Annotated in this window: 52 protein-coding genes and 1 pseudogene (1 of these 53 running past the window's edge); 13 read left to right on the top strand and 40 right to left on the bottom strand. The window is 63.2% G+C overall.

Annotation, left to right across the window (positions count from 1 at the left end; translation table 11 throughout):
- Positions 1–423: the 3' portion of a 6-phosphofructokinase gene (locus V1290_RS02905; protein ID WP_334362919.1), read on the top strand. 765 nt of this gene lie to the left of the window's left edge; only the last 423 of its 1,188 coding nucleotides appear in the window; its start codon lies beyond the left edge, outside the window; it ends in the stop codon at positions 421–423.
- A gap of 10 nt (positions 424–433) precedes the next feature.
- Here the strand turns inward: V1290_RS02905 and V1290_RS02910 are convergent, their stop codons facing one another.
- Both V1290_RS02910 and V1290_RS02915 read right to left on the bottom strand, forming a co-directional pair.
- On the bottom strand, positions 434–826 hold the full coding sequence (locus V1290_RS02910) for a YybH family protein (protein WP_334362920.1): 393 nt from the start codon (positions 824–826) through the stop codon (positions 434–436).
- 7 nt (positions 827–833) lie between these two features.
- Positions 834–2,516 carry a glutamine--tRNA ligase/YqeY domain fusion protein gene (locus V1290_RS02915; protein WP_334362921.1) on the bottom strand — a complete coding sequence of 561 codons (1,683 nt, stop codon included), beginning with the start codon at positions 2,514–2,516 and terminating at the stop codon, positions 834–836.
- Positions 2,517–2,656: 140 nt separating this feature from the next.
- On the opposite strand from V1290_RS02915, the gene gltX reads away from it, so the two are divergent.
- Both gltX and gltA read left to right on the top strand, forming a co-directional pair.
- Positions 2,657–4,081 (top strand): glutamate--tRNA ligase, encoded by a 1,425-nt coding sequence (gene gltX / locus V1290_RS02920; protein WP_334362923.1) that lies wholly within the window; start codon positions 2,657–2,659, stop codon positions 4,079–4,081.
- 160 nt (positions 4,082–4,241) lie between these two features.
- Positions 4,242–5,546 (top strand): citrate synthase, encoded by a 1,305-nt coding sequence (gltA, locus tag V1290_RS02925; protein ID WP_334362925.1) that lies wholly within the window; start codon positions 4,242–4,244, stop codon positions 5,544–5,546.
- A gap of 158 nt (positions 5,547–5,704) precedes the next feature.
- Here gltA and lpxB read toward each other — a convergent pair whose 3' ends face one another.
- The 17 genes from lpxB to V1290_RS03010 form a co-directional block, all read right to left on the bottom strand.
- The gene (lpxB, locus tag V1290_RS02930; protein ID WP_334368914.1) at positions 5,705–6,868 is read right to left on the bottom strand and encodes a lipid-A-disaccharide synthase; all 1,164 of its coding nucleotides are present in this window, start codon (positions 6,866–6,868) and stop codon (positions 5,705–5,707) included.
- A 23-nt stretch (positions 6,869–6,891) separates the two neighbouring features.
- Positions 6,892–7,749 (bottom strand): LpxI family protein, encoded by an 858-nt coding sequence (locus V1290_RS02935; protein WP_334362926.1) that lies wholly within the window; start codon positions 7,747–7,749, stop codon positions 6,892–6,894.
- Positions 7,750–7,768: 19 nt separating this feature from the next.
- Entirely contained in the window at positions 7,769–8,572 is an 804-nt protein-coding gene (gene lpxA, locus V1290_RS02940) for an acyl-ACP--UDP-N-acetylglucosamine O-acyltransferase (protein ID WP_334362928.1), read from the bottom strand.
- Between the two features lie 175 nt (positions 8,573–8,747).
- Positions 8,748–9,101, bottom strand: a complete 354-nt coding sequence (locus V1290_RS02945; RefSeq protein ID WP_334362929.1) for a hypothetical protein — start codon at positions 9,099–9,101, stop codon at positions 8,748–8,750.
- A gap of 259 nt (positions 9,102–9,360) precedes the next feature.
- Entirely contained in the window at positions 9,361–9,996 is a 636-nt protein-coding gene (locus tag V1290_RS02950; RefSeq protein WP_334362931.1) for a histidine phosphatase family protein, read from the bottom strand.
- Positions 9,997–10,142: 146 nt separating this feature from the next.
- Positions 10,143–10,601, bottom strand: a complete 459-nt coding sequence (gene fabZ / locus V1290_RS02955) for a 3-hydroxyacyl-ACP dehydratase FabZ (protein WP_028345839.1) — start codon at positions 10,599–10,601, stop codon at positions 10,143–10,145.
- Entirely contained in the window at positions 10,601–11,668 is a 1,068-nt protein-coding gene (lpxD, locus tag V1290_RS02960; protein WP_334362932.1) for a UDP-3-O-(3-hydroxymyristoyl)glucosamine N-acyltransferase, read from the bottom strand. Before lpxD ends, fabZ begins: the two co-directional genes overlap by 1 nt.
- A gap of 127 nt (positions 11,669–11,795) precedes the next feature.
- Positions 11,796–14,330, bottom strand: coding sequence for an outer membrane protein assembly factor BamA (gene bamA, locus V1290_RS02965; RefSeq protein WP_334368915.1), 2,535 nt, complete (start codon positions 14,328–14,330; stop codon positions 11,796–11,798).
- 173 nt (positions 14,331–14,503) lie between these two features.
- Positions 14,504–15,679: an RIP metalloprotease RseP gene (rseP, locus tag V1290_RS02970; protein WP_334362933.1), complete on the bottom strand. Its 1,176-nt coding sequence runs from the start codon at positions 15,677–15,679 to the stop codon at positions 14,504–14,506.
- Between the two features lie 43 nt (positions 15,680–15,722).
- On the bottom strand, positions 15,723–16,946 hold the full coding sequence (gene dxr / locus V1290_RS02975) for a 1-deoxy-D-xylulose-5-phosphate reductoisomerase (RefSeq protein ID WP_334362935.1): 1,224 nt from the start codon (positions 16,944–16,946) through the stop codon (positions 15,723–15,725).
- Positions 16,947–16,950: 4 nt separating this feature from the next.
- Entirely contained in the window at positions 16,951–17,739 is a 789-nt protein-coding gene (locus V1290_RS02980) for a phosphatidate cytidylyltransferase (RefSeq protein WP_442895043.1), read from the bottom strand.
- 56 nt (positions 17,740–17,795) lie between these two features.
- Complete coding sequence (locus V1290_RS02985) at positions 17,796–18,551, bottom strand: isoprenyl transferase (RefSeq protein WP_334362939.1); 756 nt, start codon at positions 18,549–18,551, stop codon at positions 17,796–17,798.
- 42 nt (positions 18,552–18,593) lie between these two features.
- Positions 18,594–19,157, bottom strand: a complete 564-nt coding sequence (frr, locus tag V1290_RS02990) for a ribosome recycling factor (protein WP_028345832.1) — start codon at positions 19,155–19,157, stop codon at positions 18,594–18,596.
- Positions 19,158–19,227: 70 nt separating this feature from the next.
- The gene (gene pyrH / locus V1290_RS02995; RefSeq protein WP_028345831.1) at positions 19,228–19,944 is read right to left on the bottom strand and encodes a UMP kinase; all 717 of its coding nucleotides are present in this window, start codon (positions 19,942–19,944) and stop codon (positions 19,228–19,230) included.
- 70 nt (positions 19,945–20,014) lie between these two features.
- Positions 20,015–20,941, bottom strand: coding sequence for a translation elongation factor Ts (tsf, locus tag V1290_RS03000; RefSeq protein WP_334362940.1), 927 nt, complete (start codon positions 20,939–20,941; stop codon positions 20,015–20,017).
- 133 nt (positions 20,942–21,074) lie between these two features.
- Positions 21,075–22,073, bottom strand: a complete 999-nt coding sequence (locus V1290_RS03005) for a 30S ribosomal protein S2 (protein ID WP_057843031.1) — start codon at positions 22,071–22,073, stop codon at positions 21,075–21,077.
- A 222-nt stretch (positions 22,074–22,295) separates the two neighbouring features.
- The gene (locus V1290_RS03010) at positions 22,296–24,719 is read right to left on the bottom strand and encodes a caspase family protein (protein WP_334362942.1); all 2,424 of its coding nucleotides are present in this window, start codon (positions 24,717–24,719) and stop codon (positions 22,296–22,298) included.
- Positions 24,720–24,983: 264 nt separating this feature from the next.
- Here V1290_RS03010 and V1290_RS03015 point away from each other — a divergent pair, with 264 nt between their 5' ends.
- Complete coding sequence (locus V1290_RS03015; protein WP_028345827.1) at positions 24,984–25,451, top strand: aminoacyl-tRNA deacylase; 468 nt, start codon at positions 24,984–24,986, stop codon at positions 25,449–25,451.
- 74 nt (positions 25,452–25,525) lie between these two features.
- Here V1290_RS03015 and V1290_RS03020 read toward each other — a convergent pair whose 3' ends face one another.
- The 5 genes from V1290_RS03020 to V1290_RS03040 form a co-directional block, all read right to left on the bottom strand.
- Positions 25,526–25,945: a CBS domain-containing protein gene (locus V1290_RS03020; protein WP_334362945.1), complete on the bottom strand. Its 420-nt coding sequence runs from the start codon at positions 25,943–25,945 to the stop codon at positions 25,526–25,528.
- Between the two features lie 191 nt (positions 25,946–26,136).
- The gene (gene adh / locus V1290_RS03025; RefSeq protein WP_334362946.1) at positions 26,137–27,654 is read right to left on the bottom strand and encodes an aldehyde dehydrogenase; all 1,518 of its coding nucleotides are present in this window, start codon (positions 27,652–27,654) and stop codon (positions 26,137–26,139) included.
- 137 nt (positions 27,655–27,791) lie between these two features.
- The gene (locus tag V1290_RS03030) at positions 27,792–28,757 is read right to left on the bottom strand and encodes a helix-turn-helix domain-containing protein (protein ID WP_334362948.1); all 966 of its coding nucleotides are present in this window, start codon (positions 28,755–28,757) and stop codon (positions 27,792–27,794) included.
- Between the two features lie 189 nt (positions 28,758–28,946).
- Positions 28,947–32,456 carry a DNA polymerase III subunit alpha gene (gene dnaE / locus V1290_RS03035; RefSeq protein ID WP_334362949.1) on the bottom strand — a complete coding sequence of 1,170 codons (3,510 nt, stop codon included), beginning with the start codon at positions 32,454–32,456 and terminating at the stop codon, positions 28,947–28,949.
- 467 nt (positions 32,457–32,923) lie between these two features.
- On the bottom strand, positions 32,924–33,670 hold the full coding sequence (locus V1290_RS03040; RefSeq protein WP_334362950.1) for an outer membrane protein: 747 nt from the start codon (positions 33,668–33,670) through the stop codon (positions 32,924–32,926).
- A 300-nt stretch (positions 33,671–33,970) separates the two neighbouring features.
- On the opposite strand from V1290_RS03040, the gene V1290_RS03045 reads away from it, so the two are divergent.
- The 4 genes from V1290_RS03045 to V1290_RS03060 all read left to right on the top strand — a co-directional run bounded on the left by V1290_RS03045 (position 33,971) and on the right by V1290_RS03060 (position 35,305).
- Complete coding sequence (locus V1290_RS03045; RefSeq protein WP_334362951.1) at positions 33,971–34,264, top strand: DUF3551 domain-containing protein; 294 nt, start codon at positions 33,971–33,973, stop codon at positions 34,262–34,264.
- Between the two features lie 135 nt (positions 34,265–34,399).
- A complete protein-coding gene (locus tag V1290_RS03050; RefSeq protein ID WP_334362952.1) occupies positions 34,400–34,660 on the top strand; it encodes a DUF3551 domain-containing protein in 261 nt (86 codons plus the stop codon).
- A complete protein-coding gene (locus V1290_RS03055; RefSeq protein ID WP_334362953.1) occupies positions 34,660–34,917 on the top strand; it encodes a DUF3551 domain-containing protein in 258 nt (85 codons plus the stop codon). Before V1290_RS03050 ends, V1290_RS03055 begins: the two co-directional genes overlap by 1 nt.
- A 124-nt stretch (positions 34,918–35,041) precedes the next feature.
- Entirely contained in the window at positions 35,042–35,305 is a 264-nt protein-coding gene (locus V1290_RS03060) for a DUF3551 domain-containing protein (protein ID WP_334362955.1), read from the top strand.
- An 8-nt stretch (positions 35,306–35,313) separates the two neighbouring features.
- Here the strand turns inward: V1290_RS03060 and V1290_RS03065 are convergent, their stop codons facing one another.
- From V1290_RS03065 to V1290_RS03105, 9 genes and pseudogenes are all read right to left on the bottom strand, one after another.
- Entirely contained in the window at positions 35,314–36,012 is a 699-nt protein-coding gene (locus V1290_RS03065; RefSeq protein ID WP_334362956.1) for an ABC transporter ATP-binding protein, read from the bottom strand.
- A 7-nt stretch (positions 36,013–36,019) separates the two neighbouring features.
- A complete protein-coding gene (locus tag V1290_RS03070; protein ID WP_334362958.1) occupies positions 36,020–37,300 on the bottom strand; it encodes a lipoprotein-releasing ABC transporter permease subunit in 1,281 nt (426 codons plus the stop codon).
- A gap of 69 nt (positions 37,301–37,369) precedes the next feature.
- Complete coding sequence (gene proS / locus V1290_RS03075) at positions 37,370–38,689, bottom strand: proline--tRNA ligase (RefSeq protein ID WP_334362959.1); 1,320 nt, start codon at positions 38,687–38,689, stop codon at positions 37,370–37,372.
- 91 nt (positions 38,690–38,780) lie between these two features.
- A pseudogene (locus V1290_RS03080) lies at positions 38,781–39,344 on the bottom strand (IS110 family transposase); the annotation flags it as partial.
- Positions 39,345–39,530: 186 nt separating this feature from the next.
- Positions 39,531–40,037: a copper chaperone PCu(A)C gene (locus tag V1290_RS03085; RefSeq protein WP_334362960.1), complete on the bottom strand. Its 507-nt coding sequence runs from the start codon at positions 40,035–40,037 to the stop codon at positions 39,531–39,533.
- Positions 40,038–40,148: 111 nt separating this feature from the next.
- Positions 40,149–40,655, bottom strand: a complete 507-nt coding sequence (locus V1290_RS03090) for a TlpA family protein disulfide reductase (RefSeq protein ID WP_334362961.1) — start codon at positions 40,653–40,655, stop codon at positions 40,149–40,151.
- The gene (locus V1290_RS03095; RefSeq protein WP_334362962.1) at positions 40,652–41,866 is read right to left on the bottom strand and encodes a sialidase family protein; all 1,215 of its coding nucleotides are present in this window, start codon (positions 41,864–41,866) and stop codon (positions 40,652–40,654) included. Before V1290_RS03095 ends, V1290_RS03090 begins: the two co-directional genes overlap by 4 nt.
- A 29-nt stretch (positions 41,867–41,895) precedes the next feature.
- Positions 41,896–44,277: a TonB-dependent receptor family protein gene (locus V1290_RS03100; protein ID WP_334362963.1), complete on the bottom strand. Its 2,382-nt coding sequence runs from the start codon at positions 44,275–44,277 to the stop codon at positions 41,896–41,898.
- Between the two features lie 93 nt (positions 44,278–44,370).
- On the bottom strand, positions 44,371–44,742 hold the full coding sequence (locus tag V1290_RS03105) for a DUF2946 domain-containing protein (RefSeq protein WP_334362964.1): 372 nt from the start codon (positions 44,740–44,742) through the stop codon (positions 44,371–44,373).
- Positions 44,743–45,205: 463 nt separating this feature from the next.
- Here V1290_RS03105 and V1290_RS03110 point away from each other — a divergent pair, with 463 nt between their 5' ends.
- From V1290_RS03110 to V1290_RS03125, 4 genes are all read left to right on the top strand, one after another.
- Positions 45,206–45,625 (top strand): globin, encoded by a 420-nt coding sequence (locus V1290_RS03110; RefSeq protein ID WP_334362965.1) that lies wholly within the window; start codon positions 45,206–45,208, stop codon positions 45,623–45,625.
- 159 nt (positions 45,626–45,784) lie between these two features.
- Positions 45,785–46,804: a sugar ABC transporter substrate-binding protein gene (locus tag V1290_RS03115; RefSeq protein ID WP_334362966.1), complete on the top strand. Its 1,020-nt coding sequence runs from the start codon at positions 45,785–45,787 to the stop codon at positions 46,802–46,804.
- Between the two features lie 6 nt (positions 46,805–46,810).
- Complete coding sequence (locus tag V1290_RS03120; protein ID WP_334362967.1) at positions 46,811–48,313, top strand: sugar ABC transporter ATP-binding protein; 1,503 nt, start codon at positions 46,811–46,813, stop codon at positions 48,311–48,313.
- A 10-nt stretch (positions 48,314–48,323) separates the two neighbouring features.
- On the top strand, positions 48,324–49,361 hold the full coding sequence (locus tag V1290_RS03125) for an ABC transporter permease (protein WP_334362968.1): 1,038 nt from the start codon (positions 48,324–48,326) through the stop codon (positions 49,359–49,361).
- Between the two features lie 176 nt (positions 49,362–49,537).
- On the opposite strand, the gene V1290_RS03130 is transcribed toward V1290_RS03125, so the two are convergent.
- From V1290_RS03130 to V1290_RS03150, 5 genes are all read right to left on the bottom strand, one after another.
- The gene (locus V1290_RS03130; RefSeq protein WP_334362969.1) at positions 49,538–49,921 is read right to left on the bottom strand and encodes a DUF2255 family protein; all 384 of its coding nucleotides are present in this window, start codon (positions 49,919–49,921) and stop codon (positions 49,538–49,540) included.
- A gap of 73 nt (positions 49,922–49,994) precedes the next feature.
- On the bottom strand, positions 49,995–50,390 hold the full coding sequence (locus tag V1290_RS03135) for a (R)-mandelonitrile lyase (RefSeq protein WP_334368916.1): 396 nt from the start codon (positions 50,388–50,390) through the stop codon (positions 49,995–49,997).
- Between the two features lie 331 nt (positions 50,391–50,721).
- Positions 50,722–51,345: an Isoquinoline 1-oxidoreductase subunit gene (locus V1290_RS03140; RefSeq protein ID WP_442894961.1), complete on the bottom strand. Its 624-nt coding sequence runs from the start codon at positions 51,343–51,345 to the stop codon at positions 50,722–50,724.
- Positions 51,342–53,519: a xanthine dehydrogenase family protein molybdopterin-binding subunit gene (locus V1290_RS03145; protein WP_334362970.1), complete on the bottom strand. Its 2,178-nt coding sequence runs from the start codon at positions 53,517–53,519 to the stop codon at positions 51,342–51,344. The genes V1290_RS03140 and V1290_RS03145 overlap by 4 nt, the downstream gene beginning before the upstream one ends.
- Before the next feature lie 3 nt (positions 53,520–53,522).
- Positions 53,523–53,984: a (2Fe-2S)-binding protein gene (locus V1290_RS03150; protein ID WP_275186306.1), complete on the bottom strand. Its 462-nt coding sequence runs from the start codon at positions 53,982–53,984 to the stop codon at positions 53,523–53,525.
- Between the two features lie 260 nt (positions 53,985–54,244).
- Between V1290_RS03150 and V1290_RS03155 the strand changes: the two genes are divergently transcribed.
- Positions 54,245–55,138: a LysR family transcriptional regulator gene (locus V1290_RS03155; RefSeq protein ID WP_334362971.1), complete on the top strand. Its 894-nt coding sequence runs from the start codon at positions 54,245–54,247 to the stop codon at positions 55,136–55,138.
- Between the two features lie 31 nt (positions 55,139–55,169).
- On the opposite strand, the gene V1290_RS03160 is transcribed toward V1290_RS03155, so the two are convergent.
- Entirely contained in the window at positions 55,170–55,562 is a 393-nt protein-coding gene (locus V1290_RS03160; protein WP_334362972.1) for a putative quinol monooxygenase, read from the bottom strand.
- Positions 55,563–55,576: 14 nt separating this feature from the next.
- Entirely contained in the window at positions 55,577–56,368 is a 792-nt protein-coding gene (locus tag V1290_RS03165; RefSeq protein ID WP_334362973.1) for a carboxymuconolactone decarboxylase family protein, read from the bottom strand.
- Between the last annotated feature and the right edge of the window lie 216 nt (positions 56,369–56,584).

Below are 56,584 nucleotides of genomic sequence, written 5' to 3' on the forward strand. Positions count from 1 at the left end.
GTCGTGCTCAGCGAGGGCGCCGCGTGGGAGGGCTACGAGGTGCAGGAATACGGCGAGCCGGATGCCTACGGCCATCGCAAGAAGGCGAGTGTGGCGGAATCGTTCGCCGACGAGATCAAGCGGCGCGTCGGCGAGGAGACGATCACGTCTGACCTCACCTACGACCTGCGATCTGGCAATCCGGACTTCATCGACAAGCTCGTGGCCCTGACTTTCGGTAACATGGCCTACGATGCCATCCTGGAAGGCAAGACCGGCCGCATGTCGGCGCTGGTGGAGGGGCGCTACGACCTCGTGCCCATCCCTGACGCCAAGCTCGGGCCGCGCAAATTGGACGTCGCCAGCACGTACAACACGGAGCGCTACCGCCCCATCTACGGCAATAAGCGAGGGCTGCCGATCTTTCTCACCCGCGCGTCATAGGGTGGCAGGCCTACGGCTCGATCAGCGGGGTCTTGGACGAGACATGATGGCTGACGATCTTCCAGTCGCCGTCCTCGCGAAGGATCACCCAGGTGATTTTGACCGACAGCGGCGAGACCTCTTCGCCGAGATCGAAATTCGCGATTCCGGCGAAATTGATCAGATCGGAGCTGACCTGCGCGATCATCACATCCGTGAACTGCACCGTTGGCGCACGCCAGCGTGGAAGCGCATTGAAATAGGCTACAACGCCTTCACTGCCGCGATAGAGCGTGGGGTTCGATCCGTAAAAGAGCGCGTGTCGCGAATAAAGCGCAGCAAGCGCGTCTGCGTCGAGCTTGCGGAACGCCGCCGACCATTTCTCGATGATGGTGGATACCGCGTCGTCGGCCGCGCTTTGCACCGTCGCCTCACCCCTTCCCGCCAACTTCCTTGGCAAAGGTGTCGCGCAGCCCAATGGTGCGGTTGAACACCGGCTTGCCCGGCGCGGAATCCTTGTCGCGCACGAAATAGCCCTGCCGTTCGAACTGCATCACCTCGCCGGAGTTGTCTGATGCGACCAACGGCTCGACCCGCGCCCCAGGCAGCACTTCTAGCGATTCCGGACTGAGGTCGGCGGCGAAATTCGCGGCACTCGGGCTCGGGTTCGAGAAGAGCTGATTGTAGACGCGCACTTCCGCCGGCACCGAATCCTTGGCCGATAGCCAGTGCATGGTGGCCTTTACCTTGCGGCCGTCAGGGGCGTTGCCGCCCTTGGTCGCGGGATCGTAGGTGCAGCGCAGTTCGATCACTTCGCCCGCGTCGTTCTTGATGACGCCGGTGCATTTCACAAAGTAGGCGTAGCGCAGCCGCACCTCGTTGCCCGGCGACAGGCGGAAGAATTTTTTGGGCGGGTTCTCCATGAAATCATCGCGCTCGATATAGAGCTCGCGGCCGAACGAGATTTTGCGCGTGCCCGCGGCCGGATCGTCGGGATGGTTGACGGCCTCGAGTTCCTCCGTCTGCCCTTCCGGATAATTCTCGATGACGACTTTCAGCGGCCGCAGTACCGCCATCCGCCGCTGCGCCGTCTTGTTGAGGTGCTCGCGAATGCAGAATTCCAGCATGCCGACATCGACCACGCTGTTGGCTTTCGCCACCCCGATGCGCTTGACGAATTCGCGCACCGCGGCCGGCGGCACGCCGCGCCGTTTCAATCCCGCGATCGTCGGCATGCGCGGATCGTCCCAGCCGGAGACGTGGCCGTCGCGCACGAGCTGCGTCAGCACGCGCTTCGACAAGAGCGTGTAAGTCAGATTGAGGCGGGCGAATTCGTACTGCCGCGGCTTTGACGGCACCGGCAGCTTGTCCAGCAGCCACTCATAGAGCGGCCGGTGGTCCTCGAATTCCAGCGTGCAGATCGAATGCGTGATGCCTTCGATGGCGTCCGACTGGCCGTGAGCGTAGTCGTAGCTCGGATAGATCGACCATTTGGTGCCGGTGCGCGGATGCTCGGCATGGAGGATGCGGTAGAGCACGGGATCGCGCAGGTTGATGTTGCCGGCCGCCATATCGATCTTGGCGCGCAGCACGCGGCTGCCGTTCGGAAACTCGCCGGCCTTCATGCGGCGGAAGAGATCGAGGTTTTCCTCGACCGTGCGGTCGCGGAACGGCGAGTTCTTGCCGGGTTCCGTCAGCGTGCCGCGGTTGATACGGATTTCCTCCTGCGACTGGTCGTCGACATAGGCATCGCCCGCCTTGATCAGGCCCTCCGCCCAGTCATACAGACGATCGAAATAGTCGGAGGCGTAATAGAGGTCGGTTCCCCAGTCGTAGCCGAGCCAATGCACGTCGGCCTGGATGGAATCGATGTATTCCTGCTCTTCCTTGGTCGGGTTGGTGTCGTCGAAGCGCAGATGACACTTGCCTCCGAACTCCTGCGCGATGCCGAAATTCAGGGCAATCGACTTGGCATGGCCGATATGCAGATAGCCGTTCGGCTCCGGCGGAAATCGGGTCACGACCCGGCTGTGCTTATCGGAAGAGAGATCGGCCTGGACGATGTCGCGGATGAAATCGCGCCCCGCCTCTGCCGTTACCGATTCTGTGGTCATCCTGAGTTCCTGTTAGGGATTAGCGAACCTTCTGCCAAATTCGCCCCTGTGAGCCAAGCCCACTTTGCCACCGGCCCGGGCTTTAGTTATGAACCGTTCCTGCTATACACCACCGCCGTTCACCGCTCACGCGCTTTGTAATGACTGATTCCGTCGTCACACGCTTCGCCCCTTCGCCCACCGGCTTCCTCCATATCGGAGGCGCCCGGACCGCGCTGTTCAACTGGCTCTATGCCAAGAAGCGCGGCGGCAAGATGCTGCTGCGGATCGAGGACACCGACCGCGAGCGCTCCACGGAAGCCGCCATCGCCGCGATCCTTGACGGGCTGAAATGGCTCGAGCTCGATTGGGACGACGACGTCATCTACCAGTACAGCCGCGCCGCAAGGCATCGCGAGATCGCCGAGTCCCTGCTCGCCAGTGGCAATGCCTATCGTTGCTATGCCACTGCGGAGGAGCTGACCGCGATGCGCGAGAAGGCGCGCGCGGAGGGCCGCACCCGCCTCTATGACGGGATGTGGCGGGATCGTGATCCGGGAGAAGCGCCCGCCGGCATGAAGCCGACCATTCGCCTGAAGGCCCCGCAGACCGGCGAGACCGTGATCGAGGATCAGGTGCAGGGCCGCGTGGTCTGGCAGAACGAAAACCTCGACGACCTCGTGCTGCTGCGTGGCGACGGCAATCCGACCTACATGCTGGCTGTCGTGGTCGACGACCACGACATGGGCGTGACCCATGTCATCCGCGGCGATGATCATCTGATCAACGCCGCGCGCCAGAAACAGATCTATGATGCACTTGGATGGGACATCCCGAACATGTCCCATATCCCGCTGATCCACGGGCCCGATGGTTCAAAACTGTCGAAGCGCCATGGCGCGCTTGGTGTCGATGCCTACCGCGCCATGGGATATCTGCCGGCGGCGCTGCGCAATTACCTGGTCCGGCTCGGCTGGAGCCATGGCGACCAGGAGATTTTCTCGACGCAGGAAATGATCGACGCGTTCGACCTGCCCGCGATCGGGCGCTCTGCTGCACGCTTCGATTTCGCCAAGCTGGAAAACCTCAACGGCCACTACATCCGCCACGCCGATGACGGCGCGCTGGTGGCCCAGTTCGAGAGCGTCTTGGACTATGTCCCCGACGGCGCCGAGCTGAAGGCAAAACTCAACGACACCACCCGCGCACAATTGCTGCGGGCGATGCCGAGCTTGAAAGAACGCGCCAAGACCTTGATCGAGCTGATCTCGGGCGCCTACTTCATCTTTGCCGACCGTCCGCTCCAGATCGAGCCGAAGGCCCTGGCTCTGCTGACGCCGGAAACCCGGGCGCTGATCGGCCAACTCCGCATCGCGCTGGAAACCGTGACCGACTGGCGCGCCGAGACCACCGAATCCGCCATGCGGAATTTCGCGGAGCAGAACAACCTCAAGCTCGGCGCCGTCGCCCAGCCACTTCGGGTGGCGCTGACCGGGCGGACGACTTCGCCCGGCATTTTCGACGTTTTGGCGGTCCTGGGGCGGGAGGAATGCCTGGCCCGTCTGGGCGATCAAGCGGCCGGCTGAGCCCCTACCATATGGGGGGCTGCGGCCATCTTGCAGTGCACAGGGCAATAAGCTACGCCTTTGGCGCCGCTTCTAGACAGTCCGGCCTCTCTTGCTACTGCCTTACGAATGGCACCAAGGTCGGCCCGGTTTTTCGTAACGATTTCATCGGGGATTCACGATGGACGCAAAATCCAGCAACAAGACTGCAACGCTCACCGTAGGTAATAAGACCTACGATTTCCCGATCCTCAGCGGCACGGTGGGGCCAGATGTCATCGACATCGCCAAGCTCTACGCCCAGGCCGGGATGTTCACCTACGACCCCGGCTTCACCTCCACCGGAAGCTGCCAGTCGAAGATCACCTATATCGACGGCGACGCCGGCGTGCTGGAATACCGCGGCTACCCAATCGAGCAACTCGCCGAACAGGGCGACTTCCTCGAGACCTGCTATCTGCTGCTCTACGGGGAACTTCCGACCAAGTCCCAGAAGCAGGATTTCGACTACCGCGTAATCCATCACACCATGGTTCACGAGCAGATGGCCCGCTTCTTCCAGGGTTTCCGCCGTGACGCCCATCCCATGGCGATCATGGTCGCCGCCGTCGGCGCGCTGGCCGCATTCTATCATGATAGCACCGACATCAACGATCCGCGGCAGCGCATGATCGCTTCGATGCGCATGATCGCTAAGGTCCCGACGCTGGCCGCGATGGCCTACAAATACACCGTCGGCCAGCCCTTCATGTATCCGAAGAACTCGCTCTCCTTTGCCGAAAACTTCCTGCACATGTGCTTCGCGGTGCCCTGCGAGGAATACAAGATCAATCCGGTGCTGGCTGACGCGCTCGACAAGATCTTCATCCTGCACGCCGACCACGAGCAGAACGCCTCGACCTCGACGGTGCGTATCGCCGGCTCCTCCGGCGCCAATCCGTTCGCCTGCATCGCCGCCGGCATCGCCTGCCTGTGGGGTCCGGCGCATGGCGGCGCCAACGAGGCCGCGCTCGCGATGCTCGCGGAGATCGGCACGGTCGACAAGATTCCGGAATTCATCGCGAAGGTGAAGGACAAGAACAGCGAAGTCCGCCTGATGGGCTTTGGCCACCGTGTCTACAAGAACTACGACCCGCGCGCCAAGATCATGCAGAAGATGTGTCACGCCGTGCTGGCCGAGACCGGCCATGGCGACGATCCGATGCTGAACGTCGCGATGGAATTGGAAAGGATCGCGTTGAGCGATCAGTACTTCATCGACCGCAAGCTCTATCCGAACGTCGACTTCTATTCAGGCATCACGCTGAAGGCCATGGGCTTCCCGACCTCGATGTTCACCGTGCTGTTCGCGGTCGCCCGCACCGTCGGCTGGATCAGCCAGTGGAGCGAGATGATCGAGGATCCGCAGCAGAAGATCGGCCGTCCGCGCCAGCTCTATACCGGCGTCGCCCGCCGCGACTACGTGGCGATGGACAAGCGGAAGTAAGCGACGTCGCGTACACGACAGCTCGGAAAGCCGGATGCGATCGCCGCCGCGTCCGGCTTCTCTGCTTTTTCGTAGGATGAGTGGAGCGGAAGCGATACCCATCGCCAGTGTATGCCGCGATTGATGGGTATCGCTTCCGCTGCACCCATCCTACAATCCTACCCCCGCCGTGCCTGCCACATCGTCGCCAGCACGACGTCGGCTGCGCGCACGCTGGGCGGCTGGTTGCCGGTCGACATGATGCCGTCGATCTTGCCGAAAGCCTCCAGTTGCCTTCGACGCAGGTCGCTGTCGCTCAACACATCACGCAGCGCTGCTGCGAGCTTTTCCGGAGTACAGTCTTCCTGCAGGAGTTCGGGAATGACGTTCTCGCCGATCACGAGATTGGCCAAGATCACCGAGTTCACCTTGATCGCGCGCCGCAAGATCCAGGCTTCCATGGCGCCGACCCGGTAGCCCGTCACCATCGGCACACCGGCCAGTGCCAGTTCGAGCGTCACCGTACCGGATTTGGCCAGCGCCGCATGGGCGATCCGAAAGGCCGCCCGTTTGTCCTGCTCGCCGATCACGACCTGGGGCTGGACCGGCCAGCCCTTCACCGCATCGACGACCGCTTCCTGCAGATGCGGCATGGTGGGCAGCACCAGTTCGAACGGCGTGCCCTGCTCCTGCAGCAGTCCCACCGCCTGGCCGAACACCGCCATGTGGTGGCGGATTTCGTTGCGCCGGCTTCCCGGCAGCACCAGCAGCACCGGCGGCGATTCCGCCCGCCGTCTAGCCTCATCGGCGTTCGGGCGCAGCGATGACAACTGCTCGGTCAGGGGATGGCCGACATAAGTGCAAGGCGGCCCGTGCAGCCTGCGATAGGCCTCCGGCTCGAACGGCAACAGCGCCAGCACGTGATCGACGTATTTGCGCATCGCGCGCGCCCGGCCTGGCCGCCACGCCCATACCGAGGGCGACACATAATCGACGATCGGAATCTTGGGATCCTTGGCGCGCACGCGCCTGGCGACGCGATGGGTAAAGTCGGGGCTGTCGATGATGATGAGAATATCGGGCGATGCCTCCGTCACCACGATGGCCGTTTCCTTGATCAGCCCGAGGATCTTCGGCAATTCCTTGACGACTGCGGCCAGCCCGATGATCGAGAGTTCTTCAATCGGAAACAGCGACTCCAGGCCTTCGCGCGCCATTGCGCGGCCGCCGACGCCCTCGAACTGTACCGCATCACCAAGGCGCTGGCGCAGCACCTTCATCAAGCTGGCGCCGAGGCGATCGCCGGATTCTTCCGTCGCGATCAGAAATATCCTCCGCTCCATCCCGGCGGTCGCGCGAGGCGGCGTCACGCGGGCAAGCCCTGGATGAACAAGCCGGCACTATCAGCAACCTCGATCATGGCTTGCGAGTCCGCGGCAATGGTGTGGCCGGCGATCACGGCAATGCCGGCGAGCCCAGCTTTTGCCACGCCTTCGATGGTTTTTGCGCCCACGGCCGGCAGGTCGAACCGCAAATCCTGCCCGCTCTTCGGCGCCTTCACCAGCACGCCGCGGCCGGATTTGGCGCGAATGCGCCCCGCCTCGCGCAGCCTCGCCACGCGCGCCAGCAGCCCGTCGGTACCCTCGATATCCTCCACCGCGACCACGTGCCCGTCGATCACGACCACGGCCTGGCCGATGTCGAACGGCCCGAGCGCGCCGAGCACTTCCCGCCCCTTGGCAATATCGGCGGTGGCGGCAGCATCCGGCATGGCACGGGCAATTTGCCCCTCTGGCATCAGCACGTCGGGGGCGACATCCCTGATACCGACCATCCGGAAACCGTCCTGTTCGAGGATGCGGCCGATCCCCGACAACAGGTGATCGTCGCCGCCGCGAAACGCCGCCCAGACGCGGCCGATCACGCGGATCGTTCCCCAGTCCAGCCTGATTTCCGACAGCGCAGGCCGCAGCAGCGTACCGATGAAGATCAGGTCGCGGCAGCCCTCACTACGGAACAGCCTTGTCGCGCGGCCGAGTTGTCCGACCGAGATCCAGTGATGGCGGAAGCGGCCGACGCGATCTGGATCGCAGGCGCCGCGCAGTGCGAACAGCACTGGCGCCAATCCCCGCGCGGCAAGCGAATCCGCCACCGCGAATGGCATCGCGCCGCCGCCTGCGATGACGCCGACGGGCGATGAAATGTCGGAAGCCGCTGAGATCATGGCTGCGGCGATCCCGTCATCAAGGCTTGTTGCCGTCGCCGGCGGGAAGACAGAGCGGACGAAGTTTACCGTCGCCGATGAAGGCGAGGATTTCGGCGATCGCCGGATCCTCTCCAGCCATCGGCTGAACTGCATTCAGCCGCTCGGCAAAAATACCGGGCCCGTGAAACAGCTTTTGGTAGAACGAGCGCACCTTGGCCAGCCGCTCCCTGGTGAACTTGCGGCGCTTCATGCCGATGATGTTCAGCCCTTCGAGGCTGGCATACTGTCCATTGGCGAGACCGAACGGAATGATGTCGCCGCGGACACCGCAGACGCCACCGACCATCACCTGCGGCCCGATCCGCGTGAACTGATGCACGGCAGACAGCCCGCCGATGTAGACGAAATCGCCGATCTCGCAATGACCGCCCAGCGTCGCAGACGTCGCGAAGATAACATCGCTCCCCACGACGCAATCGTGGCCGACGTGGCTGTTGTTCATGAAGTAACCGCGTGCGCCCACCCGCGTGAGGCCGCCGCCCTTCTTCGTTCCGACATTCATCGTTACGCCTTCGCGGATGGTGCACCCTTCGCCGATCTCGAGCCGGGTCGGTTCACCGCGATAGCTGAGGTCCTGCGGCGGGCCTCCCAATGCAGCAAATGGGTAAATGACACAGCCATCGGCGACGGTCGTATGCCCCGCCACGTTCACATGCGCGGTCAACTTGCAGTTCGCGCCGATGGTGACGTTCGGCCCGATGATGCAATAGGGGCCGATTGTCGTCCCCTCTCCGATCACAGCGCCATCCTCAACCCGCGCGGTTGGATCGATCGTACCCATCAAGCAGCCCAGCCCATCGATTGCGCGCGAATATCTCGCGTTTTCCGGTGGTTAGCGCGGCATTTCAATGCTGTCTAGTGACGTATGATTACGTCATGTGTCGGGCGCGCAGCGCCCGCAAGATTCCCATCCGCTGCCGCCCGTCTCCGCAGCCGAAGGCTGAGACAAGCCGTCACTATGTCATGCTGCCGGGCAGGAAGCAGCGGATCGAAATCCCGAGCGAATCCTTGAGCGGCCACACCATGGTCCGGCCAGCGCGATTTGGTTCGGTAATCACCGCATCGTCAGGGACGTCGATCCATTGGCCCTCGAGCCGCACACGGTAATGACCGTCCTTGGATTCCCAATCGACATCGGCGACAGCAGAGCCATCAGCGTCGGAGCAACATGGCCCCTTTCCGCTCCTGAGGCTGTCGAACCACGACTTCAGCGGGGATTTGGCGTAGCGACCGTCATCGCGGGCTACGGCATGTCCGCCGAGAACAATAGCTGCGCCTAGCAGTGCAACACCGACCCAGAGAGACTTCATGCGGCCATCCGCCAACAGATTCCCCACGGTATCTATAAAGCTGCTGGGCCGGCTGAAGTTCCCTCAACACGTCACAAATAGGCTGGACCGATCACCCAAGGTTGATACACGGTCGAACAGTGTCCTGCTGGAGTGTTTTCCAGCGAAAGCCTGCCCCGGACTTGGTCCGGGGGTGGACACCGGTTCTCGCGTCAAGAAAACGCGAAAAAAACAAGAAATCTAAAGCCCGGTTCTGATTCAATCAGAACCGAAAACGGCTCTAGCTGCCGGTCTGAGCAATCCATTCGCCAGGTTGCACGCGCGTGACCAGGACGGCCGGGCCTGAGCCACCGGTCTTGTAGACGAGCGCCTCGCCTTCGCGGATATCGCCAAATTCCTTTCCGAAGGCATCGGCGACGTTGGTCTTGTGTGTCACGACCACATTATTGACGCCGGCTTTCAGAGGCGCATTGACGAGATCGCGGACGGCGCGTCCAATTTTGGCGTTCTTGCCGTCGGGGTTCGCCATCGCCGACGCACTGCCGGCGCCGCTGTCGGTCAGGGCGTCGACGGGAGAGACGTCCTTACCGCTGAGCAGCTTGCCGGTCTCGACCGCGCGGTTTAGCTGGCTCGTGTAGACTTCGCCGATTGGTATGCCAAGTTTCGCGAGCGCAGCCCCAAGTTCGCGCGCAAGCGTGCGGCCCTTCTCGCTCAGTTGGCGCTGTGCACTCATATCGTCGAATTTGAAGGGGTAAATGTCCTTCTGGCTATCGTCAGTGGCGCCGTGTCGAAACACGATGACGTAGCCGCCACCCTTGAGAGAGGCGACAAGACCATTGAGGTCTGCCGCGTAACCTTGCGGCGGCATCAGCAGAAAAATGACCAAACACGAAATGATGGACGCAAACTTGTTCAAGGACGCCTCCGTTAAAAAAACGTGGACCCAAGCCAGGTCTAATCCGCAAATTTCGTCAAACGACCTCGAAAACGGGTCCCACTACCAAGGATTGAACAAAGACATCAGGAAGACGTCAGTTGTGTGACGGGTAAATTCAATCCGGCTCAATCCGTCAGCATCGCGCCGACGTCGGCTTCCGCGACCACGGCACCATTTACCTTGGCGTCGCCGTGAAACCACCACATCGCCTTGCGGCGGCCGATCGAGCGCATGTGGTACTCGATGGTGTCGCCGGGCATCACCGGCTTGCGGAATTTGCACTTGTCGATGGTGAGGAAATAAACCGCGCGTGGCTTCTCGGTGCCTTCGACCGACTTGATGCCGATCACGCCGGCGGTCTGCGCCATGGCTTCGATCATCATCACGCCGGGATAGACCGGACGTTCGGGGAAATGGCCGAGAAACGGCGGCTCGTTGAAGGTAACGTTCTTGATGCCGATGCCGCTGTAATCGGTCCGGATCTTGATCACCCGATCGATCAGCAGCATTGGATAACGGTGCGGGAGCGTCTTGAGGATCTCGTTGATATCCACGAGCTCAAACCTGACCGGTGCCTCCTCCATCACTCGCGCCCCTCGCCTTTCGGATCGACGGTGCCACCCTGCACCAGCCGCTCCACTGCAACAATCTCCCTGAACCACTGCTTGGTCGGTTTGGCAAAATGTCCGCCCCAGCGGCCATTGGGTGGGATATCGTCCTTGACCGCGCTCATCGCCGTCACCTGCGCGCCATCGCCGATCTTGAGGTGGTTGTTGATGCCCACCTTGGCGCCCAGCGCGACGTTGTCACCGATCGTCAGGCTGCCCGCGAGCCCGATCTGGGCCGCGAGCAGGCAGTGCCTGCCGATGGTCACATTGTGGCCGATCTGGACCTGATTGTCGATTTTGGTGCCCTCGCCGATCACGGTATCCCGCAGGCTGCCGCGGTCGATGCAGGTGCCGGCGCCGATTTCGACATCGTTCTGGATCAGGACGCGGCCGGTCTGGGGCACCTTCAGATGGCCCTCGGGGCCGAAGAAAATGAAGCCATAACCGTCCTGGCCGATGCTGCAGGCGGGGTGGATCAGCACGTTGTTGCCGATCAGGGCGAACTGGATCGCGGTGCGCGCACCTACATTGCAGTCGCGGCCGATTTTGACGTCGGCGCCGATTACCGCGCCGGCACCGATTACGGTGCCAGTGCCGATCTCGACCCGTGGGCCGATCACCGCGAGCGGATCGACGATGACGCCGTCCTCGAGATGGGCGGACGGGTCGATGATCGCCGATGGCGCGATGCCGTCATTGTCGAACCAGGATTGTGGGCGGAGCGCATCGGCGTGCCACTCGCGCGCCAGCTTCACGAAGGCGCGGAACGGCTGGGCCGCCCGCAGCACCGCCACATGGGCGGGCACCTGGGCCTCGAAACGCGGGCTGACCAGGCAAGCGCCGGCTTTGGTCGCCTTGAGCTGATCGGCGTATTTGAGATTGTCGAAGAACGCCAGATGCATCGGACCGGCTTCGTCGAGCGAAGCGAGGCCCCTAATCACGTCACCGTCCCGCGCAGGGTCGACCAATACCGCTCCTGTCAACGCGGCCAGCTCGGCCAGCGTTGAGGAAGGAGGTTGCTTGAAGAATATCGGCTGCGCCATTTCACCCGTCGCAGTCCGGCCGCTATTCACACCAGAGAGCCGGCGTCGAAGACGCGAAGCCGAACCCTCCTCCTATTCCTTGGTGTTCTCGTCACGTGGACCTTAGTCCATTTCGCTTCAAGACACCTTAGAACGATGTGCCACCGCCAAACTTGAATTCCTGCACGCGGTCAAACTGGCCCTTCGTAAGCGGAACCGCATAGTCGAAGCGGAGCGGACCGAAGGGCGAGGCCCAGATCAGGCCGACACCCACCGAGGTGCGAACCACATTGCCGTTGTCGAACTGCAATCCCGTACAAGTTCCGGCACTGGCCGGAGTGGTCGCCGTCGCCTGCGTCGGCGGGATGCAACCAGGCAGGTTGACCTCGCCCGTTGCCGCCCACGACGTCGGTCCCTTGTAGTCGAACAGTCCACCGGCGTCGGCATAGACCGAGCCCTTGAGCCCGACTTCCTTCGGCAGGAACCAGAACGGCATCTGCAATTCGAACGAAGCGCCCCAGTACTTGGTGCCGCCGAGCGCATCACGTGTACCGAACGGATTCAAATCGCGCGGACCGATACCGTTCGGCGCAAAACCGCGCACCAGGTTCGGACCCATCTGGAAGTGATCGAGCATGCGCAGTTCGCTGCCGCCGAACTGGTTGAGAATGCCGCCCTGGAGATGGATCAGGCCGACGATATCGGCGACCAGCGGGGTGTAGTACTTCGCGTCGATCGCCGACTTGATGTACTTCACGTCGCCGCCGACGCCGGCGAAGTCCTGCTTCCAGTCGATCAGCAAGCCGTCGGTCGGGTTCTTGTTGTTGTCCAGCGTGTTGTAGTTCAGCGAATAGCCGACCGACGAGGTCAGCGCCTTGCCGCTCTGCAGTTCCCTGCGGATCGGCAGCGAAGCTTCGCCGTCGAAGTAACATCCGAGACCGTTTGTGGATGTCAGGTCGATGGGGGGAGTCTGACTCGCCGCAAAGGCCGGGCTTGGATTGAAGGCGAGCAACGAGTTCGCCGGGTTGTTGTTACAGTTGGCGAGCGTGCTCGGCAGCGAGATTTCCTGCTGATAGATCGAGTAGCGCAACTGAAGCGCGAGATCTTCGCGCAAGGTGAAGCCGAGCCGCGGGCTGAAGCCCAATGTCTTGGTGCCGTACGCGATGTAGCTGTTGGCGAGCTGTTCACGATAGAACAGGTCGAGGCCAAGCGCGACGCGATAGTCGAACAAATAGGGGTCGACGAACGACAGCGAACCGCCGCGCGCGTACTGACCGTAGGTCACAGCAGCCTTCGCATACAGGCCGCGGCCGAGGAAGTTGCGCTCGGAGATGCTGACTTCGGCCAGTGCGCCGTCCGTGGTCGAATAGCCGCCCGACACCGAGAAGTCGCCGGTCGATTTTTCTTCGAGATCGACGATCAGGATCACGCGATCGGTCGACGAGCCGGGCTCGGTCAGGATCTTCACGCTCTTGAAGAAGTCGAGGTTCTTCAGCCGGCGCTCGGCGCGATCGACCAGGGCACGGTTGTAGGCGTCGCCTTCGGACAGGTCGAACTCGCGGCGGATCACGTAGTCGCGGGTACGGGTGTTACCGCGGACGTTGATGCGCTCGATATAGGTTCGCGGGCCTTCGTCGACGGCGAACACGATCGAAACGGTGTGCTGCTCGAAATTGCGATCGCCGCGCGGACGCACCACGGCGAAGGCGTAGCCGCGCCGTGAAGCCTCGATCTGCATTTCCTCGACGGATTTCTCCAGCGCCTCGGCATTGTAAACCGAGCCGACGCTGACGCGCGAGAAGCTGCGCATCGAGGCGGCATCGAGGGTCGGGATGGAGGTCTGGAAATCGACGGAGGCAACGCGATATTGCTGCCCCTCATCGATCTTGAAGGTGACGAGGAAGCCCTTCTTCTCGGGGTCATACTCGGTCAGTGCGGCGACCACCTGCACGTCGGCGTAACCGTTCTTGAGGTAGAAGCGGCGAATCAGATCGCGGTCCGCCTCGACCCGGTCGGGATCATAGACGTCGGCGCCGCCGAGGAAGCTCAGAAGGTTCGATTCGCGCGTCTTGATGACGTCCTTGAGGCGATAGGACGAATAGGCGACGTTGCCGATGAATTCGATCGACTTGACGCCGGTCTTGCCGCCTTCGGTGATCGTGAAGATCAGATCGACGCGGTTGTTCGGCTGCTCGATGATTTCCGGAGTGACGCGCACGTCATAGCGGCCGGAGCGCCGGTAGATTTCGGCGATGCGCTGGGCGTCCGACTGAACCATCGGACGCGAGAAAGTACCGCGCGGCTTGGACTGGATTTCAGCCGAAAGCTGTTCGTCCTTGACCTTCTTGTTGCCTTCGAAGGCGATGCGCCCGATCACGGCGTTTTCGACGACCGTCACGACCAGCCGACCGCCGACCTGGTTGATTCGCACGTCCTGGAACAGGCCGGTCTCGATCAGCGCTTTCAGGCCATCGTCGATCTGGGCCTGCCCGAGGCGGCCGCCGGGGCCTGGCTTGAAATAGGAGCGGATGGTCTCGACCTCGACACGCCGGTTCCCTTCAACGACGATCGACGCCGCGGTCTGGGCCGCAGCCGGCACAGACACCAACACGCCCCCCATCGGCGCGGCCACCATGATCAGAGCGGCCAGCAGACCCCCCCGCACTCGCATTCCCAACATCATGCGCAACGCGCCCTCGTCATTGCACTGCCGGCTCGTACCCCTACGAACCGGCAGAATCCCAAAGTTGCATTGCTTGTAGCCAATTTCGACAGGGGGGCAAACCAGACATCGCGATGCGATTCCAATTTCATTCCAAGACGTTGCCAAAGGGCAACGTCATAAAAAAGCCGCTTCTACGACCTCCCGAACAGCCCCCTCAGCCACGGCACCTGATGGAAGTCGTTATAGAAGGCGAACACCATCAGCATCAGGACCAGAACCAGCCCGACTCGGAACCCGTATTCCTGGGATTTTTCCGACAATGGACGCCCGCGGAGCACCTCGGCCGTGTAGAACATAAGGTGACCGCCATCGAGCAAGGGCACCGGGAACAAATTCAATAGCCCGATCGAAATGGACAGCACCGCCGCCAGATGCAGCAGCGGAATGATTCCCAAGGTAGCCACCTGCCCCGAAATCTGCGCGATCCGAATCGGCCCGCCGATCTGGTCCGCGCTCGCCCGGCCGGTAAAGATGTTACCGATATAGGCGAGCGTCTGCTCGATGACGAACCAGGTTTCCTTGATTCCGAGCCAGAATGCGGTCGCCGGATCGACCTTCTCGGTGGTCACCTCGCCCGGCGAGGTCGCACGGGTGATGCCGAGAATTCCGAGCCTTTGGGCATTTCCGAACGGATCCTTCACTTCGCGCAGTTCCGGCGTGCCCTTCAATTCAAGCGTGGAATCACCCCGCTTGACGGTGAAGGTCATGGTTTCGCCGGCGCGAACGCTCACGAAGCGCTGCATGTCGGAGAAGCTGCCGATCTTTTTGCCGTCGATGGCGGTGACGACGTCGCCGACCTGAAAGCCCGCCCGCTCGGCGGCGCTGCTGGCTTCGATCTTGTCGACGCGTGCCGTCGTGCTCGGCTTGCCGAAGAAAGTGAAGAGACAGGTGAAAATGACGATCGCCAGAATGAAATTCGCGATCGGACCGGCGGCCACGATGGCTGCGCGCGCGCCGACTTTCTTGTGATGGAAACTGCCGGCGCGCTCTTCCTCGCTCATGCGGGCGAGCGATTCGGCCGATGCGGGCGTCGAGGCTTCCGATTCGTCGCCGAAGAACTTCACGTAACCGCCGAGCGGGATCGCGGAAATCTTCCAGCGCGTGCCGTGACGGTCGTTGAAGCCGGCAAGTTCCGGCCCGAACCCGAGCGAGAACGTCAACACCTTCACGCCCGCCCAGCGGGCGACCAGGAAGTGGCCGAGTTCATGGAAGAACACGACGATGGTCAGAACGAACAAAAAGGGAATGATGTAGCCGATGAGCCCGTGGCCCAACGTACTGAAACTGCTTAGAAAAAACTCTGACATCAGGTTCCCCTCGACAAGAGCCGATGGCTCCGTCCCCAACCCTCTAGGATGCCTTTAAGGCAATTTGAGGCAATAGGGAGGCGGCTCGATTTCGCGCGTTATGGTCAACGGAGATCGCGTCGTCCGCCGAGTTCAAAGGCGCAAGGTTCCCGGCACGAATCCAATCGTTGATGGTGGCTTCGACGAGGCGCGCGATCGACCCGAATTTGATCTTTCCGGCGATGAACGCCGCCACCGCCACCTCATTGGCGGCGTTGAATACCGTGGTCGCGCCACGCCCTGTACGTAACGCCTCGTAGGCCAGCCGCAAGCCCGGGAACCGCTCGAAGTCCGGCGCCTCGAACGTGAGCTGGCCGATTTTTGCGAGGTCCAGCCTGGCCGACGGGCCAACGATTCGATCGGGCCATCCAAGGCAGTGCGCGATCGGGATGCGCATGTCGGGCGCGCCGAGCTGCGCAACCACAGAGCGATCGGAGAATTCGACCATGCCGTGGATGATCGACTGCGGATGCACGAGGACGTCGATCTCGTCGGCCGAGAGCGCGAACAGATAGGAGGCTTCGATGACTTCGAGGCCCTTGTTCATCATCGAGGCCGAATCAATGGTGATCTTCTGACCCATGCTCCAGTTCGGATGCTTCAAGGCCTGCTCAAGCGTCGCCTGCTCGATGTCGGCCGGCGCCCAGGTGCGGAACGGGCCACCGGATGCGGTGATGATCACGCGCACCAATTCCTCGCGATTGCCGGAAGAGAGCGCCTGAAACAGCGCGTTGTGTTCGGAATCTGCCGGGAGGATGCATGCGCCGGCCTTCGCCGCGCGCTGCATGAAGAAATCGCCGGCACACACCAGGCATTCCTTGTTCGCCAATGCGACGGCGGCGCCGCGGTCGACCGCAGCAAGCGCAGGCTTCAGCCCAGCCGCGCCGCTCACCGCCGCCATCACCCAGTCGGCGGGACGCGCGGCGGCCTCGATGATCGCGCTTTCGCCGGCGCCGCATTCGATATTCGTGCCTGCCAGCGCATCCTTCAGTTCGCCAAGGCGCGTGGCGTCGGCGATCGCAGCGAATCGTACGCCGAATTCCTTCGCGAGCCTGGCCAGCGCTTCGACGTTGGAATTCGCGGTCAGCGCCTCGACCTGGTAGCGGTCGCGCGCGCCGCGCAGCAGATCCATGGTGCTGTCGCCGATGGAACCGGTGGCGCCCAATACCGTGACGGTGCGCGCATCCGACCAAGCGGCCTTGTTGTTACGCAATGGAACTGCGCTCATCGTTTCACCAAACCATAAGACCGCGACCGACGCCATCGGCGCCGTCCCGCAGAAAGCCGAAAAGTGCCGCCACGACAACGGCTGCGACAAACCCATCCAGACGATCCATTAGTCCGCCATGGCCGGGGATGATGTGACTTGAGTCCTTTACGCCAAAACGGCGCTTCACGGCGGATTCGAAGAGGTCGCCGAGCTGCGAAACCACCGAAAGGGCCGCCGAAAGCGCCAGCAGCGGCCCCACTTTGCCGAGACCAAAGGCGGCAAATCCGCCTGCCACGGCCAGACTGGCGGCAAATCCGCCGACGGCGCCGGCCCAGGTCTTTTTCGGGCTGACGCGCGGCCACAGTTTTGGTCCGCCAATACCGCGGCCCGCGAAATAGCCGCCACTATCGGTCACCCACACAATCAGCAGCACGAACATCAGGGCGGCAAAACCCTTTACGGAATCCAGACGCACCAGGACCGAGGCAATTTCGGCCGCGGCCGCGTACAGAAATCCGGCCGCTGCCCAGTTTCGCCGCTCCGGCGCGATCGACACCACCGCGACAAAGCCGATGCCGAGTACGATCAGGGCGGCATCGAGCCGGCCGATCGCAAAGCAAACTCCGCCGAGCGCAAGCGCGGCCACGCCCGGGACGATCACACGCGTTGCCCCGGCGAGGCCCACGATCGCGAGCCATTCGACGAACAGGCCGACGGCCGCCAGCGTCACCAGCGCGGCCCACAGCCAGCCGCCCGCATAGGCGATGGCGACCGCAAGCGGAATCAGCACTGCGGCGGCGGCGATACGCATCACGAGATTGCGCGAATCGGGCGCGCTTGCTGCCGCCGGCGCGGGCTCGGGGTCGGTCACGATCCGGTTTTCGCAACCAGACCGCCGAAGCGGCGTTCCCGTCTGGCATATTCGGCGATGGCGCTTTCGAGCGCGGCCTTGTCGAAATCGGGCCAGTGGATCGGCACGAATACAAGTTCGCTATAGGCCGCCTGCCACATCAGGAAGTTCGACAGCCGCTGTTCGCCGCTGGTGCGGATGATCAGGTCGGGATCGGGAATGTCAGGTGCATCGAGATAGCGGCCGAGCGTATCGGCATCGATCGAGGCGGGATCGCGCTTGCCCTCCGCGACTTCACGCGCCAGCCGTTGGGCAGCGCCGGCAATTTCCTGGCGCGATCCGTAGTTGAACGCGACTACGAGATTGAGCTTGGTGTTACCTCTCGTCAGTTCCTCGGCCTCGTTCAAGAGCGTGCAGATATCGGGCTCCAGCCCCTCTCGTTCACCGATTACGCGCACGCGCACGCCGTCGCGGTGCAGCGTCGCCAGATCGTTGCGGATAAAGCGGCGGAGCAATCCAAACAGATCGCCGATTTCGGTCGCCGGCCGCGACCAGTTTTCGGAGCTGAACGAAAAGATCGTCAGATAGAGCACGCCGAGTTCATGGGCGGCGCGAACGACGCGGCGCAGCGCCTCGACGCCGCGGCGGTGGCCTTCGGCGCGCGGCAAGCCGCGCGCTGCCGCCCAGCGCCCATTTCCGTCCATGATGATCGCCACATGCAACGGGACGGAGCGATCCGGTCCTTCCGTGGCGGGGGCGGCGGCGTTCGGCATTATCTGAATTCCAGGGCCAGTCTCAACTCGTGAACCTTGTCATCAAACGGTGAGGATTTCCTTTTCCTTCGCCGCCAGCAACTGATCGATTTCCGCAATTGTACTATCGGTCGCCTTCTGCACGTCATGGGCCAAGCGCTCCTGATCGTCTTCGGATATCTCGTGATTCTTCTCGAGCTTCTTGACGATATCCAGGCCGTCGCGACGGACGTGGCGAACGGCAACCTTGGCCGCCTCGGCGTATTTATGCGCGACCTTCACCAGTTCCTTGCGCCGTTCCTCGTTAAGCTCGGGAATCCGCAGGCGCAGCACCTGCCCTTCGGTCGCGGGTGAGAGGCCGAGATTGGAATCGACGATCGCCTTCTCCACGGCTTTCACCATCGACTTGTCCCACACCTGGACGGAAAGCAGCCGCGGCTCGGGCACGCTGACGGTGGCGAGCTGGTTGAGCGGCATGTGCGAGCCGTAGGCCTCAACCTGTACCGGCTCCAGCATGGACGCTGCCGCGCGGCCGGTTCGCAAGCCACCGAGCTCATGCTTGAGCGCATGGGTGGCGCCTTGCATGCGGCGCTTCAATTCGTTGATGTCAAAACCGGGCGTGGGCATAACGCTCTCCCCTCCTTGGAAACCAGCCGCAGGCGTCTTCAAGCCGCGGTTCGAAACTGCAACCGGCATATCAGCCGGCAACCACCGTGCCGTGGCCGGTGCCGCGCAGGATCGCGCCGATCGAACCCGGCTCGGCGATCGAGAATACGATGATAGGCAGTGACGTCTCGCGGGCAAGCGCGAATGCAGTCGCGTCCATCACCTTGTAGTCGCCGGCGATCGCCTGCGAATGCGTCAGCCGATCAAAACGCTTGGCGGACGGGTCCTTTTTGGGGTCGGCGCTGTAAACGCCGTCGACATTGGTGGCCTTGAGCACCGCCTGAGCGCCGATTTCGGCCGCCCGCAGCACTGCCGTGGTATCGGTGGTGAAGAACGGATTGCCGGTTCCGCCACCCAGCAGCACGATACGCCCCTCGGCGAGGTATTTGTGCGCTGCACCGCGGGTGAAGACCTCGGAAATCTCAGGCATTACGAACGCCGACAGGGTCCGCGCCGGCGCCCCCTTGCGCTCGATGGCAGCCTCCAGCGCCAGGCAGTTCATCACGGTGGCTAGCATGCCCATGGTGTCACCGGTCGGGCGCGAAACGCCGCGCGAGGACACTTCCACGCCGCGAACGATGTTGCCGCCGCCGATCACGACGGCCACCTCGACGCCGAGCTTGTGGGCCGCGATCAGGTCGTCGGCGATGCGGTCAACGGTTGGCTGGTCGATGCCGAAGAAATGGCTACCTGCGAGATACTCGCCCGAGAGCTTGATCACGACGCGACGATAGACCGGCTCAGCCATGGCTTACGCTTCCCTCTCCCGCGCAGGCGACTTCCGGCGCATTTGCGCCGGAAGACTGTGACCGCAGCGGTTACTTCTTGCCGCTGGCCGCCGCGACTTCGGCTGCGAAATCGGATTCCTGCTTTTCGATTCCCTCGCCGAGGGCATAGCGCACAAATCCGGCAATCTTCACCGGCGCGCCGATCTTGCCTTCGGCTTCCTTCAGAGCTTGCGCGACCGACTTGCCCTTTTCGTCGTGGATGAACGCCTGCTCCAACAGGCAGACTTCCTTGTAATAGGTCTTCAGGCCGGACTCGACGATCTTCTCGATCACGTTTTCCGGCTTGCCCTGCTGGCGATACTTGTCGGCCAGCACGTCCTTTTCGCGCTTCACGATCTCGGGGTCGAGGCCGGACGGATCCAGCGCCTGCGGATTGGTCGCAGCCACATGCATCGCAAGCTGCCGGCCGAGATGCGCGAGTTCATCGGACTTGCCGGTGGATTCAAGCGCGACCAGCACGCCCATCTTGCCGGCGCCATCGATCACGGCGCCATGGATGTAGCTCGACACCACGCCCTTGCCGACCTCGAGCGAGGCAGCACGGCGCAGCGTCATGTTCTCGCCGATGGTGGCGATCGCGTCCGAAATCGCGGTTTCGACGGTGACGCTACCGACCTTCGCCGCCTTGATCTTCTCGACGTCGGCGCCGACGTCGAGCGCGACCTGCGCGATCATCTTGACGAGGCCCTGGAACTGCCCGTTGCGGGCGACGAAATCGGTCTCGGAATTGACTTCGACCACGACGCCCTTGGTGCCCGACGTCACCGCACCGATCAGGCCTTCCGCCGCGACGCGGCCGGCCTTCTTGGCGGCCTTCGAGAGGCCCTTCTTGCGCAGCCAATCCTGGGCGCCCTGCATGTCACCCGAAGTTTCGGTGAGCGCTGCCTTGCAGTCCATCATGCCCGCGCCAGTCGACTCGCGCAGTTCCTTGACCATTGCCGCAGTGATCGTTGCCATCGTCGAATATCCCTCTTGCCTGTGAGCTGCGGGCGCGGCGCGCGCTTTGCGCCGTGCCGTCGTCAGCTACAGGGAATGCCGTATCTGGGGAGCAGGACCGGTGGCCGGAAGACCCGGCCACGCGGCGAACCAATTATTCCGCTTCCGCGGTCAGCGTCTTGGCCTGGGCGACCCAGGCATCGGCGCGGCTCGGAAGACCAACCTCTTCACCGATCTTGTGCGCGGTGTCGTGGTCGAGTTCGGCAAGCTGCCAGTAATGGAAGATGCCGAGGTCGTTGAGCTTCTTCTCGATCGTACCCGACACGCCGGTGAGCTTCTTGAGGTTGTCGGCAGTGCCGCGCGGACCGGCCAGTCCCTGGAAGCCGGTCGGCTGGGGCGCTGCCGGAACTTCCTCGCGGACCGGCTGAACGGCGGCGCCGATATCGATGCCGGAGTCGCCCTGCGCGCGCGAAATGCCGTCGATGGCGGCGCGGGCAATCAGGTCGCAATACAGCGAAATGGCGCGGCCGGCATCGTCATTGCCCGGCACCACGAAGGTGATGCCCTTCGGGTCGGAGTTGGTGTCGACGATCGCGGCAACGGGAATGTTGAGCCGCTGCGCTTCCTGGATCGCGATGTCTTCCTTGTTGGTGTCGATCACGAAGATCATGTCGGGAAGACCGCCCATGTCCTTGATACCGCCGAGCGAGCGGTCGAGCTTGTCGCGCTCGCGCTGCAGCGTCAGCCGCTCCTTCTTGGTGTAGGAGTTGGCCTCGCCCGACGACAGCACCTCATCGAGGTGACGCAGGCGCTTGATCGATCCTGAAATCGTCTTCCAGTTGGTCAGCGTGCCGCCGAGCCAGCGCGAATTGACGAAATACTGCGCCGAGCGCTTGGCCGCCTCGGCAACGCCGTCCTGCGCCTGGCGCTTGGTGCCGACGAACAGGATGCGGCCGCCCTTGGCAACCGTGTCGGAAACCGCCTGCAGCGCGCGATGCAGCATCGGCACGGTCTGGGCGAGATCGATGATGTGGATGTTGTTGCGGGCACCGAAAATGTAATCCGCCATCTTCGGATTCCAGCGGTGCGATTGGTGGCCAAAGTGGACGCCAGCTTCCAAGAGCTGACGCATGGAAAAATCGGGTAGCGCCATAGTAATAGTTCTCCGGTTGGTTCCTCCGGAAACGTGTGAGCAAACGAGCCTGACTGGCCCGGTTGCCACCGGACGGCCTTTGAGAGCCATGTTTCCGTGTGAGATGGCGCGCTATATAGCCGGATTCCAGCCGGAAGCAAGGAAATACGGCCGGTTTTTCGGTCTTCCAGATCAGCGATTTAGGGCCGCTCCGGCCAGACCCGGGATCTGGCCGGCTAACGATCAGCATCGGCCCGGCAGGCACCCCCTGGCCGCGGCCGCCGGAGCCGGCGCCGCACGCGGTGCAGCCATCGGCGGTGGTGCGGCCACACGCGCGGGTGCCGGGGGTGGTGCGGCCATCCTTGGTGGAGGCGGTGGCGGCGCAGCCATCCTCGGCGGAGGCGGTGGCGGCGCGGCCATCCTCGGTGGAGGCGGTGGCGGCGCGGCCATCCGCGGCGGCGGCGGTGGGGGTGCGGCCATGCGCGGCGGCGGGGCCGGCGGCGCAGCCATCCTGGGTGGAGGCGACGGTGCGGCCATCCTCGCTGGTGGAGGCGGCGCGGCCATCCTGGGCGGGGGCGATGCCGGGGCTACTCGCGCTGCCGGCGGTGGCGGGGGCCTTGCCACATGCGCCGCAGACGGTGGCGTGCCACGCCGCAGCTCAGGTTGTAGTTGAGGTTTTGGCGCCACCGCAGCAGCCGGCCTTGATGGCGCGGCGGCGCTGGGTGGCGGCGCAACCGCGGGCTGCCGGCCTGCCGGAGCCGCGGGAGCCGTCGCGCCAACGGCCGGCCGCGCACCGACTGCGCCGGGTGCAGTGGGCGCCGCTGTTCCCGGGCGCAACGCACCCGGCGCTGGCCTTGCGTTCGGATTGACGGCGGCGCTCGGGGGCGCGGCTGGCGCGCCCCTGGCGCCCGGAACCGGCAGGGCGTTGGTTCTCGGCGGGGTCTGTGTCGACGGCAGCGCGGCTGGTGCGTTCGCCGGCTGCACCGCGCCCGGCCGTCCGGTCTGCCCGGCGGGAGCTGCGGGCAAACCGGTCCTCACGGCAGGATTGATCGCGGCGCTTGGCGGCACCGGCGCCTTGCCCTGCTGGATCAAGGTGGCCCGTTGCGCCACGGCAGGCGGCAGCGTAGGTGTGGCGCCACCAACCTGGCCCGGCGCAACCACCCTCGCCGCCGGGGAGCCGGGACGTCCCCTGTCGCCAAGTCCCGCCGCAGGCAAAGTGGGCTGCGGCCTGTTGATGACGTTGTTGATCACGGCCCGGTTGTGGATGTTGGCAAAGATGATGTTGTTCGGCGGCGGCGCGACATAGCGCGGCGGCCTCACATAGACCGGTATCGGCACAAAGATCGGTTGCGGCAGGATGAACAGCCCGATCGGCGGCGGTGGCGGCTCCAGCACCACGAAATCATCCGGCGGCGGCGGCAGGTAGTAGACCGGCGCCGGTGGCGGCGGGACAAAATCGAACTCGGGATCGCTGAACACCAGCACGGGACGATCGACATAGATGATCTCGTCCGGCGGCGGCGGCGGCACGTCGTAATCGATCACATCGAATGTCGGCGGCGGCTCGACCGGCGCAGTGAGAATGACCAGCCGGCGGCGCGCGTCGGCCGCATGAGGCCCGCGCGGGTAGCGTTGCAGATACGACCAATAGGCGTTCGGGGTGTCGGCGCGGTAGGTGCGGCGCCAGGTGATCGCTTCGCGCCGCGCCGCAGCGATCGCCCTCACCCGCTTCGCCATGGGATCGTCGGGATAGGCGGCGAGAAAATCCTCATAGGCCGGCAGCGTGTCGCGCTCCAGCGCCGCGGTGTAAGCATCTTGCGCGCCGAGATCACGGATCGGTTTGCTGCGGATGGCGGCGACCTGATCCGGCGGCGCCGGGGCGGGCGCATCCGGTGAGCGCTCAAAGAACGTGAAGCTAGCGTCGACCTTCTGGCTGTCCCAGGGCACCTGCGCGCCCTTGCTGGCTTCGTTGACGCGAAGCCGGACGCGATTGAAAACCTCCGGCAGCGGCAATCCACCGGTCCGGATCATCTCGGCCAGCGATTGGGCGTAGATGCCGTACGGTCCTTGCTCGGCAGGCGCTACCGTCCCGGGCGCCGCGTTGAACGCGATCAGCATATGCGGGTCGGCCTCGACCAGAGCGAGACCGCTTGCGATCTGTCCCTCGACGAACGGCTGCTGCCGCGCCGCGTCCAGCACGACGATTCCGGCCTTCAACGGGAGCGAGGCGAGTTGGCGGATGTAGTCGCCGGTCCGCAACGCCTCGGTCGGAACATCGGTATCCCGGTTGATCGCGGAATCGACCGGCACGAAATAGTTCTCGCCGGCCAATTGCAGCCCGTAACCGGCCAGATAGACCATCGCGACCGTGTCCGGCCCCGAGCTTTCGGCCTTCTGGATGAAGTCGCGGAAACTCTTGCGCAGCGTGTCGCCATCGAGGTCGCGGGCGCCGATCACGTCGAATCCCGCCGCCTGCAAGGTTTGGGCGATCAGGCCGGCATCGTTGGCCGCGGTTGCCAGCGGCGATTTCGCATAGGCGGCATTGCCGACCACCAGCGCGATGCGCTTTTCCTGCTGTTGCGCAGCGGCGGAGGTCAAATGACCGGCCAGACCGGACATCGCGACGAGACACACCGAGAGGATCGACAAACTTCTTACTACCTGCATGGGATCCCACCCTGTCTCCGCCCGCGCTGTATGAGACGCGCGTTAAGCTGAACCTTTCTTGAACAAATGCGCTCTCAGCAAGGCATGCTGCAAGTCAAATCGAGCCCGAACGCCCGCGCCGCCCGGTTCCGGCACGGAGATTCGCATTGTCGCGGCCGCCCGGCGGGCGTATCCTTCCACCCTAATCGTGTTCGCCCGCATCGTGAGGCGACTGCGCGAGTTCCTCCCGGTGTGCGGAATGCCCATGCAATGGAGGAAATCGTCATGACCGTCGCCCCAACCCTGCAAAAATACCTGGATCAAAGCGTCACCTACGACGTGATCCCTCATGCCCCCACGAAGTCATCGACGCGCACAGCAGAAGCCTGCCACGTGCCGGGCGATGCGCTGGCCAAGGCCGTCGTGCTGCGCCGCGACGGCGGCTACATGATGGCCGTTCTTCCGGCCTCCCATCACCTGCATCTGTCGACCCTGAAAAGTCAGCTCGGCCACAAGGTCGACCTGGCGAGCGAAAAAGAGATCGCGGAGCTGTTTGTCGACTGCGACATTGGAGCGATCCCGCCGGTTGGCGAGTGCTATGGGCTCGACGTCATCGTCGACGACAGCATCGACCCGCGACGGGATATCTACATGGAGGCCGGCGATCATGCGACGCTGATCCGCATGGACGGCGAGCAATTCGCGCGACTTAACGCCAAGGCCTGGCGCGGCCACTTCAGCACGCACGATTGAGGCCGCTCGATCATGCCGACGCCCGCGTCGATTTCGACGCGGGCTGTACCCGTTAGCGCGAGGGCTGCCGCGCGTCAGTGATGGGCGGCAACGCTCTTCACGCATCCGGCCAGCAAATCATTGGGCGCCGAACGGCTGACGTCGCCCAGGCTGATCATGCCGACCATTCGCTTGCTCTTGTTGATCACCGGCAACCTGCGGACCTGCAGCGTCTCCATGTGATGGACGGCCTTGGCAAGGTCATCGTCCTCGCGGCAGCAATGGATGCCTTCGGTCATCACGTCGCGCGCCTTCGCACGGCTGGGGTCGAACTTGCCGTCCGCAAGCCCTTTGCAGACGATGTCGCGATCGGTGACCATCCCGACCAGGTGGTCGTCCTCTCCGATCGGAATGCAGCCGATGTCATGTTCTCGCATCAGTTTCGCGACTTCGGTGATAGGCGTATCGGGGTTGACCCAGTCGACGCCCTTGTGCATCGCGTCTTTGACTTTCATGGCGGACCTCCGTAACTGCGATTTCAGGTAATACTCCCGTGATGCAGCACAGTTCCCCCTCGACTCGATTATATGACGGTTTCGGGTAGGTCGGCATCGAAAAAGGCAATGACAACTTCTTGAATTCGCGAAACGTCGTTGCGCGGGTTTGAAGTGCCCCGCGCAACGCCGTCGCCCAAGTCAGAAGGATGTCAGAAGAAGCCGAGCTTCTTCGGGCTGTAGCTGACCAAGAGGTTCTTGGTCTGCTGGTAGTGGTCCAGCATCATCTTGTGGGTCTCGCGGCCGACACCCGATTGCTTGTAACCGCCGAATGCGGCATGTGCCGGATAGGCGTGATAGCAATTGGTCCAGACGCGGCCCGCCTGGATGGCGCGGCCGAAGCGGTAGAGCCGGCTCCCATCGCGGCTCCAGATGCCGGCGCCGAGACCATAGAGCGTGTCGTTGGCGATCGCGAGCGCTTCGTCGTCATCCTTGAAGGTCGTGACCGAAACGACCGGTCCGAAGATCTCTTCCTGGAAGATGCGCATCTTGTTGTTGCCCTTGAACACCGTCGGCTTGACGTAGAAGCCGCCGGCGAGGTCGCCCGGCAGTTCGTTGCGCGCCCCGCCGGTTAGCACCTGCGCCCCCTCCCCGCGGCCGATATCGATATAGGACAGGATCTTGTGCAGTTGCTCGGAAGATGCCTGCGCGCCGATCATGGTCGCTGGATCGAGCGGGTCGCCCTGCACGATCGCCTCGACCCGCTTCAACGCCCGCTCCATGAAGCGGTCGAAGATCGATTCATGGATCAGCGCGCGGCTCGGACAGGTGCAGACTTCGCCCTGGTTGAACGCGAACATGACGAAGCCTTCGATCGCCTTGTCGAAGAACTCGTCATCCTCGGCAGTGACGTCCTTGAAGAAGATGTTGGGCGACTTGCCGCCGAGTTCGAGCGTCACCGGAATGAGGTTCTGGCTGGCATATTGCATGATCAGCCGGCCCGTCGATGTTTCCCCGGTGAAGGCAATCTTGGAAATGCGCGGCGATGAGGCCAGTGGCTTGCCGGCCTCTAGGCCGAAGCCGTTGACGATATTGAGCACGCCGGGCGGCAAGAGGTCGCCGATCAAGCCTGCCCACACCATGATCGCCGCCGGGGTCTGTTCGGCCGGCTTCAGCACGACGCAGTTTCCGGCAGCCAACGCCGGCGCGAGTTTCCAGCACGCCATCAGCAGCGGGAAGTTCCAGGGAATGATCTGGCCGACGACGCCGAGCGGCTCGTGGAAATGATAGGCGACGGTATCGTGATCGATTTCGGATAGGCTGCCTTCCTGGGCGCGGATGGCGCCGGCGAAGTAGCGGAAATGGTCGATGGCGAGCGGAATGTCGGCAGCGGTGGTCTCGCGGATCGGCTTGCCGTTGTCCCAGGTTTCGGCGAGCGCAAGCAGATCGAGGTTTTCCTCCATGCGATCGGCGATACAGTTCAGGATCAGCGCGCGTTCCGCGACGCTGGTGCGGCCCCAGGCTTCCTTGGCAGCGTGCGCCGCGTCGAGCGCATCTTCGATGTCCTTGTCGTCAGAGCGCGCGACCTCGCAAAGCAGCCGGCCGTTGACCGGCGAGAAATTCTCGAAATAGCGGCCCGAGCGCGGCTCGGCCCATTTTCCGTTGATGTAGTTCCCGTATCGCCTTTCGAACGGGGCCTTCGCAGTTCGTGAAAATTCAACCTTGTTCATGGCTGTTCCTCGCTATGGCGTCGCTGAATGCGGCGCTCGGAAAAAACCATGGCGAAGGCCGGTTTTGCTGTCTGCCCACCGAAACCGGATCGCGGGGGCGTGTGTCGCAGAACTGCGACAGTCGAACGGGAGAATCTTTAGTGAGCGCGATGGAGGTCGAGGCGCCGCAGCTTCCGGTGCAGGGTCGCGCGGCTGATGCCGAGCGCCTCGGCGGCGGCCGAAACGTTGCCGCCGCTGCGCGCCAGCGCCCGTTGCACGGCCGCCCGCTCGGCCTGGTCGAGATCGCGAGCCGGACTGGACGCGCCGCCGAGCAGGTCCGCCGCCGGCAACGGCTTCTTCAGAAAATCCCGCGTCACGCCGAGCGCCAGCCGCGCCGAACGCGTTGCACCGATGACGAGGTCATCGGCATCGACCGCGATCAGCCCGCCGCCGCCGCGATTGATGTCGGGCGCAAACAGGAAGCGGGCGTTCGGAAACGCCAGCCGGAAATTCTCCGTCTCGATCCGGCGGGCGGCATCGCTGACCGCCACCGCAATCAAATTGACGAACCCTTCCGTGAGGTCGGCGCGGCAGGAAGACACGTCGAGCGCGGCAGCCAGCCTGCCCTCGTGGTCGTAGATCGGCGCCGACGTGCAGCTCAAAAGTGTGTTGCGCGCGTAGAAATGCTGGTCGCGATGGACGGTGAGCGCGCGCTGCTCGGCCAGACACGTTCCGATGCCGTTGGTGCCCTCACACTCCTCGCTCCAGACCGTCCCGGTCCACAAACCCCACGCCCTGAACGTCTCGTCGTCGGACGCGGCGCCGCGCCGGTCGACAGGCACGCCGTCGCGATCAGCCAGCAGCACGCAACAGCCGACGCCGCCGACGGCAAGAAACAGCCGGTCGAGATTGGATTGCGCGGCGCGAACCAGCGGCTCGATCTGCCGGCGCGCCAATTCGAATTCGGCCCGGCTCAATCGGCGCGGCAGATTGCATTCGGCGGGGTCGAGGCGATGAAAATTCGACGACCGGCGCCAGGAAGCAACCACAGCTGACGTGGCAGCCGAGCCATGCGCGACTGTCGCCTGCACCTGATCGGCATGGTGTTTGGTGGTCTGCGCCACGCTCCATCCTCCCGGAATGCAACCCTACCCGGCGGGCGTGACATAGCGAATTGATCTGGATCAAACGAGGGCGACCTTGGTCTATCTCGCGTCAAGCTGCAGGGGGCCGCGGCCATCACGGCGATGATGCTGACACAAATTGGCAGTATATCGTCTCAGCCAAGCGCTATCCGCGCCGCTCCGGCCCGCCTACAGCGTCTGCACATCCACCACGCCGGCCACCGCCTTGATCGCACCGGCGATCTGCGGCGAGACCTTGAAGCGGCCCGGCAGCTTCATCTCCACCTCGGTCTGCAGATCGAGCATGATGACGAGCGAGACGTCGCCATCGGCGCCCCCCGACGGCGCGGGCGCCGGCTTCGCCGGCAGGCCCTTGGCCGAACCGTTTTGCGCCGATGCTTCCGGCATGTTGAGCCGTCGTGCAATCGAATCCAGCGGTTTGGTGTCGCGAACGAAAATCCGCAGGCCCTTCTGGGTTTTGGCCGCTGCGTCATCCAGCGGCTCGGCATGCAGCACCCGCGCGCGCACGTCTTCGCCCTGCAACTCGGCGCCGAGCTGCAGCAATACGGCCGCCCCCGGCTCCAGCACATCGCGGTATTGCGCCAGGCCTTCAGAAAACAGCACGGCCTCGAAATGTCCGGTCGGATCCGACAGGCCCATGATGCCCATCTTGTTGCCGGTCTTGGTGCGGCGCTCCATGCGCGACACCACAGTGGCTGCAACTCTGCCCGCCGTCGCACCGGTCTTCACGGCACGCGAGAATTCCGCCCAGGACTGCACCCGCAGCCGCTTCAACACGGTGGCGTAGTCGTCGAGCGGATGGCCAGACAGGAAGAAGCCGACGGCATCGTATTCGCGGCGGAGTTTTTCGGCCGGCAACCAGGGCTCGATCTGCGGCAGCATGATGGTCGGCGCGTCGGCAGCATTGCCGAACATGTCGTTCTGACCGATCGTCGCGGCTTCGTGGCTGCGCTGGCAGGCAGCGAGAATCGCGTCCGCCCCGGCAAAGACATGGGCGCGGTTCGACTCCAGCGTGTCGAATGCGCCGGCCGCGGCGAGGCTTTCGATGATGCGCTTGTTGATCGCGCGCGGATTGACGCGGGCGGCGAAGTCCGCAAGCGAGGTGAAGGCGCCCTTCTTGCGCTCCTCCACGATCTGCTCGACCGCCTGCAGGCCGACGCCCTTCAGCGCCGCCAGCGCATAGTAGATGGTTTTCTCGCCAACCTCGAAGGTGGCGCCCGAGCGGTTGATGTTCGGTGCCTCGACCTTGATGCCGAGCCGCTGCGCCTCGGCGCGAAACTCCGAGAGCTTATCGGTGTTGTTGAGTTCGAGCGTCATCGACGCCGCCAGAAACTCCACCGGGTAATGCGCCTTCATGTAGGCGGTGTGGTAGGACACCAGCGCGTAAGCCGCGGCGTGGCTCTTGTTGAAGCCGTAGTCGGCGAATTTGGCGAGCAGTTCGAAGATCGTGTCCGCCTGCCCTTTCGGCACGCCGTTCTTGACGGCGCCGGCAACGAAGATCGCTCGCTGCTTCTCCATCTCGGCGCGGATCTTCTTGCCCATCGCGCGGCGCAGCAGGTCGGCGTCGCCGAGCGAATAGCCGGCCATCACCTGCGCGATCTGCATCACCTGTTCCTGGTAGATGATGACGCCGAACGTCTCTTTCAGGATCGGCTCCAGGATCGGATGCAGATATTCCGGCTCCTCGTCGCCGTGCTTGCGCGCGCAATAGGTCGGGATGTTGGCCATCGGACCCGGGCGATAGAGCGCCACCAGCGCGATGATGTCCTCGAACCGGTCGGGGCGCATGTCGATCAGCGCGCGCCGCATGCCCTGGCTTTCCACCTGGAACACGCCGACCACATCGCCCCGCGCCAGCATCTGGTAACTCGGCGCATCATCGATCGGCAGCGTCGCCAGGTCGACATGGATGTTGCGCTGTTTGAGCAGTTTCACCGCGACGTCAAGCACGGTCAGCGTCTTCAGGCCGAGGAAGTCGAACTTCACGAGCCCGGCCGGCTCGACCCATTTCATGTTGAACTGGGTCACCGGCATGTCGGACTTGGGATCGCGATAGAGCGGCACCAGTTCGCTTAAAGGTCGGTCGCCGATCACGATGCCGGCAGCGTGGGTCGAGGCGTGGCGCGTCAGTCCTTCGAGGCGCTGGGCGATGTCAAAGGCGCGCGCGACCACCGGGTCCTCGTCGCGGAACGCCTGCAGCTTCGGTTCACCCTCGATCGCCTGCGCCAACGTCACCGGCGCGGCAGGATTTTGCGGCACAAGTTTTGTCAGCTTATCGACTTGGCCGTAGGGCATCTGCAGCACGCGGCCGACGTCGCGCAGCACGCCGCGCGCCTGCAGCGTTCCGAAGGTGATGATCTGCGCCACCTGATCGCGGCCATAGCGCTGCTGCACGTAGTCGATCACCTCGCCGCGGCGGTCCTGGCAGAAGTCGATGTCGAAGTCCGGCATCGAGACGCGTTCGGGGTTGAGGAAGCGCTCGAACAGCAGCCCAAAGCGAATGGGATCGAGGTCGGTGATGGTGAGCGCGTACGCGACCAGCGAGCCGGCGCCGGAGCCGCGGCCCGGACCGACCGGAATGTCGTGGGCCTTGGCCCATTTGATGAAGTCCGAGACGATCAGAAAGTAGCCCGCATAGTTCATGCGGTTGATGACGTCGATTTCGAAGGCGAGACGCTTCTGGTATTCCTCTTCCGTCGCGCCGGGCGACAGGCCATGAACCTGGAGACGCCGTGCGAGCCCCGCCTCGGCCTGACGCTTCAGCTCCACGGCTTCTTCGGTTGCCGCGTCGGAGCCCGAATCGGCGCCGACGGTGAAACGCGGCAGGATCGGTTTTCTTGTCTTCGGCCGAAACGAGCAGCGTTCGGCGATCTCGATCGTGGAGGCCAGCGCTTCCGGAATGTCGGCAAACAGCACCGCCATTTCGGCGCGGGTCTTGAAGCGGTGATCAGGGGTGAGCAGCTCGCGGTCGGTCTCGGCGATCAGCTTGCCGCCAGCGATGCACAACAACGCATCATGGGCCTCGTAATCGTCGTTCGATGCGAAATATGGCTCGTTGGTCGCGACCAGCGGCAGGCCCTTGGCGTAAGCGAGATCGATCAGGCCGGCCTCGACGCGACGCTCCTTGTCGATGCCATGGCGCTGCAATTCGACATAGAGGCGATCGCCGAACAGGCCCGCCAGCCGGTCGATACGCGCGGCTGCAAGCGCTGTGTGATCGGCGTTGAGCGCCAGCGAAATCGGACCGTCGGGGCCGCCGGTCAGCGCGATCAAATCCTCGGCATCGCCCTTCAGCCATTCGAGCTTGATGTGCGGGGATTGATGGACCGGTGTTTCCAGAAACGCCCGCGAGTTCAGCCGCATCAGGCTGCGGTAACCGCGCTCGCGCGCCGCCAGCAGTACGATTCGCGACGGCGTGGCAGCCAGCGAATTGCGGGCGTTGGGATCTTGGTCGCCGAAATCGACGGCGAGCTCGCAGCCGACGATCGGCTGGATGCCGTAGCCAGCCATCTTGTCGGAGAATTCCAGCGCTCCGAACATGTTGTCGGTGTCGGTCAGCGCCAGCGCCGGCTGGCGATCGGCTTTCGCCAGTTCGCCGAGTTTGGCGATCTTGATGGAGCCCTTCAGCAGCGAATAGGCCGAATGAACGTGGAGATGAACGAATCCGGCACTGGACATGGTCGCTTAACAGGCTCTCGCATATGGTTAGGAGCGATCATCGGCCGCTGGGTGCGCGCCGACTCGCCGCCGCAATGGTGATGCCTTGGCCGGACGGAGTCCACGCGGAACGCCGCTTGCGCACCCGCCATCCGGCTTTTCCCCAGCCCGTCGCAAGCCGAATCGGGCCGGTTCTCCGCCCCGCCTCAAAGCTGCGGGATCACCTGCGCCCACACCGCGATCATCCCGACAAACAGCGTAATCGACGCCAGCGCCGCCGCCTCTTCCACGAACATCCGCAACATGATCCGACTCCCACGGTCAAAGAACATATGAGGAACATTGTTCCTTTTTTGTTCTTGGAGTCAAGTCCGTCTCACGGCGCGTCTTACGACAATTCCGGCTTGGTTAACCGGCGCGCCACACCAATAAAAAAAGCCCCGGGAAGGTCCCGGGGCTTCGATGTTGGTCGCAGGTCGCGCGCGAGATCAGTACCTCGTGACGGCCGGGCCGCCGAAGCGATAGTTGATGCGGGCGGTGACGAGATCGACGTCCTGGTCGATGCGAACATTGCCGGCGAACGCGCCACCCGGCGTGGTGAAGGCGTAGGTACGGTCCTGCATGAACAGGTGATTGTACTCGACGCCGACCGACCAGTTCGGGGCGAAGCCGTATTCGAGGCCTGCGCCGACCACGCCGCCCCAGCGGGTGTCGTCATTGGTCGTAGCCAGCAGTGCGCCGGTAGGAACGTCGAACCTGCGATACTCGTTCGAGGTCACAGCCGCACCGCCCTTGACGTAGAGCAGGACGTTGTTGACGGCATAACCAACCTGACCAGTGAACAGGCCGAACGCATTCACCCGCGATTCGTTGCGAACCGTGGGATCGAGCAGGCTGAGGTTGCTGCCCTGGAAGTCGGCCCAGTTGCCCTGCGCTTCAACGCCGAACACCCAGGTGCCAGCCTGCCAGCGATAGCCGATCTGGCCACCGATCGTGCCGCCGTCCGCGTCATGGGAGCCTTCGCCGAAAGTGCCAACGCCCGGCAGGAGATTCCAGCTATTGCGGCTCGTGCCATAGCCGCCGTTCGCACCGATGTAGAATCCGGTCCAATCATACACAGCAGCGACCATCGGGGGCGCCTTGGTGTAAGGGCGCGCAGCGAGATCAGCAGCAACAGCCGGCGCAGCCGCGCCGAGCGCGATCAGACTGGCCGTAACAAGCAAAACCTTCTTCATTCTTATTCCCGTTCCTTTTTTGACAGCCCCCAAGGCCGTGGCATGCTCATAGCATCGTCAGCTCGAATTGCTGTAACCTCACTGCAACAACGCACATCAAACGGCCTCAGTGTGAACGTAAGTTAATGTTGTCCTGCAGGCATCTTTTGAAACATTGCGCCGAGCCTCGCCGCAAAAAATTCACATTTTAGTTTTGCGGCGGTATTGCAAGGCGGATTGGCTTGACGGGATTGCAGAGCTGCGGCTTGTGTCGATCAGAATGGAACGCGAAGTGCCGATGCGCCGTGAGGGAGATTCGAAATGCGTAGAGCGATTCTGGCTGTGCTGACCGCGATCGGATTGACAGCTATCGGCGCTGCGCCTGCCGAAGCGGTCGGCACTCGATATCCGTTCTGCCTTCAGGGAGACGAGTATCCGGCGCTGAGCTACTGCACGTTCACGAGCTACGAGCAGTGCCAGGCGACTGCATCGGGACGCTTTCTCACCTGCATCGCCAATCCTTATTATGTCGGCGAGAGCGAACCGCCGCCCTCCAACTATCGCCCGCTGCCCGGCCGCGCGCTGCCGCCCGCCCCCGGCTACGGCAGGTACTGACCACCACCGAGGGCTCGTTGCGCCCTGTTTGCGCCCCGCCGACGGCCATTCCAACGCGCGAACGTGATTTGACGCGGACGTTGGCGAGTCGTCTGCTTAGCGACTGAAGATTGCAAACGCTGCGGCGGAGGATGCATGCGAAGGGCATTGCCGGCGCTCATGGTCGCCGGTGCTGTGTCGGCAGCGGTTGCGATGCCGGCGGCGGCGCGCGAGTTTCCCTACTGCGTCAAGGGCTGCGATTTCGGCGCCGGTGCCGGCGATTGCAGTTTTTCGTCGCTCGCGCAATGTCAGGCAACCGCCTCCGGGCGAGATGCGGGTTGCGCTGCGAATCCCTATTTCAACGCCAAGGCGGAAATGCAGACCGATCGCAGCCGCCAATCCCGAAGGAGATTCTGATGCGTATTTTGGCTTTGGCAATTTTGGCAGTCGGAGCGGCACCGGCGCAGGCACAGACTTACGATCCCCGCTATCCGGTTTGCCTGCATGTTTATAACAGGGGGATCAACTACTACGAATGTGCCTATACCTCCCTGCCTCAATGCAACATGTCGGCGTCGGGCCGCTCGGCGCAATGCGAGATCAATCCGTATTTCGCACATGCATCGCAAGAACCGTCGGCACGACGCAACAAGCGCTACCGCAACGGCTACTGACCGCGAGCCCTTGCAACGCGCGAACGTGATTTGACGCGGCCGTTGGTGGGTCGTCTGCTTAGCGACTGAAGGTTGCATGGGCTGCGGCAGACCGCCCGCGGCCGCCAACCCAAGGAGCTTCCAAATGCGCATTCTGGCTTTGGCAATTCTGGCAATCGGCGCAGCTTCGGCCGCTGCACCGGCGCAAGCGCAGACGTACGATCCCAGCTATCCGGTTTGCCTGCATGTGTACGGCAAGATCAGCTATTACGAATGCAGATATACTTCGCTGGCCCAGTGCAACATGTCGGCGTCGGGCCGCTCGGCGCAATGCGTCGTCAATCCCTATTACGCACAGGCTCAGGGACCGTCGGGACCTCGCAACAGGCGGTACCGCAACGTCTACTGACGTCGCCGTTATTCGAGTTCGACGACCCGGCCGTCGACCAGCGACACCCGCCGGTCCATGCGGCCGGCCAGCTCCATGTTGTGGGTGGCGATCAGCATCGCGACCTGCGTCGCCTTCACGAGCTGCATCAGCGCCTTGAAGACGTGATCGGCGGTATGCGGATCGAGATTTCCGGTCGGCTCGTCGGCGAGTAACGCCCGGGGCGCATTGGCGACCGCGCGCGCGATGGCGACGCGCTGCTGTTCGCCGCCGGACAGTTCCGCCGGACGGTGCGAGATGCGATCGCCGAGGCCGAGATAGGCCAAAATCTCCTGCGAGCGCTTGATCGTCTCGGAGCGTTTGAGGCCGCGGATCATCTGCGGCAGCATGACGTTTTCGAGCGCGGTGAATTCCGGCAACAGCCGATGCGATTGATAGACGAAGCCGATGTCGGAGCGCCGGATCTGGGTGCGGTCGATATCTGATAGTTGCGAGGTCGGCGTGCCCGCTACATAGACCTCACCATCGTCGGGGCTTTCGAGCAGGCCCGCGATGTGCAGCAGCGTCGACTTGCCCGATCCCGACGGCGCCACCAGCGCCACCGACTGTCCCGCCCACAGCGCAAGCTTGGCGCCGTTGAGGATGGTCAGCGTCGCCTCGCCCTGTCGGTACTCGCGTTTTATCTCGTGGAGATAGATAACGGGTACATCTTCCGCCTCCTCGGCCATCGCGCCCTCACTCATAACGGAGCGCGTCGACGGGATCGAGGCGCGCTGCGCGCCAGGACGGATAGAGTGTCGCTAGGAACGACAGCGTCAGCGCCATGATCACCACCGCAGTGGTCTCGCCGAAATCGATCTCGGCCGGCAGCCGGGAGAGGAAATAGAGTTCCGGCGAGAACAATTCGGTGTTGGTCATCCAGGACAGGAACTGCCGGATCGATTCGATATTCAGGCAGATCAGCATGCCGACGAAAAATCCGGTCAGCGTGCCGACCACACCGATCGCAGCGCCCGTGATCAGGAATATCCGCATGATCGAGCCCTGCGACGCACCCATGGTGCGCAGGATGGCGATGTCCTGGCCCTTGTCCTTGACCAGCATGATCAGGCCCGAAACGATGTTGAGCGCGGCAACCAGCACGATCATGGTCAGGATCAAAAACATCACGTTGCGCTCGACCTGAAGCGCGTTGAAGAAGGTCGAGTTGCGCTGCCGCCAGTCGACCAGGAACACCGGCCGCCCGGCTGCCTCCGTCACGCTCTTGCGGAACGCGTCGATTCGATCGGGATTGCTGGTGAATACCTCGATCGCGGTGACGTCGTCCTTGCGGTTGAAATAGGCCTGCGACTCCGGCAGCGGCATGAACACGAAGCTTGCGTCATATTCCGACATGCCGATCTCGAACACGGCCGCGACCTTGTAAGGCTTGATGCGCGGCGTCGTGCCCATTGGGGTCACCGCGCCCTTGGGCGCAACCAGCGTGATGGTGTCGCCGGCATGCAGCGACAATTGATCGGCGAGCCGGCGTCCGATGATGACGCCCTGCCCCTCGTCAAATCCCTCCATCGTGCCTTGCTTGATGTTCTTGGCGATCGAAGTGAGGTTGTTCAGGTCCGCAGCGCGCATGCCGCGTACCAGCACACCGGCGGCGTTGAAGGCCGAGGACGCCAGCGCCTGGCCGTCCACGACCGGCGCGGCAAGGCGGATGCCATCGACCTGGCTGATGCGCTCGGCGACGTCCTTCCAGTCGGTTAGCGGCGATTCCAAGGGCTGCACCAAGATGTGGCCGTTCAGCCCGAGGATCTTGTCCAAGAGTTCCTTGCGAAATCCGTTCATCACGGCCATCACGATGATCAGCGTGGCGACGCCGAGCATGATGCCGAGGAACGAAAAGCCGGCGATGACGGAAATGAAGCCTTCCTTGCGACGTGCCCGCAGGTAACGCCCAGACAGCAGCCATTCGAAGGGCGCAAAAGGCGGAGTTCGGGCTGTCTCGTTCATGGTCTCATCCATTACTCGATAATCCCATGATTCGGGCCAAATGTGGCCGTATTGGCCAACATATCGGCCGCAGTGGATATCTTATCCCGCGATCTTCGCCACCACTTCCGCCGGACTGAGATTCTCACGCGAGCCGTCGCTGCGCCGCTTGATCTCGAGCTTGCCCTCGGCGAGGCCCTTCGGCCCGACCAGAATCTGCCAGGGGATGCCGATCAGGTCGGCGGCCGCGAATTTCGCGCCGGCGCGCTGGTCGGTATCGTCATAGAGCACGTCGACACCCTTGGCCTGAAGCTCGCGATAAAGCTTCTCGCAAGCGCCATCGACGGCTGCGTCCCCCTGCTTCAGGTTCAAAATCACGGCCGTGAACGGCGCCACCGCCTCCGGCCATTTGATGCCGGCATCGTCGTGGCAGGCCTCGATGATGGCGCCGACCAGCCGCGACACGCCGACGCCGTAGGAACCGCCATGGATCGGCACGTCGACGCCGTCAGGGCCGGCCACCAGTGCCTTCATCGCATCGGAATATTTGGTGCCGAAGTAGAAGATCTGGCCGACCTCGATGCCGCGCGTGTTGACGCGCTTGTCGGCCGGCACTTCGCGCTCGTAACGAGCGGCGTCGTGGACGTCCTCGGTCGCAGCATAGACCGACGTCCATTGCTTGATGATCGGGGTCAGATCGCCGTCGTAATCGACATCGTCGGGCGGAATCGGCAGGTTCAGCACATCGCTGTTGCAGAACACGCCGGACTCACCGGTTTCCGCCAGCACAATGAATTCGTGGCTGAGGTCGCCACCGATCGGCCCGGTCTCGGCGCGCATCGGGATCGCCTTCAATCCCATCCGCGCGAAGGTGCGCAGGTAAGCGACGAACATCCGGTTGTAGGACCGGCGCGCCGCTGCCTCGTCGATATCGAAGGAGTACGCATCCTTCATCAGGAACTCGCGGCCGCGCATCACGCCGAAACGCGGGCGCTGCTCGTCGCGGAACTTCCACTGGATGTGATAGAGATTGAGCGGCAGGTTTCTGTAGGATTTGACGTAGGCGCGAAAGATCTCGGTGATCATTTCCTCATTGGTCGGCCCATACAGCAACTCGCGCTTGTGGCGGTCGCTGATGCGCAGCATCTCCGGGCCGTAGGCGTCGTAGCGTCCGCTCTCGCGCCAGAGGTCGGCGAGCTGCAGCGTCGGCATCAACAGTTCCAGGGCGCCGGCGCGGTCCTGTTCCTCGCGGACGATCTGCTCGATCTTCTTCAGCACCCGGAAGCCGAGCGGCAGCCAGGCGTAAATGCCTGCCGCCTCCTGCCGCATCATGCCCGCGCGCAGCATCAGCCGATGCGAGACGATCTCCGCCTCTTTCGGATTCTCTTTCAGGATGGGTAGAAAAAACCGCGACAACCGCATGGGACAACTCGAGGAATCAGTGGGCTACCGGAAGAGGTGCAGTGAAACCGGATCGGCTGCGAAAACACAAGGCCGGAAGCCGCGAAAAATGCCGAACCGCGAGCAGCGCCTTGGCGATCATCTGCAGGTGCGGGTGGCCCGCCACGAGTTCCTCGATCCGTCCCGCGAACTCCTGCCTGCTCGTTTTGCCAACCTTTAAGCCAAAACCGCGCAGGATCCCGCGCAGACTGTTCTCCACGTCGAGAAGCTTCAATTGCACCAGCTTGCGTGCCGTCAGCAACGATCGAGTCTCTTGCGCACTCATCGATTTGCAATGCACCGGCCGGAACCAGCCCAGCCGCATCAGTTGCGCGATGCCGCGTGCATCGTTGCGGTCCGACTTGACCGGCATCGCCTCGAACGCCTTCCGCACGTGCCGCGTCTCCAGCAGTTCCACGGCAAGGCCGGCTGCCTTCATTGCTGCAAACAGCCATTGCGACAAAGGTCCGGCCTCCAGGCCGATCCGTTCCAGGCCGAAGCCCAGCGAACCGAACCAGGCGATCAGGGTTTGCGGCTCGCTCGCCACCTTGGCCTCGCGCACGATCTTGCCACTAGCGTCGACAACGCACACGCTCGAGCATTCCAATGACGCGTCGATTCCTGCATAATACTCCATGGTCGTCTCTCCCTGATGCTTGGAGCGAGGCTCATCCCTCTGACTCCGTAACACCATCAATGTGAGGGACGACCGCCCGCCTTCCAGGCACGCCGCGCGAAGCGCGCTACCCAACAGCGCCGTAGCAAGCGCGGCTTGCCTGGAAGGCGGACCGGGGCCCGTTACCCCATCTACACAAGCCGCTCGCTATTTCTTCATCCCGGAATGATCGTGCTTCATTTCACCGCCGGATGGCCCCTGCGCACCGACGCCCTGCACGTCGAGCGACAACGTCACCTTTCCCGCCTTCTCGAATTCGAGGGTGACCGGCACCTTGTCGCCCTGCTTGAAGGGCTGCTTGAGATCCATCAGCATCAGATGATAGCCGCCCGGCGCGAGCTTGACGGTCTTGCCCGGCTCGATCGGCAGGCCCTTGTCGAGCGGCCGCATCGTCATGACGCCGTTGTTCATCGCCATCTCGTGAATTTCGACCTTGCCGATGTCATCGCCCGAGCCGCCGACGAGCTTGTCCGGCGCGCTGCCCTTGTTTTCGACCGTGAGATAGCCGCCGGCGATTTTTGCACCGCTCGGCGTAGCGCGGCTCCAGGCTTGCTTGATGACGAGGTCTCCGGCCTTGACCTCCTGGGCGTGTGCGGGCGTGCCCAGGAGAGCAAACAGGGTGGCGAAGGCGAACAATGGCAAGACAGGTTTCATCGGATGTCTTTCGATTTCTGAAGTATGGCCGCCAAACAACGGACGGCCGAGGCCGCCGTTGCATTAACGTGAGAATGCAACGTTCATGTTCACAATAGCGGGATTGCGTCCTTATTTCTTCGCGGCCTTTTGCTGAACCAACCATTTTTCGAGGTCCGGTATTTCTGCCGAACCTTCGATCGTGGTCACGGTTCCATCCCGCCCAATCAGGAGCGTGCGCGGGATATCACCCTGCCAGGCGGGATCGATCTCAAACCGAAGGCGTTCGACGAAGCCGTCGCTGAAAATCCAGTTCTCCGCCGATCCCAGCCCGGCCTTCTCCAGCATCGCGCGCGTTGCGCGGTCCAGATTCGGAACGAGATCGGCGCTGACCATCACGACGTCGATCTCGGAATGGTCCTTCATGAATTGTCCGAGCAGCGGCAATTCGACCTTGCAAGGACCGCAGGTAACGCCCCAGAAATGCACCAACGTCGGGCGCCCGGCATGCGAACGCAGCACGTCCTGCCAGCTTCCCCGCACGAACGGCTTGAGCGTGAGCTCGGACGGCGTCTCGGCGCCGGGCGCGGCGCCCAGACAGGCAACGAGGAATATGACGGCGAGCAGGAGGCGTTTCATGAACCGTCTCCGATCGGTAGAAGGCGATAGCCGTCGGCCTTGGTCATCCACGAAAGGTAGACCTTCTGCCCGTCACTGACCAGCAACGGGTGGTCAGATGTGTCCGTCGTCGTGGCGATCACGACCGGCTTTGACCAGCTCTTGCCCTCATCATGCGAGACAATCGCGTTGACCGCGGTCTTCTCGCCGTCGAACTCTTTCCAGACCATGGTGGCGCCGCGCGGGCCGGCAAGCACATAGGGCCGCGTGGGATTGCGGTCGGAACGGCCGAGCGGAAACGGATCGGAAAACGTGCGCCCCTCGTCTTGCGAGCGGGCATAGAACAGCCCCTTGCGCACCTTGCCGTTGGTGTACCACGTCACGTGGTGAGTGCCGGCGGGCGAGATCGAAAGACTTGGCCCGTGATGCGGGCACGCGGCAATCTGCCAATCGTCGTTGCTGACGCGGCGAGCCTCGCCCGGCGTCGCAGGATCGGCGAACGTCATGATCGCGTGATCCCGCACACCGCCTTCGAAGATATTCCTGAACACCACCACGGGACGGCCCGGGCCCGCGAACGCCAGGCCGAGCCGGCAACATTCGCAGGTGTTGTCGGCTGCGAGGTGCGTCTCGGAATAGGTCGCGCCGCCATCCTTCGATGAGGCGAAGAACAGCCCTGCCCCTTCATATTTCCTGCCCTCCTCACGCGCAGGCACCCGGTTGCGCTTGTCGATCCAGGCCGCAAACACCGAACCGTCAGCATCGAGGCCGAGCGCGACAAAGCGCTGGCTCTCGTTGCTTGAGGTAATCGGCCGCAACTCGGAAAAGCTCTGGCCGCCATCGGTCGACCTCGTGGTCAGCACCTGACCATTGAACGCCTTGTCCCGGAAGCGCGAAAACGCCAGCGCAATGCCGCCGTTCTTTTCGATGACGATCTGCGGACGCGCATCCGGACCCCAATCGAGGTTGAGCTTTTCTTTGGTCACCTGAACCGGCGTCGAAAAGCTGCGCCCCTGATCCTTCGAACTCGCGACCGATATCTGGCCTCCCGCCATCCAGGCGAGCCACAGCGTTCCGTCCGGCGCGAAGGCCGGCATGACCTTCGACGCACAGCGCAAGGCTGTCTCCTCGCACGCCGCTTCCGAGGCGTGCTGATGATGGCTCATTTGCGCTTGCGCTGCACTTTGGCAAAGCGAGAGGGCGAGCATCGCGAGCAGGCTCATTCGCAGCATGGCTTTACTCCTCCTGCGTTGTTGTCCGGTCATTTGAACGCCAGCTTCATTCCGGCGATGAACGCGCGCGGCGAGCCGGCGTAGATCGAGCCGGTCGTATTTGCCAATACGCTGGCGGGATTCTGGATACCGCCTGCCGTCACCGAATTTGCGATGTTGTTCGCTGAAGCCACATAGGTCCGGTCGAACACGTTCCTGACTTCGACATACATGCTCAATGACTTGAAGTAGTCGGACTTGAGGTCCGTATTGTAGTGCACGTTGAGATTGACCAGTTCGTAACCGGGCGCCTTCAAGAGATTGGCGTTGTCCATGTAGAACGAATCCTTCCACTGGACTTCTACGAATGCTCCGAGGCCGGCAAGCGGCCCCCACATCTGCTCATAGCCAAGACGCGCCGTCAGTTCGTGCGGCGAGATGCCGGGAATCTTGTTACCTGCACGGTTGAAGCTGAACGTCGCGCCGTTGACGATATTCTCGGTGTATTCTGTATAGACCTCGTCGAGATAGGTGTAGGCGGCCGTGAAACGCCAGCCGGGGTAGAACTTCCAGTCGGCGGCCAGCTCTACGCCGCGATGTTCGGATTTCGGGGCGTTGAACGTGAAGCTTGCATTGGGCGCGCCGACCTGGGTGGCTTGCGAGACCAGCTCGTTTTTGAAGAATTCGTAGAAGCCGGTCGCGCTGAATTTGAGCGCGTTATTCGGCGTCCAATCGAATCCGATGTCGTAACCGACGTTCTGCTGCGTCTTTAGCTGTGTATTGTTGCCGTTCTGGCCGTTCGGGAGGACGAAGAGATTTCCGACCTGCGGGGTGCCGTAGCCGGTGGCGACGCGCGCGCGGAACAGCCATTCGGGATTCAGCTTGTAGAGCAACGCGAGCTCGGGCGCGGTGTTCTGAAATTGCCGATCGGCGGTCGTCGTGGTGATCGTCGGCATCGGAATCGGCGAGTTTCCGTAATTGTACGCGGAATTGATCCCCTTCAGATGCGTGGTTTCCCATCCGATGCCGGCAATAGCGGTTAATTGCGGCGTCAGCTTCAATTCCTCGCGAGCGCGAACGCCATAGTTCGTGGTGTCGCTCCAGGTATTGCTTTGCAGAAGGCCGAGCTTCGCATTGCCTCCCGGCATGACGTGGCGTGAGTCGCTTGACGCGGTCAGCGTGTTGTAGAACGCGCCGAAATATGTCGTCGATTCCATGCCGAGGATTTCGCCGCGCTTGGTGACGTCGCTCATGTAGTTATACGACGGGAAATCGCCGATCGCGCTGGTCGCTCCCGTCGGCTGGCTGATATTGCGATCGTCGAACACGAACTGGTTGCGCCAGGTGGTCGTGTTGTCGAAGTCGTGCTCCCATCTACCGCCGACGATGGTGCGGCGATCTTCGCGGCCGAGCCCGGCCTGGATGGCCGTGATCGGAGTCCTTGTGCCGTTGAAGCCGTTGTTGAGGAGGTTAACTGAGGCGCAGCCGGCGACGCTCGCCATGTCGCATCCCTCCTGGAACGGGTTCTGATAATACTGGTTGAGCGACAGCCGGAGCGGCAGCCTTGTATCGAGATTGTTGTTGATGAACTTGACGGTGAAGCGGTCATCGGGCGTGGCCTGCAACGTGCCTAAAAAATTCACCGTCTGGGTATTGAACCAGCTATTCTGGATAAAGCCGTCGCCGCGCGCGTCGCTGGCGAACAACGAATACTCGAAATTGCCGACCTTCTTGCCCGCGGCGAGATAGTTATTGAGATAGCCGAAGCTGCCGCCATCGACGCCGTATTCGACCCCGTCGATGGTACGCCCCGGGCGGGTGCGGAAGTTGAGCGCGCCGCCGGTGGCATAGTTGCCAAAGAGCGCTGACGACGGTCCTCGAATGACATCGATCGCGCCATAGGCCTTGGGATCGATCAGGTCGCTGCGGGAAAGCCCGTCCGGCTGCGTGACCGGAAAGCCGTCGTCAAAGATCACGAGGTTGCGGATGGCAAAGCCGTTTCGGGCGTTGGAACCGCGGATCGAGATGCCGATATCGCGCGGCCCGTTGCCCTGTTTCACCGAGATACCCGGGCTCTCGCGCAGCACGTCGGCCACGGAGAACGACGGCCGGTTGTCGAACTGGCTACGATCGATGGTCGTCTCGGTCTGGCCATTCGGCGCCTGGTAAAGCAGCGCGCGTGCCACGCTCGGGGTAATGCCCGCGGTTAGCGACGCTGAAGGCGCGGGGTTGGCCGAAGGCGGCCTCGCCTGCGTCCGGGCGGACGCGCGAATGGCCGGCTTTCGGGCCGCAGGTCTGGCAGCCGCGGCGCGCGGGGCGTCGACAGTCACCGCCGGCAACGCCGTCTGGGCGGTCGCGTTCGACGGCGTGAGAGATAGCGCACTACCAAGCACAAGCAGGCTCGCGCTTCCCAAACCACGATGGGAGTACATAAGACATTCCTGACGCCAGCGCTTTGACTGGCTTGCTCAATTGAACGAACTGGCACGGCCGCGGCCGCACCATTTGACGAAGGTCAAGTGAGGTCAGGAAATGGAAGGAGGCGCGCGCGCCTGCGCGTGGCTGCCGGCGCGAGCGTTTGTCAGCCGGAAAGCAAAGTCGAACCAAGCCACCTGCTCGGCAACCCGATCGACGTCGATCGCTGCAGTCTGCGGCCCATCGACTGGCGCTCCGGTCTGCAGCACGCTGCAAACCGAACAGCATCCGTCATGGGCGCGATGGTTGGCTTGGTCAGCCTGCCCGGCATCGGGGGCGCCATTGCCATGGCAAATGATGGCGCCAGCGAGCGGATCGGAGGCCGCGATGCTCACCGCCCAGCATGCGCCGATCGGTGCAAAAATCTGCACCACCAGAGCAATCAGGACAATTGGCAGAAAATTCTTCAGCCGCCGGCGCATCGCAAACCCATCCGCTTCAGACCTTAATCACCCTTGGAGTCCGAAGTCGAGATCAGGTTCCTGGAACTATGTTGCAGCTTCAAGGAGAGATGCTGGCGAAAAGCGATGCGTTTTGCATCATTTGGAGGGCGCCTTACCCCGATACCAAGCCCCGGGCGAATTGGAGCTAAATCCACAACCCTCAGTCGTAAATTCCCAATCATTTCGCAGAGTGCTGGAATTTTGAACAAACGTTGCCGAAATTGGTGACAAGACGAAAAAGATGGTCTACCAATTCGGGCTCAGGCTTGCCGACAGGCAAAGCTTGGTGGTCCAAGTCTCGGGAGGAGCCCTGACGCGCACAAGCAGCGTCGCCTCGACAATCAAGAGCAAATCTCACTTTTCGAGGAAATTAAGGGTCGACACAATTTTTGAGCAGGGCTTGGTGCCCTGCTCTTTTTTTTCGTTACGATCGCAAACGACAATGACGGCATCGTCAAATCCGATCGAGCGAAGTTTTGAACTGGCCGCCGAGCGCTGCGAAGATCTGACGCCGCTGGTCTATCACCGCCTGTTCGAGGCGCATCCCGAAGCGCGGACGATGTTTCGGACTGAGGGCAGCGAACTCGTCAAGGGCTCGATGCTGGCCTTCACGATCGATGCCATCCTGGACTTTGCCGGCGAGCGTAGCGGGCATTTCCGCCTGATCGCATCGGAAGTTTCATCACACGATGCTTACGGCACGCCGCGGGAATTGTTCGTCGCGTTCTTCGGCATCATTGCGCAGACGCTCCGCGACATCGTCGGAGCGGACTGGTCCGACGAGATCGACGCGGCATGGCGGAAATTGCTCGGCGAGATCGATGGCCTCGTTGCAGCGCAGTGTGAAAATAGCCAGCCCTGACCACGGCCGATTGGCCGAAACGATTCCCTGGACGTCCTAGTGCCGGCGATCAAGTCATTCGGTGGCGCAAACGCGCCGAGTGTGAAAGACTGCCTCGATCCGCGGTGCGTGCAATCGACGCCGACGGCCATAAACAAACGACAAGCGAGGGAGCAAACGATGTCCGGAACTGACAAAACGGCAACGACCAGGCGCGACCTTCTTCAGGCCGCGGGCGCGGCTGGCGCAGCCACCGCCCTGCTCGGGGGACTGGGTATTAATCCAGCGCTGGCGGCAGCCGCCCGTTCAGAGAAACCGTTGAAGGCTGCGTTCTCCAATGCAGGCCTGCAGGCGACCTGGTGCGCCCAGGGCAAGCAGGCGGCGGAATGGTGGGGCAAGCTGTTCAACGTCGAAGTCACCTGGTTCGACGGCCAACTCGACGCGGTCAAGCAGCGCGCGGCGATCGATAACATGGCGTCGCAAAAATGGGATTTCGTCGCCATCCAGGCATTCGGCATCGGCACGCTGACCCAGCCCGTGCAGAAGATGATCGATGCCGGCATTCCCGTGATCGACATGGACACGCTGATCGCGCCGCTCGATCAGATCAAGGTTCATTCGTTCCTGGCGCCCGACAATGAATTCATGGGCGCTTCGGTGACCCAGGCGCTGTGCAACGCCATGGGCGGCAAGGGCAAGATCATCATGACGCAGGGCGCGCTCGGCCATACCGGCGCGCAGGGCCGCGCCAAGGGCTTTAACACGGTGGTGAAGCAATTCCCGAACATCGAGGTGCTGGACACTCAGCCCGCGGATTGGGACGTCTCGAAGACGGCGCGGCTGTGGGAGACCTATCTGACAAAGCACCCGCAGATCGACGCGGCCTTCTTCCACAATGACGACATGGCGCTGGCCGCCTACAACATCATGAAGGCGCGCAACCGCACCAACATCCTGATCGGCGGCGTCGACGCCATGCCGCCGGCGATCCAGGCGGTGAGCGAAGGCCGCATGTTCGCGACCGTCCGCAATCCCTCCTGCCGCATCCACGGCGGCGCCATCATTGCCGGCGTCGCCGCGGTAACCGCGGGCGAGAAGAGCGGACAGGGTATTCCAAAGCACGTCATCACCGACGGCCCGGTCGTAACAAAGGCCAATGCCGCCGGCATGCAATGGATGGAGGACCATTTCCTGATCTGAGTCAGCATGCCCGTGGGACTTAAGCCCATCCTCGAACTGCAAGAGATCACGAAGGCCTTCGGCGGCGTCGAAGCCCTTCGTGGTGTCGATTTTGCGCTTTCTCCCGGCGAGATCCATGGTCTCGTCGGCGAGAACGGTGCGGGCAAAAGCACGCTGATGAAGATCATCGCCGGCGTGCATGCCGATTTTTCCGGCCGCTTTATCCTGGATGGCGGGGAAACCCGATTTCGATCGGTGCGCGACGCGCATGCGGCGGGTATCGCGATGGTGCATCAGGAACTGAGCGTGGCGCCAGATCTGTCGGTGGCCGAGAACGTGTTTCTCGGCAACCAGCCGACCAACCGTTTTGGTTTCGTACAGTGGCGGCGCATGGCACGCGAGGCCGGCGAGCAACTCAAACGTTTCGGCATCGCCGTCGATCCGATGTCGCGGCTCGGCGACCTGCCGATCGGCCTGCAGCAACTGATCGAGATCGCCCGCGTGCTGTTCTCCGGCGCCCGCATCATCATCCTCGACGAGCCGACCTCGGCGCTGTCCCCGCCGGAAGTGGAGCGCCTGTTCGCGACCCTGAAGCGGCTGCGCGACGAAGGCACCAGCATTGTCTTCATTTCGCATTTCATCGAGGATATCCTGCGCGTCTCCGACGTCGTAACGGTGTTCCGCAACGGCAGGAAGGTCGCCGAGACGAGGGCCGCCGATACCAACAAGCCCGCGTTGATCGAGGCGATGATCGGCCATGGCCGCGAGGCGCTGGAGGAGACCTACACGCATGACATCATGCTGCCGCCGCCCGCCGAGAAGCCGGTGGTGCTGAACGCGAGCGGGCTGTCGCTCGCCCGCAGCCTGCGCGACGTTTCGTTCGATGTCCGCGCCGGCGAAGTGCTGGGCATCTACGGTTTTATGGGGTGCGGGCAGCTCGAACTGGCGCGGATCCTGTTCGGCAAGCTCAAACCCGACCAGGGCTCGCTCGCGATCGCCGGCGAACAAAAAGCCTTCCGCAGCACGGCCGGCGCGCGCCGCGCCGGCATCGCCTTTGTGCCCGAGAGCCGGCGCGACATGCTGTTCCACCAGGAGCCGGTCTACAAGAACATCTCGATCAGCGTCCTCGACCGCATTTCATCCCTGCTGCTGAAGCCTTCGCGCGAGCGCGAGATCGCCGCGCGCCAGGTCGACCAGTTGCGGATCCGGCCCGCCACGGTCGAACTCGATCTCGGCATGCTCTCGGGCGGCAATCAGCAGAAGGTCGCGCTGGCGAAGTGGTTGAGCTATCCGCCGCGGCTATTGGTGCTGTGCGAACCGACCCGCGGCATGGATGTCGGCGCCAAGGACGACGTCATCCATATCGTCAGGAATTTACGCGCCAAGGGGCTCGCCGTCATCGTGCTCTCCACCGAGCCGGAGACGGTGCTGTCGCTTGCCGACCGCATCATCGTGCTCAAGCGCGGCGCAGTGGTGCGCGAATTTTCCAACGAACGGATCAGCAAGGACCGCCTGCTCGAAGCAGCGTGAGGAGACCGACATGACTTCAGGTGAAAGCGTGACAGTCCCCGCTTCCGATCGCAAACGCCCGCACCGGCTCGCTGTGATGCTGCGCTCCCAGATGCGCAACATCGCGCCGTTCCTGACGCTGATCTGCCTGTTCAGCTTCTTCGCCGCCGCCAGCCCCTCGTTTGCAACGCTCGACAATCTCGGCAACATCCTGACGCAGATATCGGTCACCGGGATCATCGCCGTCGGCCTTACTTTCGTGATTCTCTGCGCTGAAATCGACCTCTCGATTGCCGCCATCGCCAACGTCACCGGCATTGCAGTCGCCTATTTCACGCTGCAGGAATCCTACGTCAACATCGCCAACGTGCCGATGCCCGGATGGGCCGCCATCCTCTTGGCGCTGGCGCTCTGCGCCCTGCTCGGCCTCGTCAACGCGTTCGGCCTGACGGTGATCGGCATCCCCTCCTTCATCATGACGCTGGCGATGATGCAGATCGCGGCCGGCATCTCGGCGCTCCTGGTGCGCGGGCAGATCGCCTACAAGGTCCCTCCGCTGGTCACGACGCTAGGGTCGACATCGATCGGCGGCATTCCCTGGATCGTGATCGTGGCGGCCTTGATGCTGCTCGGCGGCCATCTGGTGCTGACCTATACCCGCTTCGGCCGCTACGTTTACATGGTCGGGGGAAATCGCGAGGCCGCCGAATATTCCGGCCTCAACGTCAAGCTCATCCTCGGCAGCGTCATGGTGATATCAGCCGTCTGCGCCGGCATCGGCGGCATGCTCGGCGTCGCCCATTTCGGCAGCGCGCAGCAGAACGAGTTCGACACCTATCTTCTGGATTCAATCGCCGCCGTCGTGGTCGGCGGCACCAGTCTCTTTGGCGGCCGCGGCGGCATCGGCAACACCATCGTCGGCCTGTTCGTGCTCGGCGTCCTCAACAACGGACTCGATCACGTCAACATCGACAGTTTCCTGAAGATTCTAATCCGCGGCCTGATCCTGCTGGCCGCGCTGGTGATCAACGTCTATGCGCAGCGCTTGCGGGAGCGGACGGCGGACTAACACACGCTCGCTAATGTTAACGGCGCTTCACGGTGTCCGGCAACATAGAACGCAGACGGCCTGGTCTGGGTATGCAGAACCGACACGCCAATACCGCCGAGCACGACACCTGCGGCAAGCGCGCCAAGCATGAGCCGGAATCTTACTTTCATGCGAACTTCCTTCGTTTTCGACAATCAAGCATTCGTCTCACGCGGGATGACCTTGACTGTCGCGGAACGCGCACGCGTACCGATCATCGGGTCAAGATATTCGCTGCTGCGGTACTTCGCCCGATAGGCTTGATCGATGCGGTCGTTGATCGACCCGTCGACCGGCTCGAAGGTGACTTCTTTCGTCATTCCGGCGGCGGTGATCCGCCCCGCCTTCTGCCGCATCGCGGCCTGATACCAACGAGAATTCTTCCCGTGGTACGCGCGCACATAAAGGTCGTCGCCTATGACCACTGACCATATCCATGTCGGAGTTCCGTACGTCACTCGGTTCTCGCGGAACGGCGCGACGTGGAGGTCGTCGCTTTCTGCGATCTTGCGCAGTTCATCTTTGGGCCATGTGACCATTTGCGGATGCTCAGTAGTGGTTATGGGCGCGCAGCAGAGCCTTGATTGCGCGGCGCTCGCAGCCCTGACGAGCTCATCTTCGGTATTGTTCGTCGGTGACGTGCTCCAGCCAGTCGACGTTCTTGCCATCCTGCAATTCGTTGACCGCGATATGAGTCATCGCCGTGGTCGGCGTCGCGCCGTGCCAATGCTTGAGGTTCGGCGCGATCCACACCACGTCGCCGGGCCGCACCTCCTCGACCGGGCCGTTCTCGCCCTGGACCCAGCCGACCCCCGCAGTGATGATGAGCGTCTGACCGAGCGGATGCGTGTGCCAGGCAGTGCGGGCTCCCGGCTCGAACGTGACGGTTCCCGCGCCGGCGCGCGCAGGATCTGGCGCCTGGAAAAGTGGATCGATCCGTACATTGCCCGTGAAGTACTTCGCCTCTCCCTTGCGGGATGGTTGCGAGCCGGATCGTGTGATCTGCATGGCTCCGGTCCTTCCTTGTGTGGCAGCCATGGGCTGGACCGCGGCGACGCCGGTGAATGCCACGGCCGCAATGCCGCAGGTCGAGCCAAGCATGCCTCTGCGAGTGATCATCAGGCGTTCCGAATGGTTGCGGCGTCCGCTGTGGATGCCCCGCGGCGATGATGGCAGATTAGAAAATGGCTCTGCCGCGACTAGCCGCTAGGATCCGCAAGGATCTATAAGCTGGAGCAATAATTGCGCGCGGGAGTTTCGACGACCGATGCGAAGCGCTTTTGATAAGCCAAGACTCGCAGGGACATTCCTGGCGGCACACGGTGTTAACACCTCGGCCTCATGACGGCGGGCAATGCGCGCCAGTATCAGCCCAGGCCCGCAGCAAGGCGCCGAACGCGGCCTGCGTGCCCGGCGCTGGCTCGCGGCCCGGGCCGGGCGACCAGCCCCAGCCCACGAGCGAGTCCTCCGCCATGTGGTGAAGGAGCGCGGCCATGTCCTTGCCGCCGTTGCGGTTCGGATCCTTGATCTGCGCGCAGATCTCGCCGAGCGTGCGCCCCTCCCAAGCCATCGACGCCGGGGCGAGGTGCCACTGCGGATGGCCGGGCACGCGGGCGGCATCGAAATTCGCGGTGTGGTGGCAGGTGTTGCAGGTCATGCCGGGCACGCCGTGCCCGTCGGCCCCGCGCACCACGAGCGGCTGATGCGGCCGCATCGCGTCGCTCTGCAACGGCCGCTCGGTCGCCGGGTGGCAGTTCACACAACGCGGATGATGCAGCACCTTGCCGGCCTCTTCGAACAGCGCGATCGAACGCGCCTGTTGATCGGCGATGCTCTGGAAGCTCGAGACGGGGCGCAAGTCCTTCGCGGTAGTCTGTTGGCGGGTGGTCTCCGCCACCGCGCCCGCGACCAGAACCGTGACGGCGGCCACGCCCGCCGCGAGGAAAGCCTGTGCGCGCATCATGCGATTGCCCTCACCAGTGGCAGGCGGCGCGGCCGCCCGAGGCCGAGCCGTGCCATTGCGTTCGCAACAGCGGGCCCGATCGGTGGCACGCCCGGCTCGCCGACGCCCGTCGGCTTCTCGGTCGAGTTGACGACGCGCACCTCGACCTGAGGCATCTCGTGGATGCGCAGCACGCGGTAAGTGTCGAAATTCGCCGGCACCGGCCGGCCCTCGTCGAGAGCCACCTCGCCATAGAGTGCCGCGCCGACACCGAAGCCGATGCCCCCTTCCATCTGCGCGCGGATCACGTCCGGATTGACCGGCACGCCGCAATCGACGGCGCACCAGACCTTATGCACGCGCGGGCCGTCGTCGCCGGCCGAAACCTCGGCGATTTGGGCGACGTAGCTGTCGAAGCTCTTCACTACGGCAACGCCGCGGGCGCGGCCATTGACCGGGCTGGGCCCGGACCATTGCGCGAGCTCGGCCACGGCGCGCAGCACGCCAGCCTCGCGCGGTGCCTTGCCCATCATGGCGAGCCGGCCCGCCACCGGATCCTGCCCTGTCGCCTGCAGGAGTTCGTCGACGAAGCATTCGACCGCATATCCGGTGTGCGTATGGCCGACGGAGCGCCACCACAGGACCGGCACGCCGACATCCGTCGTGTGCAGATCGCAGCGGAAATCGGCGATATCGTAGGGAATTTCTTTCGCGCCCTCGACCGACGTGGCGTCGATGCCGCCCTTTGCCATCACGGCCTCCGAACCCTTCAAGATCGATTGGCTGACGACGGTGTCGGTCCAGGCGACGATCTTGCCATCACGGAGGCCGCCGCGCAGGCGGTGCACGATGAGCGGACGGTAATAGCCGCCGCGGATGTCGTCCTCGCGCGTCCAGACGAGCTTCACCGGCCGGCCAGGGCCGATCGCCTTCGCCACCTCGGCCAATTCCGCCGCCAGATGACTCGTCTGCTGCGCCCGGCGCCCGAAACTGCCGCCGGCGAGCATCGTTTCCAATTCCACCTGCTCCGGCTTGAGCCCAAGCACCTTGGCGATCGCCTGGTGATCGAGCGTCTGCAACTGGCTGCCGAAGCGGGCAATCGCGCGCTGTCCGTCCCAGCGCAGGAAGCCGTCGAGCGGCTCCATGGGGGCGTGCGCGAGATAGGGGAAAACGTATTCGGCTTCGATGATTCTCTCGGCGCGCGCGAGCGTCGTGATCGCGTCTCCGTGGGCGCCGGCAATGCGGCCAGGCCGGCGTGCCAGCGCGCGGTATTCCTCGATGAGCTGGTCGCTGCTGCGCTTCTCGGCGGCCGACTCGTCCCAACTGATGCGCAATTGTTCGCGCCCCTTGATCGCCGGCCAGGTGCCGTTGGCGTAGACGGCCACGCCGGTCGGCACCTGCTTGACGTCGACCACGCCCTGGACCGCGCGTGCCGCGCTCGCATCGAAGGACGCGACCCGGGCGCCGAACCGCGGCGGGTGCGCCACGACGACGGTAAGCATTCCGGGTTCGCGCATGTCGATCGTGAACTGCGCCGTTCCGTTGGATTTCGCGGCACTGTCGAGCTTCTTGACCGAGCCGTCGTCGCGGCCGATCAACCGGAAGGCGGACGGGTCCTTGAGCGGCGGGTCGGCCGGGGCCGGCTGGCGTGCGGCTGCCTCGGCGAACTGCCCAAAGCGGCCCTCGCGACCGGACCCGGCATGGCGCAGCACGCCGCGCTCGACCGTGATCTCCCGCGCCGGCACGTCCCAGCTTTGCGCCGCGGCGGCGACCAGCATGGCGCGCGCAGTCGCGCCCGCCTTCCGCATCTGATCGTACGAATTGGCGATCGCGGTGGAGCCGCCCGTGCCCTGCACGCCGAAGGCCAAATTCTTGTAGAAGTCGGTGTTGGAGGGCGCATGCTCGGCCCGCACCTTCGACCAGTCGGCGTCGAGCTCCTCGGCGACAAGGGTTGCGAGACCGGTGAAGGGACCCTGGCCGAACTCGATATGCTTGATCAGTACGGTCACCGCATCGTCCGCGCCGATGCGAATGAAGGCGTTGGGCGCGAAATCAGTGCCGCCGGCGGCGCGACGGAAGGCGTGCGCCGCGCCCGATTGCGCGCGCGCCATCTCGGGCAGATAAAGGCCGATGACGAGGCCGGCGGCGCCCTTGAGCATCGCGCGGCGTGAAAGCGCAGCATCGTGGATCGTCATGGCTCAGCCCTCCAGCGCGCGGGCGGCGTCGTGGATCGCGGCGCGGATGCGGACGTAGGTGGCGCAGCGGCAGACGTTGCCGTTCATTGCGAGATCGATGTCGCGGTCGCTCGGTTTCTTGACCTGCTTGAGGAGCGCGACGGCGCTCATCACCTGGCCTGACTGGCAGTAGCCGCATTGCGGCACGTCGCGCGCGATCCAGGCCTGCTGTACCGCCTCGGCTTCCCGCCCGGAGACGCCCTCGATGGTGGTCACCTCGCGGGTGCCGAGCGCCGAGATCGGCAGGGTACAGGAGCGCATTGGCTTGCCATCCACGAACACGGTGCAGGCGCCGCATTGTGCGACACCGCAGCCGAACTTCGTGCCGGCCAGGCCGAGCGCATCACGCAGGACCCAGAGGAGCGGCGCGTCATTATCGACATCGACGCTCTGCATGGTACCGTTGACCTTGATCGCGAGCGCCATTGCTGCCTCCCGGTTTGCTGAGCACTGATTGATGCAGACGGCGGCCTATGCGCCGCCCCGCGGGCATCGAATAACTACTCCACCTCCTGACCGGTTCCCGGGCTCCGAACACGATTCATCGGTGAGCAGCATGTGCGATGTGATCGCAGCTTCGGGAAGCATCGCGTTGCCCGATGCCTCGGGCCACGATGACAATTAGGGCATGGCTCTGCCGCGACTAGTCCCTATAATCTGCAAGGACTTATTAGGTGGTGCAATAAATGCCGCGCGGCAGCTTCGACGACCTTCGCTACCTCATCGCCGTCGCCCGGGAGCAAAGCTTTACCAAGGCGGCTGGAAAGCTCGGCGTGTCGCAGTCGGCTCTCAGCCAGACGATCCGTCAAATTGAAGAGCGTCTTGGCGTGCGGCTTCTCACCCGCACGACCCGCAGTGTCTCGCTGACCGAAGCGGGTGAGCGGCTGGTGCGGACGGTGGCACCCCGCTTCGAGGAGATTGAAGCCCAGCTCGAGGCCTTGAACGAGCTTCGGGAAAAGCCCGCTGGCACGGTGCGGATCACGGCCGGGGACCACGCAATCAAGTCGGTCCTCTGGCCGAAGCTGCAGAAATTCCTGCCGGATTACCCTGATATCAAGGTCGAAATCGTTATCGACTACGGCCTGGCGGATATCGTTGCCGAGCGCCATGATGCCGGCGTGCGCTGGGGCGAGCAGATTGCGAAGGACATGATCGCGGTGCGGATCGGACCGGACATCCGCTTCGCCGTTGTCGGCACAAAATCCTACTTTGCGAAACGAGCAGTCCCACGAACGCCGCAGGATCTGATCGATCACAACTGCATCAACCTGCGCCTGCCGACCTATGGCGGCACTTATGCCTGGGAGTTCGAGAAGGACGGGCGCGAGCTGAAAGTACGCGTCGAGGGCCAGCTCGTCTTCAACGGCATTTTCCAGGTGCTGGATGCCGCCGCTGCCGGGCTTGGACTAGGCTTCGTGCCGGAGGATATTGCGCAGCCTTATCTCGCGAAGGGACGCCTGAAGCGCGTGCTTGAAGAGTGGTGCCCGCCTTGGTCGGGCTACCACCTCTATTATCCTCACCGCCGTCAGTCTTCACCGGCCTTTGCCTTGCTGGTCGACGCGCTGCGCTACCGGGGATAACAGCGTTCAAGAGGAGGCGTACCGGTCGCCCTCACTTTGCCTTGGCGCCGAGCATAAGGGGGTCCGTCCGGACAAGTTTGAGTGACTTGACCATCTTCTCCGTCGTGGCCTTATATTTTTTGAAATGAGCGGATTCCAACTGCGACTTGTACGCATCCGCATCCCTATAGATTTCAAAAACCCTGATGCTGGCGGGATTATCCTTTTCAGACATGGCGTATAAGACCAGAACTCCTGGCTCCAGGCGAATAGCAGCGTCGATTTGCTCCAGAACCGCAGCCTTGTAGCTTTCCAACTGAGCGGGATCGATTTCCAATTCTGCTAGCTGTACGTATTGGCCTTGCGTCTCCTGGGTAAGCGCGGGCCCGCACAGACATAACGTCAGCACCGCGGCCCTAAGAATTAGAGGCTGCTTAATGCTCATGTCGGCCTCCCAAATCAACGGGGACGCTTCTCGAAGACATCTTTCGCGACCGGCAGCGCCGAGAAGGCGTTGGGCCAACCTGCATAATAGGCGAGATGCATGATCGCTTCGGCGGCCTGCTCTTGCGTCAGGCCATTATCCATCGCCCGATTGAGATGGTATGGCACCTGCGCGACCTGGCCCGACGCGATCAGCGCGCTGACGGTCACGAGACTCCGGTCACGTGGTGCGAGGTCCGGGCGTAACCATAGATCCCGGAACAGGACATCGGTGGTATGTTGAACGAGTCCCGGAGAGGTGGCGCCGAACTGCTGCCCGACCCGTGCAACGCGGTCGGCCTCCGCGGCTTCGTTTAGCGGCAGGGACTGAGGCGACACGGGAGGGAGTTGATCAGGTCCGATTCCGCGCTGGGTAAAGACGTCCCTGGCGGGTCCTATCGCCGCAAAGGCGTTCGCCCAGCCTGAATAAAAGGCCAGATGGGTGATGATCTCGGAAAGCTCGCCTGGCTTGACGCCGTTCTCGAGCGCCTGATTGAAATAATAAGCCATCGGCAGGGTCAGCTCGCGGGCGATGAGCACGGCGACCGTGACAATGCTTCGATCGCGCTGGCTCAGACCAGGTCGTTTCCAGACCTCGCCGTAGAGGCGCTCTTGCGTGTACTTCTCAAGCGCCGGAGCAACCCGCCGCACGTCTTCCGGTGACAGCCTCCTGCCCGTGACATTGGGTTGCTGAGCTTGTGCGAATGACGATGCCATCAAGAACACCGATGCGATCGTGGTGCGGAGAAATTTCACCTCGAACTCCATTCATGGGTTTCTATCGCTCGCCTGTATTCCGCGTGGCGCAGGCTCGGCTGGGCGGAGCGATGAGAGCGAATTTCCCGATAGGTGCGGCGCACCACTGGCTCAACACGCAGGCTGTCAGACCCGACGCTGGTTCGTGTGCTTGTTATAGGCAGCGCCGAGCCATTCGATTAGGCGGCAGAATGCGCATGGAGCTATTAGAGCGGCTGATTAATCGTT

The sequence above is a fragment of the Bradyrhizobium sp. AZCC 1578 genome (assembly GCF_036924675.1).
Lineage (GTDB): Bacteria > Pseudomonadota > Alphaproteobacteria > Rhizobiales > Xanthobacteraceae > Bradyrhizobium.

What these genes read in the sequence shown, in the direction of transcription:
- V1290_RS03040 (WP_334362950.1), bottom strand. Translation starts at nt 33,670, where the DNA reads ATGAAGAAGGTTTTGCTTGTTACGGCCAGTCTGATCGCGCTCGGCGCG.
- V1290_RS02915 (WP_334362921.1), bottom strand. Translation starts at nt 2,516, where the DNA reads ATGACCACAGAATCGGTAACGGCAGAGGCGGGGCGCGATTTCATCCGC.
- gltX (WP_334362923.1), top strand. Translation starts at nt 2,657, where the DNA reads ATGACTGATTCCGTCGTCACACGCTTCGCCCCTTCGCCCACCGGCTTC.
- dxr (WP_334362935.1), bottom strand. Translation starts at nt 16,946, where the DNA reads ATGAGCGCAGTTCCATTGCGTAACAACAAGGCCGCTTGGTCGGATGCG.
- gltA (WP_334362925.1), top strand. Translation starts at nt 4,242, where the DNA reads ATGGACGCAAAATCCAGCAACAAGACTGCAACGCTCACCGTAGGTAAT.
- adh (WP_334362946.1), bottom strand. Translation starts at nt 27,654, where the DNA reads ATGAACAAGGTTGAATTTTCACGAACTGCGAAGGCCCCGTTCGAAAGG.
- V1290_RS03140 (WP_442894961.1), bottom strand. Translation starts at nt 51,345, where the DNA reads ATGATGCGCGCACAGGCTTTCCTCGCGGCGGGCGTGGCCGCCGTCACG.
- V1290_RS03100 (WP_334362963.1), bottom strand. Translation starts at nt 44,277, where the DNA reads ATGTACTCCCATCGTGGTTTGGGAAGCGCGAGCCTGCTTGTGCTTGGT.
- lpxD (WP_334362932.1), bottom strand. Translation starts at nt 11,668, where the DNA reads ATGGCGCAGCCGATATTCTTCAAGCAACCTCCTTCCTCAACGCTGGCC.
- lpxB (WP_334368914.1), bottom strand. Translation starts at nt 6,868, where the DNA reads ATGGAGCGGAGGATATTTCTGATCGCGACGGAAGAATCCGGCGATCGC.
- V1290_RS03015 (WP_028345827.1), top strand. Translation starts at nt 24,984, where the DNA reads ATGACCGTCGCCCCAACCCTGCAAAAATACCTGGATCAAAGCGTCACC.
- V1290_RS03050 (WP_334362952.1), top strand. Translation starts at nt 34,400, where the DNA reads ATGCGAAGGGCATTGCCGGCGCTCATGGTCGCCGGTGCTGTGTCGGCA.
- V1290_RS02935 (WP_334362926.1), bottom strand. Translation starts at nt 7,749, where the DNA reads ATGATCTCAGCGGCTTCCGACATTTCATCGCCCGTCGGCGTCATCGCA.
- V1290_RS03095 (WP_334362962.1), bottom strand. Translation starts at nt 41,866, where the DNA reads ATGCTGCGAATGAGCCTGCTCGCGATGCTCGCCCTCTCGCTTTGCCAA.
- V1290_RS03045 (WP_334362951.1), top strand. Translation starts at nt 33,971, where the DNA reads ATGCGTAGAGCGATTCTGGCTGTGCTGACCGCGATCGGATTGACAGCT.
- proS (WP_334362959.1), bottom strand. Translation starts at nt 38,689, where the DNA reads ATGCGGTTGTCGCGGTTTTTTCTACCCATCCTGAAAGAGAATCCGAAA.
- V1290_RS03010 (WP_334362942.1), bottom strand. Translation starts at nt 24,719, where the DNA reads ATGCAGGTAGTAAGAAGTTTGTCGATCCTCTCGGTGTGTCTCGTCGCG.
- V1290_RS03160 (WP_334362972.1), bottom strand. Translation starts at nt 55,562, where the DNA reads ATGAGCATTAAGCAGCCTCTAATTCTTAGGGCCGCGGTGCTGACGTTA.
- V1290_RS03110 (WP_334362965.1), top strand. Translation starts at nt 45,206, where the DNA reads ATGACGGCATCGTCAAATCCGATCGAGCGAAGTTTTGAACTGGCCGCC.
- V1290_RS03005 (WP_057843031.1), bottom strand. Translation starts at nt 22,073, where the DNA reads ATGGCGCTACCCGATTTTTCCATGCGTCAGCTCTTGGAAGCTGGCGTC.
- V1290_RS03070 (WP_334362958.1), bottom strand. Translation starts at nt 37,300, where the DNA reads ATGGATGAGACCATGAACGAGACAGCCCGAACTCCGCCTTTTGCGCCC.
- V1290_RS03165 (WP_334362973.1), bottom strand. Translation starts at nt 56,368, where the DNA reads ATGGAGTTCGAGGTGAAATTTCTCCGCACCACGATCGCATCGGTGTTC.
- rseP (WP_334362933.1), bottom strand. Translation starts at nt 15,679, where the DNA reads ATGTCAGAGTTTTTTCTAAGCAGTTTCAGTACGTTGGGCCACGGGCTC.
- frr (WP_028345832.1), bottom strand. Translation starts at nt 19,157, where the DNA reads ATGCCCACGCCCGGTTTTGACATCAACGAATTGAAGCGCCGCATGCAA.
- pyrH (WP_028345831.1), bottom strand. Translation starts at nt 19,944, where the DNA reads ATGGCTGAGCCGGTCTATCGTCGCGTCGTGATCAAGCTCTCGGGCGAG.
- bamA (WP_334368915.1), bottom strand. Translation starts at nt 14,330, where the DNA reads ATGATGTTGGGAATGCGAGTGCGGGGGGGTCTGCTGGCCGCTCTGATC.
- V1290_RS03105 (WP_334362964.1), bottom strand. Translation starts at nt 44,742, where the DNA reads ATGCGCCGGCGGCTGAAGAATTTTCTGCCAATTGTCCTGATTGCTCTG.
- V1290_RS03115 (WP_334362966.1), top strand. Translation starts at nt 45,785, where the DNA reads ATGTCCGGAACTGACAAAACGGCAACGACCAGGCGCGACCTTCTTCAG.
- V1290_RS03130 (WP_334362969.1), bottom strand. Translation starts at nt 49,921, where the DNA reads ATGGTCACATGGCCCAAAGATGAACTGCGCAAGATCGCAGAAAGCGAC.
- V1290_RS03085 (WP_334362960.1), bottom strand. Translation starts at nt 40,037, where the DNA reads ATGAAACCTGTCTTGCCATTGTTCGCCTTCGCCACCCTGTTTGCTCTC.
- fabZ (WP_028345839.1), bottom strand. Translation starts at nt 10,601, where the DNA reads ATGGAGGAGGCACCGGTCAGGTTTGAGCTCGTGGATATCAACGAGATC.
- V1290_RS03055 (WP_334362953.1), top strand. Translation starts at nt 34,660, where the DNA reads ATGCGTATTTTGGCTTTGGCAATTTTGGCAGTCGGAGCGGCACCGGCG.
- V1290_RS03125 (WP_334362968.1), top strand. Translation starts at nt 48,324, where the DNA reads ATGACTTCAGGTGAAAGCGTGACAGTCCCCGCTTCCGATCGCAAACGC.
- V1290_RS03145 (WP_334362970.1), bottom strand. Translation starts at nt 53,519, where the DNA reads ATGACGATCCACGATGCTGCGCTTTCACGCCGCGCGATGCTCAAGGGC.
- tsf (WP_334362940.1), bottom strand. Translation starts at nt 20,941, where the DNA reads ATGGCAACGATCACTGCGGCAATGGTCAAGGAACTGCGCGAGTCGACT.
- V1290_RS03150 (WP_275186306.1), bottom strand. Translation starts at nt 53,984, where the DNA reads ATGGCGCTCGCGATCAAGGTCAACGGTACCATGCAGAGCGTCGATGTC.
- V1290_RS03020 (WP_334362945.1), bottom strand. Translation starts at nt 25,945, where the DNA reads ATGAAAGTCAAAGACGCGATGCACAAGGGCGTCGACTGGGTCAACCCC.
- V1290_RS03065 (WP_334362956.1), bottom strand. Translation starts at nt 36,012, where the DNA reads ATGGCCGAGGAGGCGGAAGATGTACCCGTTATCTATCTCCACGAGATA.
- V1290_RS03090 (WP_334362961.1), bottom strand. Translation starts at nt 40,655, where the DNA reads ATGAAACGCCTCCTGCTCGCCGTCATATTCCTCGTTGCCTGTCTGGGC.
- V1290_RS03135 (WP_334368916.1), bottom strand. Translation starts at nt 50,390, where the DNA reads ATGCAGATCACACGATCCGGCTCGCAACCATCCCGCAAGGGAGAGGCG.
- V1290_RS03155 (WP_334362971.1), top strand. Translation starts at nt 54,245, where the DNA reads ATGCCGCGCGGCAGCTTCGACGACCTTCGCTACCTCATCGCCGTCGCC.
- V1290_RS02945 (WP_334362929.1), bottom strand. Translation starts at nt 9,101, where the DNA reads ATGAAGTCTCTCTGGGTCGGTGTTGCACTGCTAGGCGCAGCTATTGTT.
- V1290_RS03060 (WP_334362955.1), top strand. Translation starts at nt 35,042, where the DNA reads ATGCGCATTCTGGCTTTGGCAATTCTGGCAATCGGCGCAGCTTCGGCC.
- lpxA (WP_334362928.1), bottom strand. Translation starts at nt 8,572, where the DNA reads ATGGGTACGATCGATCCAACCGCGCGGGTTGAGGATGGCGCTGTGATC.
- V1290_RS02985 (WP_334362939.1), bottom strand. Translation starts at nt 18,551, where the DNA reads ATGCCGAACGCCGCCGCCCCCGCCACGGAAGGACCGGATCGCTCCGTC.
- V1290_RS03120 (WP_334362967.1), top strand. Translation starts at nt 46,811, where the DNA reads ATGCCCGTGGGACTTAAGCCCATCCTCGAACTGCAAGAGATCACGAAG.
- V1290_RS02980 (WP_442895043.1), bottom strand. Translation starts at nt 17,739, where the DNA reads ATGCGTATCGCCGCCGCCGCAGTGCTGATTCCGCTTGCGGTCGCCATC.
- dnaE (WP_334362949.1), bottom strand. Translation starts at nt 32,456, where the DNA reads ATGTCCAGTGCCGGATTCGTTCATCTCCACGTTCATTCGGCCTATTCG.